The organism is Pseudomonas sp. MWU12-2037 (assembly GCF_023242345.1).
Taxonomy (GTDB): domain Bacteria; phylum Pseudomonadota; class Gammaproteobacteria; order Pseudomonadales; family Pseudomonadaceae; genus Aquipseudomonas; species Aquipseudomonas gingeri_D.
The window spans coordinates 1-57671 of the sequence record NZ_JALLIZ010000024.1 but is presented as its reverse complement, the minus strand read 5'-3'; the positions used below and the strand labels follow the sequence as shown (position 1 = coordinate 57671).

At 61.9% G+C, this 57671-nt stretch carries 54 protein-coding genes (1 of these 54 running past the window's edge); 25 read left to right on the top strand and 29 right to left on the bottom strand.

What is annotated here, in order from left to right:
- The 8 genes from M5B42_RS28900 to M5B42_RS28865 all read right to left on the bottom strand — a co-directional run.
- On the bottom strand, positions 1-491 hold the 5' portion of the coding sequence (locus M5B42_RS28900; RefSeq protein WP_248747734.1) for an ornithine cyclodeaminase family protein. 514 nt of this gene lie to the left of the window's left edge; 491 of the gene's 1005 nt are visible here — the first part of the coding sequence; the start codon lies at positions 489-491; its stop codon lies off the left edge, out of view.
- A gap of 22 nt (positions 492-513) precedes the next feature.
- The gene (locus tag M5B42_RS28895; protein WP_103498862.1) at positions 514-1446 is read right to left on the bottom strand and encodes an aliphatic sulfonate ABC transporter substrate-binding protein; all 933 of its coding nucleotides are present in this window, start codon (positions 1444-1446) and stop codon (positions 514-516) included.
- The gene (locus M5B42_RS28890; RefSeq protein WP_248747733.1) at positions 1446-2459 is read right to left on the bottom strand and encodes an ABC transporter substrate-binding protein; all 1014 of its coding nucleotides are present in this window, start codon (positions 2457-2459) and stop codon (positions 1446-1448) included. The genes M5B42_RS28895 and M5B42_RS28890 overlap by 1 nt, the downstream gene beginning before the upstream one ends.
- Positions 2460-2649: 190 nt before the next feature.
- Positions 2650-5325 carry a TonB-dependent receptor gene (locus M5B42_RS28885; RefSeq protein WP_248747732.1) on the bottom strand — a complete coding sequence of 892 codons (2676 nt, stop codon included), beginning with the start codon at positions 5323-5325 and terminating at the stop codon, positions 2650-2652.
- A gap of 103 nt (positions 5326-5428) precedes the next feature.
- Entirely contained in the window at positions 5429-6385 is a 957-nt protein-coding gene (locus M5B42_RS28880; protein WP_103497588.1) for a FecR family protein, read from the bottom strand.
- A 1-nt stretch (position 6386) separates the two neighbouring features.
- Entirely contained in the window at positions 6387-6896 is a 510-nt protein-coding gene (locus M5B42_RS28875; RefSeq protein ID WP_103497589.1) for a sigma-70 family RNA polymerase sigma factor, read from the bottom strand.
- A gap of 119 nt (positions 6897-7015) precedes the next feature.
- Positions 7016-7807, bottom strand: coding sequence for a PhnD/SsuA/transferrin family substrate-binding protein (locus tag M5B42_RS28870; RefSeq protein WP_152741286.1), 792 nt, complete (start codon positions 7805-7807; stop codon positions 7016-7018).
- A 9-nt stretch (positions 7808-7816) separates the two neighbouring features.
- Positions 7817-8758, bottom strand: a complete 942-nt coding sequence (locus M5B42_RS28865; RefSeq protein ID WP_177102687.1) for a fatty acid desaturase — start codon at positions 8756-8758, stop codon at positions 7817-7819.
- A 320-nt stretch (positions 8759-9078) separates the two neighbouring features.
- Between M5B42_RS28865 and M5B42_RS28860 the strand changes: the two genes are divergently transcribed.
- Together M5B42_RS28860 and M5B42_RS28855 are read left to right on the top strand one after the other, a co-directional pair.
- A complete protein-coding gene (locus M5B42_RS28860; protein WP_248747731.1) occupies positions 9079-9516 on the top strand; it encodes a GNAT family N-acetyltransferase in 438 nt (145 codons plus the stop codon).
- A 59-nt stretch (positions 9517-9575) separates the two neighbouring features.
- Positions 9576-10412 carry a methyltransferase gene (locus M5B42_RS28855; protein WP_248747730.1) on the top strand — a complete coding sequence of 279 codons (837 nt, stop codon included), beginning with the start codon at positions 9576-9578 and terminating at the stop codon, positions 10410-10412.
- A 22-nt stretch (positions 10413-10434) separates the two neighbouring features.
- On the opposite strand, the gene def is transcribed toward M5B42_RS28855, so the two are convergent.
- The 3 genes from def to M5B42_RS28840 form a co-directional block, all read right to left on the bottom strand.
- Positions 10435-10974 carry a peptide deformylase gene (gene def / locus M5B42_RS28850; RefSeq protein ID WP_103497594.1) on the bottom strand — a complete coding sequence of 180 codons (540 nt, stop codon included), beginning with the start codon at positions 10972-10974 and terminating at the stop codon, positions 10435-10437.
- A 2-nt stretch (positions 10975-10976) separates the two neighbouring features.
- On the bottom strand, positions 10977-11921 hold the full coding sequence (locus tag M5B42_RS28845) for a YihY/virulence factor BrkB family protein (RefSeq protein WP_248747729.1): 945 nt from the start codon (positions 11919-11921) through the stop codon (positions 10977-10979).
- A gap of 186 nt (positions 11922-12107) precedes the next feature.
- On the bottom strand, positions 12108-12299 hold the full coding sequence (locus M5B42_RS28840) for a CsbD family protein (RefSeq protein WP_103497596.1): 192 nt from the start codon (positions 12297-12299) through the stop codon (positions 12108-12110).
- Positions 12300-12509: 210 nt separating this feature from the next.
- Between M5B42_RS28840 and M5B42_RS28835 the strand changes: the two genes are divergently transcribed.
- Positions 12510-12890: a hypothetical protein gene (locus M5B42_RS28835; RefSeq protein ID WP_103497597.1), complete on the top strand. Its 381-nt coding sequence runs from the start codon at positions 12510-12512 to the stop codon at positions 12888-12890.
- A gap of 58 nt (positions 12891-12948) precedes the next feature.
- On the opposite strand, the gene fadD1 is transcribed toward M5B42_RS28835, so the two are convergent.
- Positions 12949-14646: a long-chain-fatty-acid--CoA ligase FadD1 gene (fadD1, locus tag M5B42_RS28830; protein ID WP_248747728.1), complete on the bottom strand. Its 1698-nt coding sequence runs from the start codon at positions 14644-14646 to the stop codon at positions 12949-12951.
- 391 nt (positions 14647-15037) lie between these two features.
- Positions 15038-16726, bottom strand: a complete 1689-nt coding sequence (gene fadD2 / locus M5B42_RS28825) for a long-chain-fatty-acid--CoA ligase FadD2 (RefSeq protein WP_248747727.1) — start codon at positions 16724-16726, stop codon at positions 15038-15040.
- A 242-nt stretch (positions 16727-16968) separates the two neighbouring features.
- On the opposite strand from fadD2, the gene M5B42_RS28820 reads away from it, so the two are divergent.
- The gene (locus M5B42_RS28820; protein WP_103497601.1) at positions 16969-17913 is read left to right on the top strand and encodes an alpha/beta hydrolase; all 945 of its coding nucleotides are present in this window, start codon (positions 16969-16971) and stop codon (positions 17911-17913) included.
- A gap of 72 nt (positions 17914-17985) precedes the next feature.
- On the top strand, positions 17986-18456 hold the full coding sequence (locus tag M5B42_RS28815; RefSeq protein ID WP_017126221.1) for a MaoC family dehydratase: 471 nt from the start codon (positions 17986-17988) through the stop codon (positions 18454-18456).
- A 191-nt stretch (positions 18457-18647) separates the two neighbouring features.
- Here M5B42_RS28815 and M5B42_RS28810 read toward each other — a convergent pair whose 3' ends face one another.
- Positions 18648-19112, bottom strand: a complete 465-nt coding sequence (locus M5B42_RS28810; RefSeq protein ID WP_103497602.1) for a PA2169 family four-helix-bundle protein — start codon at positions 19110-19112, stop codon at positions 18648-18650.
- A gap of 208 nt (positions 19113-19320) precedes the next feature.
- Between M5B42_RS28810 and M5B42_RS28805 the strand changes: the two genes are divergently transcribed.
- A complete protein-coding gene (locus M5B42_RS28805; protein ID WP_027619874.1) occupies positions 19321-19557 on the top strand; it encodes a DUF3820 family protein in 237 nt (78 codons plus the stop codon).
- A gap of 26 nt (positions 19558-19583) precedes the next feature.
- Entirely contained in the window at positions 19584-20768 is a 1185-nt protein-coding gene (locus tag M5B42_RS28800; RefSeq protein ID WP_248747726.1) for an aminotransferase class V-fold PLP-dependent enzyme, read from the top strand.
- A 133-nt stretch (positions 20769-20901) separates the two neighbouring features.
- Here the strand turns inward: M5B42_RS28800 and M5B42_RS28795 are convergent, their stop codons facing one another.
- The 3 genes from M5B42_RS28795 to zwf are packed head-to-tail and all read right to left on the bottom strand — an operon-like array spanning position 20902 to position 23754.
- A complete protein-coding gene (locus M5B42_RS28795; RefSeq protein WP_100944088.1) occupies positions 20902-21567 on the bottom strand; it encodes a bifunctional 4-hydroxy-2-oxoglutarate aldolase/2-dehydro-3-deoxy-phosphogluconate aldolase in 666 nt (221 codons plus the stop codon).
- 17 nt (positions 21568-21584) lie between these two features.
- Positions 21585-22298 carry a 6-phosphogluconolactonase gene (gene pgl, locus M5B42_RS28790; protein ID WP_248747725.1) on the bottom strand — a complete coding sequence of 238 codons (714 nt, stop codon included), beginning with the start codon at positions 22296-22298 and terminating at the stop codon, positions 21585-21587.
- Positions 22285-23754 (bottom strand): glucose-6-phosphate dehydrogenase, encoded by a 1470-nt coding sequence (gene zwf / locus M5B42_RS28785; RefSeq protein WP_103497605.1) that lies wholly within the window; start codon positions 23752-23754, stop codon positions 22285-22287. The genes pgl and zwf overlap by 14 nt, the downstream gene beginning before the upstream one ends.
- Before the next feature lie 226 nt (positions 23755-23980).
- Here zwf and M5B42_RS28780 point away from each other — a divergent pair, with 226 nt between their 5' ends.
- On the top strand, positions 23981-24841 hold the full coding sequence (locus M5B42_RS28780; RefSeq protein WP_177096979.1) for a MurR/RpiR family transcriptional regulator: 861 nt from the start codon (positions 23981-23983) through the stop codon (positions 24839-24841).
- Between the two features lies 1 nt (position 24842).
- Here the strand turns inward: M5B42_RS28780 and M5B42_RS28775 are convergent, their stop codons facing one another.
- The 7 genes from M5B42_RS28775 to M5B42_RS28745 form a co-directional block, all read right to left on the bottom strand.
- A complete protein-coding gene (locus M5B42_RS28775; protein WP_248747724.1) occupies positions 24843-25694 on the bottom strand; it encodes a D-hexose-6-phosphate mutarotase in 852 nt (283 codons plus the stop codon).
- A gap of 226 nt (positions 25695-25920) precedes the next feature.
- A complete protein-coding gene (locus M5B42_RS28770; RefSeq protein ID WP_247263207.1) occupies positions 25921-27267 on the bottom strand; it encodes a carbohydrate porin in 1347 nt (448 codons plus the stop codon).
- Between the two features lie 161 nt (positions 27268-27428).
- Positions 27429-28589, bottom strand: coding sequence for a sn-glycerol-3-phosphate ABC transporter ATP-binding protein UgpC (ugpC, locus tag M5B42_RS28765; RefSeq protein WP_103498593.1), 1161 nt, complete (start codon positions 28587-28589; stop codon positions 27429-27431).
- A 2-nt stretch (positions 28590-28591) separates the two neighbouring features.
- Entirely contained in the window at positions 28592-29437 is an 846-nt protein-coding gene (locus tag M5B42_RS28760; protein WP_103498592.1) for a carbohydrate ABC transporter permease, read from the bottom strand.
- Positions 29430-30338 (bottom strand): sugar ABC transporter permease, encoded by a 909-nt coding sequence (locus M5B42_RS28755; protein WP_103498591.1) that lies wholly within the window; start codon positions 30336-30338, stop codon positions 29430-29432. Before M5B42_RS28755 ends, M5B42_RS28760 begins: the two co-directional genes overlap by 8 nt.
- Before the next feature lie 155 nt (positions 30339-30493).
- A complete protein-coding gene (locus tag M5B42_RS28750; RefSeq protein ID WP_248747723.1) occupies positions 30494-31780 on the bottom strand; it encodes an ABC transporter substrate-binding protein in 1287 nt (428 codons plus the stop codon).
- 105 nt (positions 31781-31885) lie between these two features.
- On the bottom strand, positions 31886-33169 hold the full coding sequence (locus tag M5B42_RS28745; protein ID WP_248747722.1) for an AGE family epimerase/isomerase: 1284 nt from the start codon (positions 33167-33169) through the stop codon (positions 31886-31888).
- Positions 33170-33472: 303 nt separating this feature from the next.
- Between M5B42_RS28745 and M5B42_RS28740 the strand changes: the two genes are divergently transcribed.
- Complete coding sequence (locus M5B42_RS28740) at positions 33473-34117, top strand: AP2/ERF family transcription factor (protein WP_103498588.1); 645 nt, start codon at positions 33473-33475, stop codon at positions 34115-34117.
- Here M5B42_RS28740 and M5B42_RS28735 read toward each other — a convergent pair.
- The 4 genes from M5B42_RS28735 to edd all read right to left on the bottom strand — a co-directional run bounded on the left by M5B42_RS28735 (position 34086) and on the right by edd (position 39266).
- Entirely contained in the window at positions 34086-35546 is a 1461-nt protein-coding gene (locus M5B42_RS28735) for a HAMP domain-containing sensor histidine kinase (protein WP_103498587.1), read from the bottom strand. The two genes, M5B42_RS28740 and M5B42_RS28735, sit on opposite strands and share 32 nt — an antisense overlap.
- Complete coding sequence (locus tag M5B42_RS28730; RefSeq protein WP_100944075.1) at positions 35536-36267, bottom strand: response regulator transcription factor; 732 nt, start codon at positions 36265-36267, stop codon at positions 35536-35538. Before M5B42_RS28730 ends, M5B42_RS28735 begins: the two co-directional genes overlap by 11 nt.
- Before the next feature lie 216 nt (positions 36268-36483).
- Positions 36484-37443: a glucokinase gene (locus M5B42_RS28725; protein ID WP_103494204.1), complete on the bottom strand. Its 960-nt coding sequence runs from the start codon at positions 37441-37443 to the stop codon at positions 36484-36486.
- Positions 37440-39266 (bottom strand): phosphogluconate dehydratase, encoded by a 1827-nt coding sequence (gene edd / locus M5B42_RS28720; protein ID WP_103494205.1) that lies wholly within the window; start codon positions 39264-39266, stop codon positions 37440-37442. Before edd ends, M5B42_RS28725 begins: the two co-directional genes overlap by 4 nt.
- Positions 39267-39478: 212 nt before the next feature.
- Between edd and gap the strand changes: the two genes are divergently transcribed.
- From gap to M5B42_RS28700, 4 genes are all read left to right on the top strand, one after another.
- On the top strand, positions 39479-40480 hold the full coding sequence (gap, locus tag M5B42_RS28715; protein ID WP_103494206.1) for a type I glyceraldehyde-3-phosphate dehydrogenase: 1002 nt from the start codon (positions 39479-39481) through the stop codon (positions 40478-40480).
- 35 nt (positions 40481-40515) lie between these two features.
- Positions 40516-40980, top strand: coding sequence for a methylglyoxal synthase (locus tag M5B42_RS28710; RefSeq protein WP_100944170.1), 465 nt, complete (start codon positions 40516-40518; stop codon positions 40978-40980).
- A gap of 318 nt (positions 40981-41298) precedes the next feature.
- The gene (locus M5B42_RS28705; RefSeq protein ID WP_177102705.1) at positions 41299-41589 is read left to right on the top strand and encodes a nucleotidyltransferase family protein; all 291 of its coding nucleotides are present in this window, start codon (positions 41299-41301) and stop codon (positions 41587-41589) included.
- Positions 41586-41954: a DUF86 domain-containing protein gene (locus M5B42_RS28700; RefSeq protein WP_177102707.1), complete on the top strand. Its 369-nt coding sequence runs from the start codon at positions 41586-41588 to the stop codon at positions 41952-41954. Before M5B42_RS28705 ends, M5B42_RS28700 begins: the two co-directional genes overlap by 4 nt.
- Before the next feature lie 109 nt (positions 41955-42063).
- Here M5B42_RS28700 and M5B42_RS28695 read toward each other — a convergent pair whose 3' ends face one another.
- Complete coding sequence (locus M5B42_RS28695) at positions 42064-42492, bottom strand: hypothetical protein (RefSeq protein ID WP_248747721.1); 429 nt, start codon at positions 42490-42492, stop codon at positions 42064-42066.
- Positions 42493-42774: 282 nt separating this feature from the next.
- Here M5B42_RS28695 and M5B42_RS28690 point away from each other — a divergent pair, with 282 nt between their 5' ends.
- The 12 genes from M5B42_RS28690 (at position 42775) to M5B42_RS28635 (ending at position 57589) form a co-directional block, all read left to right on the top strand.
- Positions 42775-43293: an RNA polymerase sigma factor gene (locus M5B42_RS28690; protein WP_248747720.1), complete on the top strand. Its 519-nt coding sequence runs from the start codon at positions 42775-42777 to the stop codon at positions 43291-43293.
- A gap of 164 nt (positions 43294-43457) precedes the next feature.
- A complete protein-coding gene (locus M5B42_RS28685) occupies positions 43458-44363 on the top strand; it encodes a FecR domain-containing protein (protein WP_248747761.1) in 906 nt (301 codons plus the stop codon).
- Between the two features lie 118 nt (positions 44364-44481).
- The gene (locus M5B42_RS28680) at positions 44482-47067 is read left to right on the top strand and encodes a TonB-dependent receptor (RefSeq protein ID WP_248747719.1); all 2586 of its coding nucleotides are present in this window, start codon (positions 44482-44484) and stop codon (positions 47065-47067) included.
- Positions 47068-47181: 114 nt separating this feature from the next.
- Entirely contained in the window at positions 47182-47784 is a 603-nt protein-coding gene (locus M5B42_RS28675; RefSeq protein WP_248747718.1) for a biliverdin-producing heme oxygenase, read from the top strand.
- A gap of 199 nt (positions 47785-47983) precedes the next feature.
- Positions 47984-48391: a YbaN family protein gene (locus M5B42_RS28670; protein ID WP_248747760.1), complete on the top strand. Its 408-nt coding sequence runs from the start codon at positions 47984-47986 to the stop codon at positions 48389-48391.
- Positions 48392-48648: 257 nt separating this feature from the next.
- A complete protein-coding gene (locus tag M5B42_RS28665) occupies positions 48649-50001 on the top strand; it encodes a CoA transferase (RefSeq protein ID WP_248747717.1) in 1353 nt (450 codons plus the stop codon).
- A 665-nt stretch (positions 50002-50666) separates the two neighbouring features.
- Positions 50667-52094, top strand: a complete 1428-nt coding sequence (gene arcD, locus M5B42_RS28660; RefSeq protein ID WP_248747716.1) for an arginine-ornithine antiporter — start codon at positions 50667-50669, stop codon at positions 52092-52094.
- A 35-nt stretch (positions 52095-52129) separates the two neighbouring features.
- Positions 52130-53386 (top strand): arginine deiminase, encoded by a 1257-nt coding sequence (gene arcA, locus M5B42_RS28655; RefSeq protein ID WP_103494214.1) that lies wholly within the window; start codon positions 52130-52132, stop codon positions 53384-53386.
- Positions 53387-53463: 77 nt separating this feature from the next.
- Entirely contained in the window at positions 53464-54474 is a 1011-nt protein-coding gene (locus M5B42_RS28650; protein WP_103494215.1) for an ornithine carbamoyltransferase, read from the top strand.
- 150 nt (positions 54475-54624) lie between these two features.
- Positions 54625-55554 (top strand): carbamate kinase, encoded by a 930-nt coding sequence (arcC, locus tag M5B42_RS28645; protein WP_248747715.1) that lies wholly within the window; start codon positions 54625-54627, stop codon positions 55552-55554.
- Between the two features lie 55 nt (positions 55555-55609).
- Positions 55610-55969 carry a DUF5064 family protein gene (locus M5B42_RS28640; RefSeq protein WP_103494217.1) on the top strand — a complete coding sequence of 120 codons (360 nt, stop codon included), beginning with the start codon at positions 55610-55612 and terminating at the stop codon, positions 55967-55969.
- A gap of 111 nt (positions 55970-56080) precedes the next feature.
- A complete protein-coding gene (locus M5B42_RS28635) occupies positions 56081-57589 on the top strand; it encodes a sigma-54-dependent transcriptional regulator (protein ID WP_152741311.1) in 1509 nt (502 codons plus the stop codon).
- The last annotated feature ends 82 nt before the right edge of the window (positions 57590-57671 follow it).

The following is a 57671-nucleotide window of genomic DNA, read 5'->3' as shown; positions in this document are numbered from 1 at the left end:
CGGATCTCGTCGAAGTCGAACAGATGATCGAGCAGGCGCACATTCCAGTAGGCCGTGCCCCGCGCACCGATATGCCCGAGCACCTTGCTGCCGGGATTGGCCAGGTACTTGGCGCCGATGGCGGTGACCGCACCAGTGCGCATATCAGTGATCGCCGAGGCATCGAGAATCGCCTTGGGCACGCCGGTGGCCGGGTCGAGCAGGTTGAGGATCGCCAGTTCCGACGGCAGCCCCTTGCGGTAGTTGTCGACGAAATCGCCGACCACCTTGACCCCGGCATAACCGATGTCGCCGCCCAATACGCCGCGCAGCACATTGAAGTGGCCGTTGATGCCGCCACCCGGAATCAGGTGGGTACGCGGCTCGATCACCGCCTCTCCCCGCCCCTGGATGGCCAGGCTGGCTTCGATGGCGGCGAGGATTTCGTCGTTGCCCAGGTCCAGGGCGGCGATGTCCAGGCCGTTGAGAAAATCGATGTAGACAGGTTGCATGGAGGGGGTTTCCTCTGCGGGTTCAAGGGGCCTTGAAGACGATCCGGTCGACCTGGACCGCCTTGGGAATCAGGCCATTGGCGTAGAAGCGGTCGGCGGTGCGTTGTTGGTCGAGCATCGTCGCCGGGTCGACCGCTTTGAGCGGTGCATGGGTGCGGTGGGCGAAGTAGCCCTCGATCACCCCGCGTTGCAGGCCGAGGACCCGGGTCATGCTGTCGATGGACGCCTGCGGCTCGTCGAACGACAGTTGCTGGGCCCCGCCGAAGGCCTTGAGCAACGGGCCGATAGCCTGCGGATACTGACGAGCAAAGGTGCCACTGGCGATATAGAAACTGCCACCGGAATTGAGCCCCTGGCCGTCGCTGAGCAAACGCGCCCGACCATCGATCAGCGCGGCCGAGTAGTAAGGGTCCCAGATCACCCAGGCATCGAGCTTGCCCTGCTCGAACGCGGCGCGGGCATCAGCCGGCGACAGGTAGACCAGGTTCACGTCACTGAGACTCAGGCCGGCCTTGACCAGGCTCTTGAGGAACAGATTGTGGGCGCTGGAGCCCTTGAGCAAGGCGACCCGCTTGCCCTTGAGATCGGCCAGTTGCCGCACCGGGCTGTCCTTGGGCACGATAATCGCCTCGGTCTTGCCGTCGCTGGGCTCGACACCGATATACAGCAGGTCGATGCCGGCGACCTGGGCGAAAATCGGCGGAATATCACCGCTGTTGCCGATATCGACACTGCCGCCGTTGAGCGCCTCGATCAGTTGCGGACCGCCGGGAAACTCGATCCATTGCACCTGGGTGCCGGGCAACGCCTGCTCCAGCAGATGGTGCTCGCGGGCCAGGACCATGCTCACCGAACTCTTCTGGTAGCCGATCCGCACGGTGGCGGGATCGGCGGCCAGCAGCGGGCCGGCACTGGCCAGGCCCAAGCCCAGTAACAGGCATAACCGTTTGAACATCACAGGCTGCCACTCACACGCTGGGCCACGGCCGCGGGCACCCAGGCGTTCCAGACCTGTGGCTGCTCACGCAGGAAGGCTTCGGCGACCTGGCGTGGCGGCAGGCGTTTTTCACCCATCTCGGCCAGGGTACGGTTCAGCAGGTCGATGGGCAGGTCGACTTTGGTAAAGAACTCCACCAGATCCGGGTACTGCGCCTTGAACGGTGCGGACACACCAATCGCCAGGTGCGCCGGCATCGAGCGGGTACCACGGGGGTGCGGGTTGTTGCCATCGGCCAGGGTCTTCCAGGCTTCGGCGTCGAACGGCGGCTCCTCCAGCTTCACCAGGTTGAAGCGACCCAGCAGCGGGGTCGGCGACCAGTAGTAGAAAAGCACCGGCTTGCCGCGTTTGACCGAGGAGGCCACTTCCGCGTCCAGCGCCGCGCCAGAACCGGTGCGGAAGTTGACGAAGCTGTCGCTCAGGCCATAGGCCTTGATTTTCTGGCTGTTGACGATCTCCGAGGTCCAGCCGGTCGGGCTGTTGAGGAAGCGTCCGCGAGACGGATCTTCCGGGTCACGGAACACGTCCTTGTAGCGTGGCAGGTCGGCCACCGACTTGAGGTCCGGTGCCAATGCCTTGATGCCCCGCGCCGGGTCACCCTTGATCACGTATTCAGGTACCCACCAGCCTTCGGTGGCGCCCTTGACGGTGTCGCCGACGCCGAACACCTTGCCTTCGCTTTCGGCCTTGACCCAGGCCGGGCTGCGTCCGGCCCACTCTTCGCCGATGACCTGGATATCGTTTTTCGCCAGGGCGGCTTCCAGGCTCACGGTGCTGCCGGGCAGGGTATCGGTGGAGTAGCCGTAGCCTTTCTCGACGATCAGTCGCAGGACTTCGGTGATCAGGCTGCCGCTCTCCCAGGTGATGTCACCGAAGTGGATAGGGGCGTTCTTTTCGGCGGCGGGTGCCGGCTGGGCCAACAGGCTCAGGGCCAGTAGCGAGCCGCCGAACAGGGTCTTGATGGATTTCATGTTCACCTCGTGGTGGTTTGGTTTTCATGGTCAATCGTTGTGTTTCACGGGGACTCCCCCGTTGGAATACGAACCTGTAGGAGCTGGGCTTGCCCGCGAAGCTTTTAGCGATCTTGAGGGCCTCTTCGCGGGCAAGCCCTGCTCCTACAGGGATTGCGTTCCTCCTGGGAGGGATGTGTCGCCCTGAAGATCAGAAGTCGTAGCTCAGCCGTGTGTAGTAGAAGGCCCCCTCCGGTGCCGCCGGCGACAGGAAGCTGTATTGCTGCCCCGCGGTCTGGCGCAGTTGCGGGTTGAAGGTGTCCGGCTTGCTGTCGAACAGGTTGTTGGCCCCCACCGACAGCCGCAGTTGCTTGGTGAAGGCGTAGTTCACGTCCAGGTCGGTGGTCCATTGCGCCGAGAAGGTCTGGTCGTATTGCGCCGCAGCATCGCTGGTCGCGTACTTGCGGTACTGGCCATAACGGGTCTCGTTCAGCGCCACGGTCCAGGCGCCGTAGCGATGCACCGCGCCGAACACCAGCTTGTCTTCCGGGTAGCCGTGTTCGAGGAAGCCCCGGGCTTCACGGGTCAGCACATCAAAGCCGTAGGGGTTGGAGTTGATCCGCTCGATCACGGTCTTGGCCTTGGTGTAGCCCGCCGACAAGTCCAGGCTGCCGAACTGCTGCAGGTCGAGGTTGTACTTGCCGACGATGTCGATACCCCGGGTGCGGGTGTCGGCGGCATTGGTCATGAACTGCGCCCAGGTGTACTGGCCGTAGCCGGCGGCCTGGAGGATCTGCTCGGCCTGGGGCCCCGAGATACCGCCGCTGTAGAGCAGGCGATCGCGAATGCTGATCTGGTAGGCATCGATGGTCACCGAGGCCTGGTCGGTAGGCCGCAGCACCATGCCAAGGGAGAAGTTGGTGGACTTTTCCGGTTTCAGCGGCTGCGCGCCCAACGCCCGCGCCGCCGGGTTGTCGGCGGGCAGCATGCGGGTCAGCACCGGGTTGCCGTTGGAGTCGACGTTGGTGGTGGTGGTCCAGGAAGTGCCGATCTGGCCCAGGGTCGGGGCGCGATAGGCGTTGTTCACCGTGGCCCGCAGGCCGACCCGTGGGGTGAAGTCATAGCGCGCCGAGACCTTGCCGGTGGTGGCCGAACCGAAGTCCGAATAGTGCTCGGTACGCCCGGCCAGGCCGAACTGGAATTTGTCGGTGAGCTGGTTTTCCAGGCCGAAATACACCCCGCCGACATTGCGGCTGTAGGTTCCGGCGTCCTCCGGCGTCAGGCCCGAAGCCTGCACCGCGCCGACCTGGACACCGTTGATGCCACCGAAGGAGTAGGAATCGGCATCACCCGCCTCCAGGCGATAGCGCTCGTTGCGATAGGCAACCCCGGCGGAAACCGTCAGCGGATGTTTGGACCAATCCACGTCCAGGTCCTTGGCGTAGTCCAGGGTCAGGTTGGTCTGTTCGTTGATCAGCGTGGCGACATTGAAGCGGGTCGGGCTGGCCGCGCCGAAGCTCGGGTTGACCGTGTCGAACGCGGTTTCGTCATGGGTATCGCGACCGTAGGTGGCGCTCAGGTCGAAGCGCCCCAGGCTCGCGTCCTCGTAGCGCGAACCGACGGTCAGTGCACCGTCTTCATAGCGATAGCGGTACTTGGGAATGGTGCCATTGGGGTAGATCGCCGCCACGTTGTTCGGGTTGCCCGCCAGCAACGGCGGCGTGTTGTTGACCGAGGTGTCCTGGCCGAAGGTGGCAAAGCTGTAGAGACGCCATTGATCGCTCAAGCCGATCTCGGCGTTGGCCGCCAGGTTGTACTTGTCACGTCCGGCGCCGCCCCAGCGTGGGTCCTGGGTCTGGCCGTTGGCCTGGTAGCTGTCGCCGATATCATCGGGTTTGTTGTTCAGGCTGTTGAAACTCAGGGTCAGGAAACCATCCCCCGGCAGGCCCACGCCATACCAGCCGTCTGCGGCCTTGGAGAAACCGTCGCCCTGGGCGAATTTTCCCAGTTGGGTATTGATCTGGCCGCCGCTGTCGCGCTCCTTGAGCACAATGTTGATCACCCCGGCGATGGCGTCGGAGCCGTATTGCGCCGAGGCGCCGTCGCGCAGCACTTCGACATGGTCGATGGCGCTGATCGGGATCATGTCCAGGTCCACCGGCTGCGCGCCCACGAAGGGCACGCCGCCGGAGATGTTCACCACCGCCGAGGCATGCCGGCGCTTGCCGTTGATCAGTACCAGGGTCTGGTCCGGGGCCAACCCGCGCAAGGACGCTCCCTTGGGGTCCTGGCCACGGGTCGCGCTCTGATTCTGCGGAAAGTTGAAGGACGGCAGCAGTTGGAACAAGGCCTGGTTGAGGCTGGTGGCACCGGTCTGCTTGAGCTCCTCGGCGTTGATCACGTCCACCGGCGCGGTGCTGGTCAGGGCCGTGGCATCGCTGCGCCGTGTGCCGATGGCGACCACGCGGTCGAGGGTCGGCGCGGCGGCATCGCTGCTGCGCGTAGCGGCCTTGGCGGTGCTGGCAGCCTGGCTCGAAGCGGCGCCCTCCTTGATGATGAACGCGCCTTCGGGGCTGACCTGCAATTGCAGGCCGGTCCCACGCAAGGCTTCGTTCACCGCCTGCCGGGCCGACAGGGAACCGTCCACCTGGGCCGACGAGTAGTTGCTCAATTGCGGCGTGAAGGAAATCACCTGGCCGCTTTGCCGGCTGATATTGAGCAGCACCTCGTCCAGCGGACCGGGTGCGATGTGATAAACCTGCCGGGCTTCTTCGGCGCCGTAGGCACAGGTGAGAAACAGCCCGGCCAAGGGTGCGATGGCAAAACTGCGCAGTGAACGGCGTACTGCGGTGTTGGTGTTGTACGGACGCAAAGTGATTCCCCCCATGGAATCGAACAGCGCTGCTCCCTCGGCAGCGCTTACGGGAGTGATGTGCAATGGCCGATGAAAAACTTGCAGACCCTTTGGTTATGGTCTTAGAACCAAGCGCCTAGGCAGGGCTCAAGGTCACCCACAGGTCGGTGTGCCGGGCGATACGAATCGGCAAGGTGCGGGCCAGGGTGTCGAGTACCTGCTGCGGGTTGTCCAGCCGGAACAGACCGCTGACCCGCAGTTGCGCGATGGCCGGGTCCAGTCTCAGCACACCCGGGCGATAAGGGCGCAAAGCCTCGATCACCTCGGACAGTGCCGCGTCGCGCACTTCCAGCAGTCCCTCGACCCAGGCCGTGGCCCCCATGCGACTGGGCAGGATCGGGCCGAATCGATAGCGGTCGTAGGACACCTCGTGACCGCTCGGCAATTGCAGGTATTCGCCGGCGGGTCCGTGGATTTCCAGGGCACCGCTGAGCGCGACGACATGGCCGCTGCCGGCCCTTTCGCGCACCTGCAAGCGATTGCCATAGGCGTGCACCCGCGCCTGGGTGGTCTGCACGACAAAAGGCCGGGCCGCGTCATTGGCGACCTGCGCCAGCAGTTCACCGTCCAACAGCCGGAGTTGCCGCTGCCGGGGACTGAAATCGATGTCGGCGGCGCTTTGCGCGTTGAGCTGCAAGCGGCTGCCATCCGGCAGCTCCAGGCTGCGGCGCTCGGCGGTGCCGGTGCGCAAGTCGGCGCTCAGTTCGGCCAGCGGCAGGCCGCCGTCACGGGCCAGGAGAGCGACACCGAGGATCACACCGACTCCGGCCAGCGCACCCTGCAAAACCTTGCGGCGGTTGGGCGGCGCGCTCAGGGTGCGCTGCAGCAATTGCGCATCGACGCCCTGGGCGATGGGAATGCGGAACACCCCGAGGCGGGTTTCCAGTTGGCTGCAAAGTTGCTCGCGACGCGGGTCCTGGCTGCGCCAGTGGCGGTAGGCGCGCTGGTCGGCGTCACTGGCATGACCGGAATGCAGCAGGACGATCCAGCGGGTGACCTCTTCGATCAGCGGGTCTTGCGGCTCGCGGCTCATCTCAATCGCTCCTCGCGCGCAGGCAGCGGCTGATGGCCCGGGTCATGTAGTCGCTGACCGAGCGTTGGGAAATGCCCAGCTCGGCGGCGATCTCGGGATAGGTCAGGCCATTGACCTGGGACAGCAGGAAGGTGGCCTTGACCTTGTCCGGCAGACCGTCGAGCAGGCAGTCGATGTTTTCCAGGGCTTCGAGCATCTGGGCCAGGTCTTCAGGCGACGGCACTTCGACGTCGGGGGCCTGTTGCAAGGCATCGAGGTAGGCGCGCTCCAGGTCGCGGCGGCGCCAGAGCTGGTACATCAGGCGCTGGGCAATGGTGGTCAGCAGCGCCCGTGGCTGACGAATCGGCACGGCGTCGGGGGCCATCAGCAACTGGACGAAAGTGTCGGCGGCGATGTCTTCGGCGCTGGCGCTGGAATCCAGGTGGCGGCGCAAACGGGCGCACAGCCATGGGTAATGACTACGGAACAATCCGCCCACGTAATCGCGGTGAGGTGTGTCGGCGCCGGACATAGTGGCTCCAATTGAAGAGAGATGCGCTGTATGTCCGGTGGTCCGGTGGCAGGGATCCTACCAACACGGATTATTCTTTAATAATACTTAAAAACTATTTTAATATTCTATTTAGCTATTTAATAAATTGACGCAAATCCCAGCGCCCGGGCCTCGTCCCGGTAATCCAGCAAGACCTGATAGTCCGCCTCGCTTGCCGGCAACACTTCACTCAAACCCAACGTCACCGCGACATCGGGAAGCTCGTGCAGCGCCTGGTTCATCGCCACCCGAATGCCCTCGATCTCCTCGACGCTCGACCCGGCATGGGTGATGTAAGGCAGGCACGGACTCAAGGCGCTACGCGCCACCACTCTCAATCCGGCCACCTCATGGGCTGCAAAACGTGCCAGGTAGGCGAAGGTCACACTGTCCACCGCCGCCAGGTCGGCCAGGCCCTCGCGCAACCAGCGCAGGCTTTCGCGGTGAGCGCCACTCTGCCCGACACTGGCGAAGAACCGACCGTCCTGATGCAGGGGTGCCAGTGCATGTCGCAGCAGGTTCATCCCGCTATTGGAGCCTTCATCGTTGATCACGCCGCGGCTGTCGTAGAAGTCTTCCAGGGTACGACGGCCCTCGCTTTCACGACTCAGCAACAGACTGCAATGGTCACCGCCCGAGGCGTATTCCAGCTCATAACGCGGACGCCCGATCACCTTGACCTGACCGCGCAACAGGCTCATCAGCGGATACCCGCAGGTCTGGGTGAACAGCAGTTGTGGGGATAGCCAGAGCTGCATCAAGTCCAGATCCTGGGCAGAGCCCCGGCGCACACCGAGCTTTTCCACAATCCGCTCGATCCAGCGCTCGTTGGCCTCCCGCACTTCCTGCGGCGCCACATACATCAACAGTTCTGCATAACGGTGAGTCATGAATCGTCCTCAGGCAAACGGATGCCGTGGGCTATCGACGACTTGCAGCGCATGCCGTCGCGCCAGCTCGCCATAGCCTTTTACCAGGTAGCCACCACTGCGCGCCAACCAGGCGTCGCGTCGCGCGTAGTAGACCCGCGGCAGGAAATACCAGGGCAGTTTCGGCAGGTCGTGGTGCACCAGGTGCAGGTTCAGATTGAGGAACAACCAACGCCAGGGCCAGCCCGCTTCGTTGAGCACCGTGCGTTGCTCCGGCAAGGTACTCGGGCGGTGTTCATAGAAAGACCGCAGCGCCCCCACCGACAGCGCCGGGACGCTGATCAGCAGCAGGTAGTGCCAGACCGGGATCAGGCTGTAATGGGCGATAAACGCCAGCATCAACAAGGTCAGCGTGCCGTGGGTCAGCCACATCAGCCAGGCCTGGCGCTCGCCACGGCGCAGGCGCTGGCCTTCCTCCTTGACCAGGCCGAACAAGGCCAGTGGCGCTCCCAGCAGCAGGCGTCCCGGGACCGTCTTGTTCAAATAGTGCACGCTGCGTTGCAGAGCCGAGCGGCGCTGCCAATCCTGCTGACGGAAATAGCGGCTTTCCGGGTCGACACCGGGCAAGGTCAGGTCCTCGTCGCGGTGATGCAACAGGTGGCTGTCACGATAGAGGGTGTAGGGATACCAGACGGCGAACGGCGCATAACCCATCAGCTTGTTCAGCCAGACAAAACGGGTCGGATGACCGTGCAGCAATTCGTGCTGCACCGACATCCACAGCGTAACGATGGGAATCAGCAAGAGCGTGCTCGGCCACAGGCCGAGCCAGGGACTGGCCAGCAGCACGGCGAACCAGCTTGAATAGACACCGATCAGCAATAGCCAGGTCGGCCATTCGGTACGGCCGGTGAAGGTTTGTTTCAGGTGCAGGATTTCTTCGCGTTGAGCAACATCAAGATAATTGGGCATCGGTCGGCTTCACACAGGTTCAGCCGATGGATAAACCCCGGCTTTATCCCCTGATGTGGATTACCGGCGGAAAATCTTGCAGATCGATTGGTTATATCCTTAGATCCCTCAATGGCCGAGCACATCGACCTTCTTGACCTTCTTCGCCGCACGCTTTTCGTCGGCGCTCTTGGCGGGTTTCTTCTTGGTGGCTTTTTTTGAATCCATGCCCTTGCTCATGATGCGTACTCCAGATGGATGTAGACTCAGGTATACACCCATCCGAGCACTTCGGCTCTCTTATAATCCCACGCCAGCCCTCTCCAGCGATAATAAATGCCATGCCCAATCCCGACTACGCCCCACTGCCGGAAGCGCTACGGCCACTGCTGAACAAGTTCTACCGCGCGCACAACTCGCCGATGCGTTCGGCCAGCGACGGACAGCCGTGGGTGGCCCGGCAAGGGGAGATCATCGGCGGGTTGTCGCTGACCCCGATTGCCCAGGGACATTGGCTTACCGGACTGTTTGTCGCCCCATCACGACGCGGCCAGGGCATCGCCGCGCAGTTGCTGCAACAGGCGCTCGGCAACTGCTGCGGCCCGACCTGGCTGTTCTGCCATCCCGACCTGCGCGGGTTCTATGAACGCCTGGGTTTCCGCGGCGACCCGACCCTGCCCCAGCCGCTGGCGGAGCGTCTGGCGCGCTACTCACGCAGCAAGCCGATGATTGCCCTGGGTATAGAACCGTTGGTGAGGTCGACTGCGCAAAATGTGTGATCGGCGGTGCATTTGCCCGTGCTAGCCTCCAACCCACACTCGTTTTTACCAGGATGATCATGAAACGCACGCTCGTGGCTTTATCCTTGACCGCCCTTCTCGCCCCTCTCGCCAGCCAGGCCGCCACCGCCAATAGCGCCATCACCGACGCGCAATACGCCAAGGTCCTGGCAGGCTCCTGGCGGGCGCCGGAAAACAGCGTTCGCGACGGCTACCGCCATCCCCAACAGACCTTGCAGTTCTTCGGTTTGCAGGCCAACCAGACGGTGATCGAAATCACCCCCGGCGGTGGCTGGTACAGCGAAGTGCTCGCGCCGCTGCTCAAGGACCACGGCCATTACATTGCGGCCGTGCAGGCGCCCGCGACCAGTGAGTTCGCCAAACGCTCGGCCGACAACCTGAAGCAGAAATTCGCCAAGGACCCGAGCCACTACGCCAAGGCCGGCGTGGTCGAGTTCGATCCCCAGGCACCGGTGTTCGGCAAACCTGGCTCGGCGGACCGCGTGCTGACCTTCCGCAATGTGCACAACTGGGTCATGGCCGATGACGCCCCGGCGATGTTCAGCGCCTTCTTCAAGGTACTGAAGCCGGGCGGCGTGCTTGGTGTGGTGGATCACCGGGCCAAGGATGGCGCGGACCTGGCCAGTATCAAGCAAAGCGGCTACCTGCCCACCGCCTACGTGGTGAAACTGGCCACCGATGCCGGCTTCGCGCTGGAAGGCCAGAGCGAAATCAACGCCAACCCCAAGGACACCAAGGACTACCCCGGCGGCGTCTGGACCTTGCCGCCGTCGCTGAGGCTGGGTGACCAGGACCGGGCCAAGTATGTGGCCATCGGCGAATCGGACCGCCTGACCCTGCGCTTCGTCAAACCCGGCAAGGTGGCGGCCCAGTAAGGGAAACTGGAAACTTCGGCGGTCAATCGTCCGCCGTCGGGTCCAGGTCGGGGAACAGCACTTCGGTGAAACCGAATTTGCTGAAGTCGCTGATCCGCGACGGGTATAGGCGGCCGATCAGGTGGTCGCATTCGTGTTGCACCACACGGGCGTGGAAGCCCTCGGCGATCCGCACCAGCGGTTCGCCATTGGGCGTGAAGCCTTCGTAGCGGATACGCGAGTAGCGGTCCACCGCGCCGCGCAGGCCCGGTACCGAAAGGCAACCTTCAAAGCCTTCTTCCAGCTGCGGCCCCAGGGGCGTGATCAGCGGGTTGATCAGGATGGTCTGCGGCACCGCCTCGGCGTCCGGATAACGTTCGCTATGCTCGAAACCGAAGATCACCAGTTGCAGGTCGACGCCGATCTGCGGCGCGGCCAGGCCGACGCCACCGACGTGCTCCATGGTCTGGAACATATCGTCGATCAGCTCCCACAGCTCCTTGCTGTTGAACAATTCCGGCGGCACCGGCGGAGCGATACGCAGCAGGCGCTCATCGCCCATTTTCAGGATTTCACGGATCATGATCAGGTTTCGTCAATAGTCGGCTTGAGGGAGTGGTCCCGCCCCAATCCGGAGATAGGCAGGGTGTCGTCATGCTCGTGGAAGTCCTTTTTGCCAGGATTCTTGCCTTCGGACGACATGTGTTCGATCACCGCATTCATTTCAGCCCCGAGCAACAGGACCGCCGCGGAAATATAGAAGTACAGCAGCAGGACGATGATCGCCCCGATACTGCCATACATTGCGTTGTAGTCGGCGAAGGTTTTCACGTAATAGCCGAAGCCCAGGGACGCGACGATCCAGACCACCACCGCGAGCACCGAGCCCGGGGTGATAAAGCGGAATTTCTGCTTCACGTCCGGCATCACGTAGTACATCAGGGCCACGGCGAACATCAGCAGCAGCACCACCACCGGCCAGCGCAGCCAGGTCCAGAGCGTGACGACGTATTCCTCCATGCCGATCTGTCCCGCCAGCCAGCTCATGACCTGCGGCCCGAGCACCATCAGCGCGGCGGCGGCCAGCAGCATCACGGCGATGCCGACGGTGTAGAAGATCGACAGCGGGAAGCGCTTCCAGATCGGCCGTCCCTCGAGCACATCGTAGGCGGCGTTCATCGCGCTCATCATCAGGCGCACGCCGGCCGAGGCAGTCCACAGGGCAATGACGATACCCACCGAGAGCAGGCCGCCCTTGGATTGCTGCAACTGGTCGATCACCGGGTTGACCTGGTCCAGGGCCTGGGGCGGCAACACCAGCTCCGACTGCAGGCGCAGCCAGGTGAAAAAGTCCGGCAGGTGCAGGAAACCGATCAGGGCGATCAGGAACAACAGGAAGGGAAACAACGAAAACAGCATCTGGTAGGCCAGTGCCGAGGCATAGGTCGACATTTCGTCGGCGACGAATTCTGTGACCGTGCGCATCATCACGCGATGCAGGGGCAGGTCGCGCAACTCAGGGAAAATCATAGCGTCTCCTTTCGCCGCAAATAAAGGTAGCGAGTCAAGGCGACTCAAAGGGGTTCCACTACAGCTCTTTCTAACCCAAAGCAACGCGGTTGGCGACCCTCAAAACATTTCTCGATCTTAACCAGTGTAGCCGCCACGCGAAAACGGCCATCCTGGGATGGCCGCATGGTCCGTGCCCGCGAAGGGTCAGGCCCGGTCGACGCCTTTCTTGATGGCGTCCTTGGCTTTTCCTACAGCTTTCTGGACATCGCCCTTGAGTTCCTGGGCCTTGCCTTCGGCGCGCATCTGGTTGTTGCCGGTGGCCTTGCCGACGGCTTGCTTGACGTTACCCACCGCTTCGTTCGCCGTGCCTTTGATTTTATCGCTGGTGCTGCTCATGATATTTCTCCAATAAGAAATGCGGGTGTCATGTCTCGACATAAGGTTGACCCGGGGCCTGCGCGCGGAGTTTCATTTATTTTCAGTCGGTGTTTGCCCACGGCTTTTCATCGAAGAATTCAGGTTTGGCTTTATGTTTGCCCGCCAACCCCTGAGAATGCGCGCCAGATTCAGGCTCTGGCGCTGAAGATCGATAACGGTAGGAAAGTCATGAAACTCGATAAAAAGCAGGCCATCGCCCGCCGCAACCAGGAACTGGGCGGCGCGGTGCTGGGCGTCAACAACTGTCACTTCACCGAACTGAACCGCAACAAGAACATCTGGTGGTTCGATATCCCGGTGGCTCGCCTGGCGATCGGCCAGTACGAATGGGTACACCTGTTGTTGCACACCCCGAGCAACGACCAGTTGCTGCACCTGAAGGTGACGACCGCGTTCCTGCGCGAGAAGATGGAAGGCCTGGTGGTGCGCAACGCCGGCAAGCGCCGCCCAACCTTGAGCCTGGAGCTGAGCGCCGACAAGGACTCGTTCCTCAAGGACGTACGCCCGGCTGGTACCGGTGTGGATTTCTCGCCATTCCAGCAGTCTTGAATAGCGAATGCCATAAATGACAAAGCCCCGCATGGCGGGGCTTTGTCGTTTCAGCGGGTCAGGCGATTTTCTTCAGGCCCAGCTTCTTGAGCTCGCTATCGCGCAGCTCGCGACGCAGGATCTTGCCGACGTTGGTGGTCGGCAGCGCATCGCGGAACTCGACGAACTTGGGCACCTTGTAGCCGGTGACATTGGCACGCATATGCTCCATCACCTGGTCCTTGGTCAGGGTCACCCCCGGCTTGGCGACGATGAAGATCTTGATGACTTCCCCGGATTTCTCATCCGGCACGCCGATGGCCGCGCATTGCAGCACACCCGGCAAGGTCGCCAGCACGTCTTCCAATTCGTTCGGATAGACGTTGAAGCCCGACACCAGGATCATGTCCTTCTTGCGATCGACAATCCGCATGTAGCCGTCCGGCTGGATGATCGCGATATCGCCGGTCTTCAACCAGCCTTCGCTGTCGAGGATCTCATCGGTGGCGTCCTGGCGCTGCCAGTAGCCCTTCATCACTTGCGGGCCCTTGATGCACAGCTCGCCGATTTCGCCCAGGGCCTGTTCTTCCCCGGCATCGTTGACCACCTTGCACAGGGTCGAAGGCACCGGAATGCCGATGGTGCCGATCTGGATGCTCTGGCTCGGGTTCACCGTTGCCACCGGACTGGTTTCGGTCATGCCGTAACCCTCGCAGATGGCGCAGCCGGTCACGGCTTTCCAGCGCTCGGCCGCGGCCAGTTGCAGGGCCATGCCGCCGGACAGGGTGACCTTGAGCGCGGAGAAATCCAGCTTGCGGAATCCCTCGTTGTTGCACAGTGCGACGAACAGGGTGTTCAGGCCGACAAAGCCGCTGAACTTCCACTTCGACAGTTCCTTGACCATCGCCGACAGGTCGCGCGGGTTGCTGATCAGGATGTTGTGATTGCCGATCAGCATCATCGCCATGCAATGAAAGGTAAAGGCATAGATGTGGTACAGCGGCAGCGGGGTGATGACGATCTCACAGCCTTCATTAAGGTCCGAGCCCATCAGCGCCTTGCACTGCAGCATGTTCGCCACCAGGTTGCGGTGGGTCAGCATCGCGCCCTTGGCCACGCCGGTGGTGCCACCGGTGTATTGCAACACGGCGACATCGCTGCTGGCCGGGTTGGCTTCCTTGACCGGCTGGCCACGGCCCTTGCTCAGCACATCGTTGAACTTGACGGCCTTGGGCAGGTGATAAGCCGGGACCATCTTCTTCACGTACTTGATGACACTGTTGATCAGCAGGCGCTTGAGCGGTGGCAACAGGTCGGCGACTTCGGTGACGATAACGTGCTTGACGCCGGTCTTGGGCACCACGGTTTCGGCCAGGTGCGCCATGTTCGCCAGGCACACCAGGGCCTTGGCGCCGGAGTCGTTGAATTGGTGTTCCATTTCCCGCGCGGTGTACAGCGGGTTGGTGTTGACCACGATCAGCCCGGCGCGAATGGCACCGAAGACCGCGACCGGATATTGCAGCACGTTGGGCAACTGCACAGCGATACGATCGCCCGGTTGCAGGTCGGTGTGTTGTTGCAAGTAAGCGGCAAAAGCACCCGACAGTTCGTACAACTCACCATAGGTGAGTGTCTTGCCGAGGTTGCTGAAGGCCGGCTTGCTGGCGAATCGTTGGCAAGACTGTTTCAATACCGTCTGAACATTCGGGTACTCGTCGGGATTGATATCGGCAGCAATCCCAGCCGGGTACTTATCCTTCCAAAAGTCTTCGATCATGGAAGCCTACTCCTCAGCAACGCGAATTCAGCACCGCATTTGATGCGATTATTATTTGTCTGTGTTTTTTATTGGGTGAATCCGGCTTTAACCTACGCCGAGAAGTCACAAAGCGCGCCGAGAGTAGCAGCTTTGCCGAGGGTCGCCTAGAGCCAAACGAGGCCCTTACGGTCATAAAAATGACTCAAGAAATACCAATGGTCATTTTTAGAGTAAAAATTCTATTTGTTGGAATCTCGCTCTGGATCGAGGGTTTCAGACCCAAAAAGCTTCGCGGGCAAGCCCTGCTCCTACAGTATTGTGTCGTACACAAAATCGGTGAACGACGACGAACTGTAGGAGCAGGGCTTGCCCGCGAAGAGGCCCTCAATAACGCCACATCTATCGCGGCCTAGGCGATATCCCGCAACTCCCGCCGCAGGATCTTGCCCACCGCCGTCATCGGCAGCGAATCACGCAGCACGATGTGCTTGGGTACCTTGTAGCCGGTAAAGTTTTCCTTGCAGTAGGCCTTCAGTTCTTCGAGGCTGACCCCCGAATCCCGCGCCACCACGAACAACTTCACCGCCTCGCCGGAACGCTCGTCCGGCACCCCGATCACCGCGCAATTGGCGACTTTCGGGTGGGCCATCACCACGTCTTCGATTTCATTGGGGTACACGTTGAAACCCGAGACGATGATCATGTCCTTCTTGCGGTCGACAATGCGCACGAAGCCGTCCGGATCGATCACCGCGATATCACCGGTCTTGAACCAACCCTCGGCATCCAGCACCTGTTCCGTGGCCTCGACCTGCTGCCAGTAGCCCTTCATGACCTGCGGCCCCTTGATACACAACTCGCCACGCTCACCCAGCGGCTGCTCGACCCCGTTATCGTCAATGACCTTCAAGGCCGTACCGGGCACCGGCAAACCCACCGTGCCCAGCTTGCCCTTGTCGCCATAGGGGTTGGTGCAGGCGATCGGCGAAGTCTCGGTCAGCCCGTAGCCTTCGGTGATGCGGCAACCGGTGAGTTTGTGCCAGCGCTCGGCGGTTGCCTTGACCAGCGCGGTGCCGCCGGAGTTGGTGAGTTTCAGGCTGGAGAAATCCAGGGTCTTGAACTCCGGATGCTCCATCAACGCCACGAACAGGGTGTTGAGCCCCAGCAACGCGGAAAAGCGCCAGTTCTTCAACTCCTTGATAAAGGCGCCGATGTCCCGTGGATTGCTGATCAGCACGTTGTGGTTGCCGGTAACCATCATGCACATGCAGTTCGCCGTGAAGGCATAGATGTGGTACAGCGGCAGCGGCGCGATCATCACCTCCTGGCCTTCCTTGAGCAGCGGCTGGCCGTCGTCGCCGGGCTGGGACAGGCAACCCCGGGCCTGCTGCATGTTCGCCACCAGGTTGCCGTGGGTCAGCATCGCACCCTTGGCCAGCCCCGTGGTGCCGCCGGTGTATTGCAGCACCGCGATATCTTCCAGGCCGACGCTCAAGGGTCGGATGGCGTGGCCCCGGCCCAGGCGCAAGGCGCTCTTGAACGAGGCCGCCTGGGGCAGGTCATAGGCCGGGACCAGCTTCTTCACCTTGTCCACCACCAGGTTGGTCAGCCAACCCTTGGCGGCGGGCATCAGGTCGCCCATCTTCGCTTCGATCAGGTACTCGATCTGGGTATCGGGCAGCACTTCCTGGACCCGCTGGCCGAACAGGTTCAGGTACACCAGCGCGCGGGCGCCGGAGTCCTTGAACTGATGGCGCATCTCGCGAACGGTGTACAGCGGATTGGTGTTGACCACCACCAGCCCGGCGCGCAACGCGCCGAACACGGCAATCGGGTAATGCAGGACGTTGGGCAACTGCACCGCGATGCGATCGCCCGGTTTCAGCTCGGTGTGGCTTTGCAGGTAACCGGCGAAGGCCGCGCTGTAGCGCTCGAGCTCGGCGTAGGTCAGGGTCACGCCCATGTTGCTGAAGGCCGGACGGTCGGCGAACTTCTTGCAGGAGCGCTCGAACACCTCGATCACCGACTTGTAGGCGCCCAGGTCGATGTCCAGGGGTACGCCGGTGGGGCGTTTGTCATTCCAGAAATCAGGTTGCATTGTTTTTGTCCTCTTACCTGAGCCTCTGCGGGGCCGCCTGCGCCCAAGGCGAAAAAAGCGGTGCTTAGCGGACGTTAGCAGCTAACGGGCATCAGGCAAATATGCCGGACACAGTCATTAACATCATGAATCTTGCTGCCAATGCGCAGGAGGGTCTGCTTCCTGTGCGAGGATGCGCTATACAATGGAGCGACAACACGCCCCGGCCGATGTCCGCCTCGTCCCCGCGCAAAGGAACCGCCATGATCCATGACACCTTCTGGTTGACCGTCAGTGACCACAGCCGCCTGTACGTCAATCGCTGGTTGCCGGACGGCCCACCGAAGGCCGTGATCCTGCTGTCCCACGGCATGGCCGAACACAGCGGTCGTTATGCCCGCCTGGCCGAGGCCCTGTGCGCCGCCGGCCATGGTGTGTATGCCTTCGACCAGCGCGGCCACGGCAAGACCGCCGAACACGGCGTCCTCGGCCACTACGCCGACCAGGACGGCTGGTGCGCGATGGTCAGTGACCTGGCCAGCCTCAACCAGCGCATCGGCGAGCAACACCCCGGGGTGCCGATCATACTGCTCGGCCACAGCATGGGCAGCTACATCGCCCAGGCCTACCTGCTGCACCACAGCGCCAGCCTGCAGGGCGCGATCCTCAGCGGCTCGAACTTCCAGCCAGTGGCGCTGTACCGCGCGGCCAGCGCGATTGCCCGCTTCGAACGCTGGCGCCAGGGCCCTACCGGGCGTAGCGCGCTGATCGACTGGCTGTCGTTCGGCTCGTTCAACAAGGCCTTCAAGCCCAATCGCACGGCTTTCGACTGGCTGAGCCGTGACCCGGATGAAGTGGACAAATACGTCAACGACCCGCTATGCGGCTTCCGTTGCACCAACCAATTGTGGATTGATCTGCTCGGCGGCCTGCAGCAGATCAGCAAGGCGAAAAACCTCGCGCAGATCGACCCGGGCCTGCCGCTGCTGGTGATCGGCGGCGAATGTGATCCGGTCAGCGAGGGCAAGCGTCTCAAGGATCTGGCCGACGCTTTGCGCGCCGCCGGTAGCCAGAACCTGCAATTGAACGTCTACCCACAGGCACGGCATGAAGTGTTCAACGAGACCAACCGCGAGGAAGTCACCCGAGACCTGATCCAGTGGCTGGAACAGGCCCTGGCCCATCGTCGCCCGTCGCGCTCGGAATGATCGCCGGCTCAATCATCAACTTTGAAATCAATCCGTTGATTTCAGATAACACCCTTACAGGACCACCTTGCGATGACCCAGGTTACCAACACGCCTTACGAAGCCCTTGAAGTCGGCCAGACCGCCAGCTACAGCAAGACCGTTGAAGAGCGCGATATCCAGTTGTTCGCCGCCATGTCCGGCGATCACAACCCGGTGCACCTGGACGCCGAGTTCGCCGCGGCGAGCATGTTCAAGGAGCGTATTGCCCACGGCATGTTCAGCGGTGCGCTGATTAGCGCCGCGGTGGCCTGCGAGCTGCCCGGGCCGGGCACCATTTACCTGGGCCAGCAGATGAGCTTCCAGAAGCCGGTGAAGATCGGTGACACCCTGACCGTGCGCCTGGAGATCCTCGAGAAGCTGCCGAAATTCCGCGTGCGCATCGCCACCCGGGTGTTCAACCAGCGCGATGAGCTGGTGGTCGACGGTGAAGCCGAGATCCTCGCGCCACGCAAGCAGCAGACCGTGACCCTGACCAGCCCGCCGCCGATCACCATTGGTTGATCCTTTGTGGGAGCCGGCTTGCCGGCGATGAGGCCCTTGAGTCTTGAGGCGCCTGTTCGGACGCCATCGCCACGGTGCGGCGTCCCGACAAGCCGGCTCCCACAAAAGCGCATCCCGGTGCAAAAATACCGTTGCGCCCAAACAACAAAAAACGCCGGATCAACCGGCGTTTTTTTATGGCAGCGTGAAACTTAGCTGGCGCGAGCGATATTACGCAGCGCCTTCACCTGGTCGTGATTGCGCAGCACACCCTGATACTGACGGTTCACCAGGTCGGTAAGGCCCACCAGATTGTGCTTGGCCAGTTTCACCAGCGCTTCGCTGTAGGCTTTCTTGGCGTGGTCTTCACCGCGCTCGGCCTCGTTGAGCACCGCCTCTTCACCCTTGCCGGTGAACAGCGCTTTCACGTCCACCCAACGACGGTGCAGGTCACCGGCCACACTGGTGCTAGTCTCCGGATCGCCACCCAATTTGCGCACCTCGGCCTGGAGTTCCGCGGCAGATGCCGCACACTCGCTGGCACGGTGCACAAACAACGCCTTCAGTTCGGGATTCTTGATGTCTTCAGCACAGGTCTGAAAACCTTTCTGACCGTCTTTACTGACTTCGATCAGATCATTGAGAATCGATACGGCTTCTTTATTGATGTTGGTCATGGCTCAATTCCTTCTGGTGGTGAAAGTTACAGGAACGGTTGCAGTCACCATGCCAAGCCTTGATCGATTATTTTTTACTTATATTTCATATAGTTGAAAATATTCCAAAGATCTGTATGGCGGTTATTTGCATGAACTGTCAATTGGCCTGCATGCAGAATGCCTGTATTTTTCAAGACGCTTGAACAGCGCAAGACAAGGTTGCCCCATGAATCCCGAGAAACTCGAACTGCTGGTCACCCGCGAAATGCCGTTCGGCAAATACAAGGGGCGGATCATCGCCGACCTGCCCGGCCCCTACCTGAACTGGTTCGCCCGCGAGGGGTTCCCCCACGGTGAACTCGGTGGCCTGCTCGCCTTGATGCAGGAGATCGACCACAACGGCTTGTCCGACCTGCTCGACCCGCTACGCGCCAAGCACGGCAAACCCAAACCCCGCCATTGATCCCCGTTGTCGAGAGAAGCCGCGCCATGCCAAGGAATGAAGAACACGCCCGCGATGAACACTTCTGGCAAAACGTGGCCGAGCGCTACGATGTAGAGCCCGGTCCGATCAACCTGGAAAACGGCTACTTCGGCCGCATGACCCGTAGTGTCGTGGAGGCCTACAAAGGCCATATCGAGTTCATCAACCGCAGCAACTCGGTGTATGTGCGCCAGCGCTTCGAAACCATCGAAAGCCTGGAGATTCGCGCGCAGTTGGCCGACCTGCTGGGCAGCCATCACGAGGCCGTGGCCCTGACCCGCTGCGCCAGCGATGGCCTGCACGCGCTGATCCGCAACTACAACGCCCTGCGGCCCGGTGATCAGTTACTGGTCAGCGACCAGGAATACCCCAGCGTACTGGGTGCCATGCGCTGGCTGGCGCGCAACCGCGGCGTCGAGCTGATCGAGATCAGCCACCCCTCCCCAGTGAGTTTCGCCAGCCTGGTGAGCACCTACCAGGAAGCCTTCGAACGTTATCCCCGACTGAAGCTGATGGCCCTGACCTATGTCACCCATCGCAGCGGGCTAGTGATGCCGGTGCAGGCCATCGCGACCCTGGCCCGCGAGCATGGGGTCGACGTGATTCTCGATGGTGCCCATGCCCTGGGCCAGATCGACTTCAACCTCGAAGCACTGGGCATCCTGTTTGCCGGTTTCAACCTGCAGAAATGGATGGGCGCGCCGCTGAGCCTGGGCTTTCTTTATATCGATCCCAAGCGCCTGGCGGATATCGACCCGGACATGGGCGAGGAGCGCTATGCGCCCACCGATATCCGCTCCCGCGCCCCCTATGGCACGCCGAATATCCCAGCCTGGATGACCTTGCCCCTGGTCTTCGAGGAACATCGGGCACTGGGTGGCTCGGCGGCCAAGGGCGCACGACTCAATTACCTGCGGGATATCTGGGTGGGCGCGGCACGCGGGATGCCGGGTATCGAGGTGCTGACACCGGATGATCCGCGGCTGTATTGCGGTATCACCTCGCTGCGCTTTCGGCATGAGCCGGACCAGCAGCGGATGGTCGAGCGACTCCTGGCGGAGTACAACCTGTTTACCGTGGTCCGTGAAGGCACGGCACATGGCAATTGCATCCGGGTCACGCCGGGCCTGGCCAACTCGGCCGAGGACCTGAAGCTGTTGGCGCGGGCCTTGGGCGAACTAAGCGGTTGAATGGCCCGCGAAGGGGCCGGCACAAACACCCAACCTTCGGACCGGAAAACTTTTCATCGGGCAAAAAAAACGGTGCGCCGACCAAGCGCACCGTAAAGCCGTAGAACACACAACGAAATTCAGTAACGATGAATCAGTCCAGCAGGGCCAGCGCCTCGGCGGTGCACTCCTGGATCCGCGCCCAGTCGCCGTTCTTGATCCACTCGGGATCGAGCATCCAGCTACCACCCACGCACATCACGTTTTTCAACGCCATGTAGCTCTTGATATTGGCCGGGCCGACGCCGCCGGTCGGGCAGAACTTCACTTCGCCGAACGGACCGCCCAGGGCCTTGATCGCCGCCACGCCGCCGCTGACTTCCGCCGGGAACAGCTTGAAGCGACGATAACCCAGGCCGTAGCCCTCCATGATCCCCGAGGCATTGCTGATGCCGGGCAACAACGGAATCGGGCTGTCAACGCTGGCTTCCAGCAGGTCACGGGTAATGCCCGGGGTGACGATAAATTGCGAACCCGCCGCCTCCGCCGCCGCCAGCATCTGCCGATCGAGCACGGTGCCGGCACCGGTCACCAGTTCCGGACGCTCTTCACGCAGGATCTGGATGGCCTTGAGACCGAACTGCGAGCGCAGGGTCACTTCCAGCGCGGTCAGGCCACCGGCGGCCAGGGCATCGGCCAACGGCAGGACATCCTGCTCACGGGCAATGGTGATCACCGGAAGAATCCGTGCACGGGTGCAGAGCTCATCGATCAGGGCGACCTTGTCTGCCATGGAGACGGTCGGGACATTTTTTGTCATAGCAGCGGATCCTTGACTCATGGGCACCAGTAAATATTCAGGGTAGGTTGCAAGAAAGCGCGAATCGGCATGGCCGCGAGGTCATCGCCGGCCAATGCGGCATTCAGGGTGGCCAGTTTCGACTGGCCGGAAATCGCCAGCACGGTGAAGCTCGCCGAAGCCAGCAGGGCCCGGCTCATGGTCAGGCGCTGGTGCGGCACGGTCGGCGCCAGCATCGGCCAGACGCGCCGGCTGCCATCCACTTGCAGGGCCGCCGCCAGGTTCGGGCTGCCGGGGAACAGCGAGGCGGTGTGACCGTCATCGCCCATGCCCAGGACCAGCACGTCGATAGCCGGCAGCTCTGCAAGCAATTGATCGGCCTGTTCGGCCGCCGCGTCCAGGTTTGCCGCGGCGCTGTACAAGCCGATAAACCGCGCCTTGGCCGCAGGGCCCTGGAGCAGATAACGCTTGAGCAGGCCGGCGTTGCTGTCGGCGTGCTCCACCGGTACCCAGCGTTCGTCGGCGAGGCTGACCACCACACGGGACCAGTCCAGGTCCTGTTTCACCAGGCTCTGGAAAAACGCCACCGGGCTGCGCCCGCCGGACACCACCAGGGTCGCCGCGCCGCGTGCGGCAATGGCTGCCCGCAGTTGCTCGGCCACGGCTTGCGCCTGGCCCTCGGCCAACAGCGCCGGGCTGCTGAACTCGTGCGCCTGTACGCCCTGGGGCAGTTTCAATTCAGATATCGCCATACCACGACCTCCCATCCCGCGTGATCAGAGCAATGGAACTCATCGGTCCCCAGGACCCGGCCGCGTACGGCTTGGGCGCATCGCCGGACTTCTTCCAACCGGCGATCAACTGGTCACACCACTTCCACGCCGCTTCGATTTCATCTTTACGGACAAACAGGTTCTGGTTGCCGTGCATCACTTCCAGCAACAGACGCTCGTAGGCGTCCGGAATCCGCGCACTGCGATAGGTGTCGGAGAAATTCAGTTGCAGCGGCCCGCTGCGCAGTTGCATGCCCTTGTCCAGGCCCTGCTCCTTGGTCATCACCCGCAGGGAAATACCTTCGTCCGGTTGCAGGCGGATGATCAGCTTGTTGCTGATCTGCAGGCGCTGCTCGGGGGCGAAGATGTAGTGCGACGGTTCCTTGAAGTGGATGACGATCTGCGACAGCTTCTGCGGCATGCGCTTGCCGGTGCGCAGGTAGAACGGCACGCCGGCCCAGCGCCAGTTGCGGATATCGGCGCGCAGGGCGACGAAGGTCTCGGTGTCGCTCTGGGTGTTGGAGTTTTCTTCCTCCAGGTAACCCGGCACCGAATGCCCTTCGCTGTGCCCGGCGATGTACTGGCCGCGCACCACCTGGGTGGTCAGGCCTTCCGGGCTGATCGGCGCCAGGGCCTTGAGCACCTTGACCTTCTCGTCACGGATGCTGTCGGCCGAGAGGTCGGCCGGCGGGTCCATGGCAATCAGGCAGAGCAGTTGCAGCAGGTGGTTCTGGATCATGTCCCGCAGCTGGCCGGCCTTGTCGAAGTAACCCCAGCGGCCTTCGATACCGACCTTCTCGGCCACGGTGATTTCCACGTGGGAGATGTAGTTCTGGTTCCACTGGGTTTCGAACAGGCTGTTGGCGAAACGCAGGGCGATCAGGTTCTGCACCGTCTCCTTGCCCAGGTAGTGGTCGATGCGATAAGTGCGGTTTTCCGGGAAGAAGCGCGCCACGGCGTCGTTGACCTTGCGCGACGACTCGAGGTCCGAACCTATGGGTTTTTCCAGCACCACCCGGGTGTTTTCAGCCAGGCCGACCTTGGCCAGGTTCTCGCAGATCGCACCATAGACCGAGGCCGGCGTGGCGAAATAGGCGATCAGGCACTGGCTGGTGCCGGCTTGCTCGGCCAGGGCGACATAGTCGTCGGGCTTGAGGAAGTCCACGTGCAGGTAGCTGAGGCGGGCGAGGAAGCGCTCAAGCACCACTTCGTCGATTTCCCGGTCCTCGACAAAGACCCGCAGTTCTTCCTGGATGGTCGCCAGGTGCTCGGCATTGCTGCCGGGCTCGCGGGCCAAGGCCAGGATGCGCGTGTCTTCATGGAGCAAGCCTGCGCCATCGAGGTGATACAAGGCAGGAAACAGCTTGCGAAGCGCCAGGTCGCCCAGGGCGCCAAACAAGGCAAAGGTGCACGGTTCAACCGTTATCGAAGGCATGATGTTTGTTCTTTTATCAAGTTAAACGATAAATACCTTTTTTCGAGGCATCACTCAAGGAAAAATGTAGTAATAACCACAACATTTTATCAATATGATGATTCCGAGTGGTGGTCATCACACGCCATCAGTAGGATAGGCCACCGCCGGGAGCTGCCCAAGGGCATTGTTCCGGGCCTTGCAGAACCCAAGTTGCCTCGAATCAAGGAATCACCAAATGGACCGCGTGCGAAATTTACTGGAGCAGATCCAGAGCCGCCTCGAAGACCTGAACAAGGCCGAGCGCAAAGTCGCCGAAGTCATCCTGCTCAACCCGCAGCAGGCGACCCGTTTCAGCATCGCCGCCCTCGCCCAGGCGGCTTCGGTCAGCGAGCCGACGGTCAACCGTTTCTGCCGTTCGTTCGGTGTCAGCGGTTACCCCGAACTCAAGCTGCAACTGGCCCAGAGCCTGGCCAGCGGCGCGGCCTATGTGAGCCGTGCGGTGGAGGCCGACGATAATCCCGAGGCCTACACGCAAAAGATCTTCGGCAGCGCCATCGCGTCCCTGGACAGCGCCTGCCAGGCCCTGGACCCGAACCTGATCAGCCGCGCCGTCGACCTGTTGATCCAGGCCCGGCAGATCCACTTCTTCGGCCTGGGCGCTTCGGCACCGGTGGCCCTGGATGCCCAGCACAAGTTCTTCCGCTTCAACCTGGCGGTCACCGCCCATGCCGATGTGCTGATGCAGCGGATGATCGCTTCAGTGGCCCACACCGGTGAGCTGTTCGTGATCATTTCCTATACCGGGCGTACCCGGGAACTGGTGGAAGTGGCGCGTATTGCCCGGGAGAACGGCGCGTCGGTGCTGGGCTTGACGGCGGCGGGTTCGCCGCTGGCCAAGGCCAGTACCCTGAGCCTGAATATTCCGCTGCCGGAAGACACCGACATCTACATGCCGATGACCTCGCGGATCATCCAGTTGACGGTGCTGGATGTGCTGGCCACCGGCATGACCCTGCGCCGTGGCGTGGATTTCCAGCCGCACCTGCGCAAGATCAAGGAAAGCCTCAACGCCAGCCGTTATCCGGTGGGTGACGAGTTCAACTGAATCAGGCCGCCCGCGCCTGCAAACTCAGATGCGCCCGCTCCCCGGGCGCCAGGCACAGGCTGTCGGTGCCGCCACTGGCGGCCTCGACACAGACAAACCCCATCACTTCATTCCAACTCACCCCCAGCAACGGCCGGTGCCCCGGATGCCAGACCACGGTGTCGGCGCTGTCGCCGGTATCGATGCACAACTCCCGCTGCCAGGCGTGATCCTTGAGGTGCAGTTCACCGTCATGCTGGAACACCCGCTGGCAACCGCCATCGACCCGCAACTCACCTTCCTGCCGACAGGCCTGACGATTCAACTGGTCATAGCCCTCGGCGCCGTCGAGCCCAGACAGCGCTATCTCACCGACGTCACCAATACGCCAATAGGCGTGCAGCGCATGGCTCAACTGACACGGTTCACTGTCCTGATGCTCAGTGCTCAAGCGCAGGTCCATGCTTTCTCCCAGGCGCGCATGCAGGTCGACCTGCCAGTCGCAGAGCTGCAAACGCCAGTGCAGGCTGACGCCCTCCTCGTCGCTGCTGCTTTCCAGCAGTTTCCAGTCGATCAGCCTTGCCCAACCGTGGGACGGCCAGGCGTTTTCGCTCGGATGCCGGCCATACCAGGGCCAGCACACCGGCACCCCGCCGCGAATCGCCCCGACCTGCGGCCATTTGGCCGCACACCACAACCAGGGCTTCTGCCCCTGGGGCTGGAAGTGCAACAGTTGCGCACCCTGGCGGCTAAAGACCGCCTGGCACAAGGGATGGTCGATCACCAGCACTTCACGCTGTTGAAAGCGCTCCCACTGGAACACCGGTTGCTCGCGCCGGGATTTGAAAAAGCGTTGTAGCGGTTGCTCATGCATGTGCCGCGAATCCTGAAATCACCAAACCATTTGCATCTATCCACCTGTAGGAGCGAGCTTGCTCGCGATGAACGTCAACGATAACGCGGGGCAACTGGAGACACGCGGTACCCTTGCATTCATCGCGAGCAAGCTCGCTCCTACAGTGTGCGGCAAAAAAAAGCGGACGGTCTGGTGGACCATCCGCAAGATGCGCACATAGAGAGAGAGCTTATCAGTCGAAGCCTTAGAAGACCGACTGAATTTTCAGGCCGGCAACCACAGCGTTGTCGACTTGATTCACACCACCCGGGTGGGTGACGTATTGCAGGTTGGGACGTACGGTCAACCAGTTGGTGACGTGGAAGCCGTAGTTGATTTCGGTGTTGAACTCGGTGTCGCGCAGTGGCGAGTACAGCGGGTTGTTGTAGTCGCTGACGTTATTGGCGGCGTTTTCCAACTCGGCGTTTTCCCTCACGTCCTGGTTGACATGGATACGGGCAAAACCGATCCCGACGTCATCCTTCGGACGCGCATCGAACGGCCCTTTGTACACGAACATCACCGACTGGTAGTTGTCGACGAGGTTGGTGGCCTTGTCGTGGAAGGTCGCGTTCGCCGCGATATTCAGACCGCGGGAAGCGTCGCCGTTGTGGCTGGTGAGTTGCTGCTGCGCCACGAACCAGTAACCGTGCTTGCTGTTGTGGACACGATAAGGCAGACCGCTGGTTGCGGCGTCCCCACCATTGTTGTCCCGGAGTACGTCATTAGCCGGAGCCGCGCTTTTGTAGTAACCGACACGGTATTCGCCCGGCAGGTCGTTGACCTTCGGTGACCAGACCAGTTCGACCGGCAGGACGGTGCCCTTGGTGCCGCTGCCGCTGAGCTTGAAGCCGTTACCGTGTTCCAACTGCGACGGGTTCTGGTTGTACGCACCGATTTGCGCATACAGCTCAGGCGTGATGTTGTACTTCACGCGAATAGCAGCCTGGGCGACGGGCCAGTTGTACCAGGTGTTGACATAGTTACCCACCTGGGAGCCACAGAACGACAGGTTCTGGAAGTCGCACGGGAAGGTGTTGAAGTCTTCGCCTTCACCGAAGTAACCGAGTTTCACATCCAGCTTGTTGTCGAACATCTGGTGCTGGATCCAGAACTGGGTCAGACGAACCATATGGCCGCGACCGTCGACTTCCTGGGAGGAGCTCAAGGTGCCGGCGCGTGGGTCGCCGATGCGATCATTGGAGATGTTCTCACCGTTACGGTTGGTGAGCTGGATCTTGGCCTGGGTGTTATCCCAGCCCCACAGCTTTTGCAGATCCAACGCCACGCCCAGACCAAACTGGTCGGCGTAACGCGAGGTATGGTCGTTGTTGTAGCCACCATGCAGGTTGCTACCGACCTCACCGACATAATCCATCTTGATGTCGATACCTTCTTCGATCAACTTGGTGCGCTCTCCGCCCCAGTCACCGGTCATCCATTTGGAATTGCTGCTGAACGCATCGTCCGCCATGGCGTTAGCAGCCAGGACCAGTGTTGCCGCCGCCGACAATTGGCAGAACAGGCGGGCATTGGTGTTTTTCTTTTTCATCCCTACATCCTCGTCTTATTGTTATTAACGGTTTTTATCGAACGTGGTTTACATCGTCTGTAATGCGTCAAATCTCTTTGGCAGACGCTTTTCCTGATACATCCCGGCCTCAGGTTTGAGGGCCGCTTCGCGACCCTCGGGAGCAAGCCCCTTCTTCACAGTCAGCGGCCCTTGAATTGCGCCACATTGTCGCTATGCACCTGGACTTGCGGCTTGGCCACCACGCCCAGGCGTTCACCGGTCTGGGCGTCGAACAACAACACCTTGGCCGGATCGAATTGCAGGGTCAGGGTTTCACCCACCTGCGGCGCCACGTCCGGTGCCAGTCGGCAGCAGACCTTGGTCCCGTTGAGGTTGACGAACACCAGGGTGTCCGGGCCGGTCGGTTCGGTGACCTGCACTTCGGCACGAATGCTCGGCAAGCCATTGGGCTCGCCCTGCATCAGGCTGATCTGCTCCGGACGCATGCCAAGGATGATTTCGCGGTCTTCAAGACCGGCATCGGTCACCCCCAGCGGCAACTCGCAACGGGCCTGGCCGCTGTCGAGCAAGGCCAGCAGGCGACCGTCCTTGCGTTGCAGGCGCAGGGGAATGAAGTTCATCGGCGGCGAACCGATGAAGCTGGCGACAAACAGGTTCGCCGGGTCGTTGTAGATCTGCTTCGGCGTGCCGAACTGCTGGATGATGCCGTCCTTCATCACCGCCACCTTGTCGCCCAGGGTCATGGCTTCGATCTGGTCGTGGGTCACGTAGACCGTGGTGGTTTTCAGGCGCTGGTGCATCAGTTTCATTTCGGTGCGCATCTCGACCCGCAGCTTGGCGTCGAGGTTGGACAGCGGTTCGTCGAACAGGTAGATCTTCGGCCGCCGCGCCAGGGCACGGCCCATGGCTACACGCTGTTGCTGACCACCGGACAACTGGCCGGGCTTGCGGTTGAGCAAGTGTTCGATCTGCAGCAGCTTGGCGACCCGGGCGACCTCCTCGTCGATGGCCGACTGGGCCATCTTGCGGATTTTCAGACCGAACTCGATGTTCTCGCGCACGCTCATGGTCGGGTACAGCGCATAGGACTGGAACACCATGGCGATGTCGCGATCCTTCGGGCTCATGCCGCTGACGTCCTGGTCATCGATCATGATCGCGCCGCCGGTGATGTTCTCCAGGCCCGCGATGCAGTTCATCAGCGTCGACTTGCCACAGCCCGAAGGCCCGACCAGGATCAGGAACTCACCGTCCGAGATCGACAGTTCGATGTTCTTCAGGGTGTCCGGCAAACCGGCGCCGTAGGTCTTGTTTACATTGCGAAGTTCGAGCGTTGCCATGATTACCCCTTGACTGCGCCGGCCGTCAGCCCGCGCACGAAATACTTGCCTGCGACCACATAGACCAGCAGGGTCGGCAGCCCGGCGATCATCGCCGCTGCCATATCAACGTTGTATTCCTTGACCCCGGTACTGGTGTTGACCAGGTTGTTCAGCGCCACCGTGATGGGCTGCGAATCACCGCTGGAGAACACCACGCCGAAGAGGAAGTCGTTCCAGATCTGGGTGAACTGCCAGATCAGGCAGACCATGATGATCGGGGTCGACATCGGCAGGATGATCATCCGGAAGATGGTGAAGAAACCCGCGCCATCCAGGCGTGCCGCCTTCACCAGCGCATCGGGAATGCTCACGTAGTAGTTACGGAAGAACAGCGTGGTGAACGCCAGGCCGTAGACGATGTGCACAAACACCAGGCCCGTGGTGGTACTGGCCAGGCCCATCTTGCCGAGGGTGAACGAGGCCGGCAGCAGCACGGTCTGGAACGGCAGGAAGCAGCCGAACAGCAACAGGCCGAAGAACAACTGCGAACCGCGAAAGCGCCACATCGACAGCACATAGCCGTTCAACGCACCGATGGCGGTGGAGATCAGCACCGCCGGAACGGTAATCTTGATCGAGTTCCAGAAGTAGCCGTTGACCGTGGCCCAGGCCTTGACCCAGCCGATATCGGTAATCACCGTCGGCCAGCTCAACAGGTTGCCGGTGCTGATGTCTTCCGGTGATTTGAAGCTGGTCAACAGCATGACCACCAGCGGTACCAGATAGAGCAGCACGGCGAGGATCAGCACCGCGTAGATGGCGATGCGGCTCAGGCTGATCGCCGGTTTGTGGGCGAGACTAGTCATTACGCTTGGTCCTCAGCTCGGAGTACAGGTAAGGCACGATGATCGCGAGAATCGCACCGAGCATCAGAATCGCACTGGCCGAGCCCATGCCCATCTGGCCGCGACTGAAGGTGAAGGAATACATGAACATGGCGGGCAGGTCAGACGAGTAGCCCGGGCCACCGGCAGTCATTGCCGCCACCAGGTCGAAGCTCTTGATCGCGATATGCGCCAGGATCATCACCGCACTGAAGAACACCGGACGCAGGCTGGGCAGCACCACTTTCCAGTAGATCCTCGGCAGGCTCGCGCCATCGATCTGGGCGGCACGGATGATCGATTGATCAACACCGCGCAGGCCGGCCAGGAACATCGCCATGATGAATCCCGAGGCTTGCCAGACCGCTGCGATCACCAGGCAATAAACCACGCGATCGGGGTCGATCAGCCAGTCCAGGCGGAAGCCTTCCCAGCCCCAGTCACGCAACAGTTTGTCCAGGCCCATGCCCGGGTTGAGCAGCCATTTCCAGGCGGTACCGGTGACGATCATCGAGAGCGCCATCGGGTACAGGTAAATGGTGCGGATAAAACCTTCACGCCGGATGCGTTGGTCGAGGAACACCGCCAGCAGCACGCCGATCACCAGGGTGACGCCGATGAACAAGCCGCCGAACAGCGCCAGGTTCTTGCTCGCCACCCACCAGCGGTCGTTGTCGAACAACCGCGCGTATTGCGCCAGGCCGACCCATTTGTAGGACGGCAGGAAAGTCGAGTTGGTGAACGACAGTACGAACGTCCACAGGATGTAGCCATAGAAGCCCACCAGGACGATAAACATGCTGGGCGCCAGCACCAGTTTGGGTAGCCAGCGCTGCAATGCATCGAACGGCGAGGCTTTGCTGAACACAGCAACAGAACTCATGGGGAAATCCACTACAGGGGAAAAGGGACTACATGCAGATCCTCTGTAGGAGCCGGCTTGCTGGCGATTGCGATTGCTCATCCAACGACGATGTTGACTGTCAGATCGAAATCGCCAGCAAGCCGGCTCCTACAAGGGAACCTGCGGTGCTGAAACTACTTGGCGGACTTGACCGCGGCGCCGAGTTTCTTGGCGGCATCGGCTGGGTCGGCTTTCGGGTCGTTGATGTAGTTGGTCACGACATCAAAGAACGCACCCTGTACGGCCAGCGTGGTCGCCATGTTGTGCGCCATGCTTGGTTGCAGGCCGCCGGTCTTGGCATCGTCCAGGAAGTCCTTGGCCGACTTCTGGGCGCACTCGTCGAAACCGAGCTTGTCCATTTCGTGGAGCATGTCGTTGCGAACAGGGATCGAGCCTTTGTTGATGCTGAAGACTTTCTGGAAGTTTTCACCCAGGGCGACCTTGGCAATATCCTGCTGGCCCGCCGCGGTGCCCTTGTCTTTCTGCTTGAACACCGCCAGGGAGTCGATGTTGTAGGTGAAGGCTTTGTCAGTGCCCGGGAAGGCTACGCATTCGTAGTCCTTGCCAGCGACTTTCTTGGCCGCCGTCCACTCGCTCTTGGCCCAGTCACCCATGATCTGCATGCCGGCCTTGCCGTTGATGACCTTGGCCGCTTCCAGGTTCCAGTCCTGGCCTTTGCCGTCCTGGTCCATGTAGGTCGCGACTTTCTTCAGCTCGGTCAGCGCCTTGACCATGTCAGGACCGGTCAGCGCAGCGTTGTCCAGATCGACCAGGGCTTTCTTGTAGCCATCAACGCCCATGACCGACAACACCACCGCTTCGAACACGGTGCTGTCCTGCCAAGGCTGGCCACCGTGGGCGAGCGGGATGAAACCCGCGGCCTTGAGCTTGTCGCCGGCGGCGTAGAATTCCTCGAGGGTGGTCGGTGCTTTTTCGATGCCGGCTTTCTTGAAGACCGCCGGGTTGATCCACAGCCAGTTGACGCGGTGGATATTCACCGGCACGGCCACGTAATCACCGTTGTACTTCACGGTATCGGAGACTTTCTTGTCGAGCAGGCTGTCCCATTTCTGTTCTTTGGCAACACCCTTCAGAACGTCAGTGTCGAGCAGCCCGGTGGACGCCCATTCCTGGATATCCGGACCTTTGATCTGCGCGACACCCGGTGGGTTGCCGGCTACGGCGCGACTCTTGAGCACGGTCATGGCAGTGGAACCGCCGCCGCCGGCTACCGCACCGTCTTTCCAAATAAAGCCGTCTTTTTCAACTTGGGCCTTGAGGACATCGACCGCGGCTTTTTCACCACCGGAAGTCCACCAATGAACCACTTCCACCGTTCCTTTGGATTCGGCGGCCAATGCACTGAGAGGAAACAACGAGGCGAGGGAAACGACAGCGGCGAGGCGGGAAATCGAATTCATCTGTAGTACCTTTCTTGTTGTTATGCATGCAAGTCTGGTGCTTGCGCTGCATGGGATTCTAGTCAAGGCAAGCCCCCCCGCAGGTAACGAAGGGACGTGCAAATGTCACCGTATGGTTACATGAATTTCGTTGCCGTTATCAGCCCAAGATTGCCGGGCCAGAGCGCTCGCGAGGCTCGGGGCGAGTGGCAGCCCCGGAAGCAGCACCGCTTGAAAGGCATGATAGAGGTCGGGTTTGCCGCCCCAGATCTTGGCATCGGGCCGATTGTGCTCATCCAGTTCGTGATGCCAGCTGCCCAGTTCCAGGTCGATGAAGTGCACATCGATAAAATCCCAGAAGCGTCGATACCAGGTTTCGTACTGCGCCTCGCCGGTGCGCCGGAGCAAGGCGGCGGCCGTGGCGCAGGCTTCGGCATGGGTCCAGTGCAGGCGCTGACGGACCACCGGGCGGTTGGCCCAGTCCAGCGTGTAGACGATGCCCGCCACGCCATCAGCGTGCCAGCCATGGCGGCAGGCGCTGTCAAACAAACCGCGGGCGTCGTTCAACAACCAATCGGGGGTGAACAAGCCGGCCTGGCGGCGCGCGGCCTCCAGATGCAGGACCAGCCGCGCCCATTCGAAGCCATGACCGGGCGTGGTGCCGTAGGGGCGAAAGCCGTCCGCCGGGTTGTCGTGGTTGTACTCGCGCAGGGGTTGCCACTGGCGGTCGAAGTGTTCGATGACCATGAAATCGTTGGCCACGGCGTGCTGGTGGATCACCCGCTCGACGATGCGTAGCGCGCGATCCAGCCAGCGACTGTCACCGGTGACATCGGCCAGGGCGAGAAAGGCCTCGGTGCCGTGCATATTGCTGTTGGCACCGCGATAGGCTTCTTCCTGTTGCCAATCGCGGGTGAAGGATTCGCGCAGGGTGCCCTCCTCCTCGTTCCAGAAATGCGTCTCGAGCACCCGGATTGCTTCGGCCAGCAGGCGTGGGGCATCGGCACTGCCGGCAACCACCGCGGAACTCGCGGCCAAGGCCACAAAGGCGTGCAGGTAGGCCGCCTTGCCGCTGTTGCCGTCGCGGTGATCGGGGACCGCATACCAACCACCGTGGCTGGCATCGCGCAACGGCCCCCAGAGGGCGGCGACACCGTGATCGACCAACCCCAGGCAACCGGGAATCCCCTGGATATGGGCCATGGCGAAACTGTGGGTCATGCGCGCGGTGTTCATGGTTTCGGCCATGGCGTCGTCCGCCAGTTGCCCGTGCTCGTCGAGATTGCCGAAGCCTTCGGCCAGGCGCGAAGCCTTGGCAAACGCCAGCAGCCGCCGGCCTTCGGCCAACAACCAGGCACGATGAGCCGGGGCATTGAGCCAACTGCTGAACGGCAGTTCAAGGGTGTCCATCGGAGTACCTTTCTTGTTGTTAGGAGCCAAACGATTGTCCGGCGATTCTAGCCAGCCATTCTTCGCTGCCAGGTCACGAAGCCCCGCGCAAATGTCACCAGACAGTGACAAAAAACAGAGAAGGTCCCTTCGGCCCCAGACTCTGCGAGGTAGGAAAATTGCTGAATAAGTCGTTTCCCTTTCCAATGTAGGAGCGATCCCTAACGTCTTTTCCCACATTGAAGCACTCCTTTACTTCGGCGAATCTGCTGCACTTCTTCATTTCAGGTGCGCCGGTCAAGCGCCCCCAAGGAGGTGTGATCCATGGTTGCCCCCCACCTGCGCAACCCCCGCCAATGCTGCATTTTCCCGGTCTACAACGGACAAGGTCTGTGTGCCTGGAGGGTCGAGGTCATGCGTGGCGGCGCCCAATTGGGCGGTGTTTTCAGCTTCGCCGAGTGTGGTGGCGAGGAACCGGCCCGGTGCATGGCCGAGTCCTACCGCAACGCCCTGGTGCTGAAAATGCAGCCTTCGCAAAGCTATGCAGAGCGTCAGCGCCTGATGCCTCATAACACCAGCGGACATCCCGGGGTGATCCGGGTCGAGACCAACAACACCGGCTACTGGCGGGCCAGCACGCGGATTCATGGCTACTGCCTGAGCCGCAGTTTCAGTGTGCGTCGCCACGGCGAGGAGCAGGCCAAGCGCCTGGCGCTGCGTGAGCGTGAACGGCAACTGGCGTTGTGCAACGAACCCTATGAACAGGCGATGGAAGCCTTGCAGCGCTACTTCAGCCAGAGCAACAGCCGCGTGCGCGAGCACCGCATCCGCGCGGCCATGGCGCGACCGCGGGAGGTGCGGGCCTCAGCCGATATCCTTCCGCCGGACCCGCTCGAGCCGGCACTGAATATCAGTGCGGAACAGGCGTTCCTGTCGATCAGTCGGCATTTCGCGGCAAGTACAAAGTAACCCGCAACCCGCCGTCGCGCAGGTTCTGCAAGCTCACTTCGCCGCCATGGCTGTGGGCGATATTGCGCGCGATGCCCAGCCCGAGGCCGTAGCCCTGTTGCTGGCCGGACAAGCGAAAGTGCGGTTCGAACACCTGCTCCAGGCGCTGCTCGGGCACCCCGGGCCCTTCGTCATCGACGTGCAGCACAAAAGCTTCGTCGTCGTCTTCGATATGCAGGTGGGCCTTGTCACCATACTTGAGGGCGTTGTCGATCAGGTTGCCCATGCAGCGTCGTAGCGCCAGCGGTTTGCCGGGAAAGGCCCCGTGGGCGCGACCGTCCAGCGAGACCCGACCGTTACCGTTGGGTGGCAGGTAGGGTTCGATCAGGCAATCGAGGGCGTGGTTGAGGTCCACCGGCTCGATGTTCTCGTGGATATCGGTGTCCTTCACGCATTGCAGCGCCCCCTTGACCAGCATCTCCAGTTCGTCGAGGTCGCGACCGAACTTGTACTGCAGCTTCTCGTCCTCCAGCAGCTCGACCCGCAGGCGCAGGCGGGTGATGGGGGTGCGCAGATCGTGGGAGATGGCGCTGAACAACTGGCTGCGTTCGGTCAGGTAACGGCTGATACGCTCACGCATGGCGTTGAACGCCCGGCCCACCTCCACCACTTCGCTGCCACCGCCTTCCGCCACCGGCCGTACCTGCGCATCGCCGAGGGACATGTCCCGCGCGGCCCGCGCCAGGCGTTTGAGGGGACGGCTCTGCCAGTGCACCAGCAGACCGATAAATAACAGCAGAAAGCCACTGGTCAGGACAATAAACCACACCTGCTGGGACGGCAGGCCTTCCTCTTCCAGGCTGGTGTAGGGCTCGGGCAGCAGGGAGGCGATATACAGCCATTCGCCGGGGGACATCTGGATCTGCGTCACCAGTACCGGCGGATTGACCGGTTCCAGGGTCAGCGCGTAGTGGGCCCAGGAACGCGGCAGCTCGTCGAGCTTCAGGCCACCGTTGAAAATCCGCAGGTCGTCGGGGCTGACAAATTGCACCGAGATATCCACCTCGTTGCCCAGCGCCTGGCGCAACACCTCGTGCACGGCGTCGAGCACCGCGGTCTTGCGCGGCGTGGCCGGCAGCAGGCGCATATCCAGGGGCTTGTCATTGAGGGTCACGACAAACCGCGTACCGCCCATGCTGCGCAATTGATCGAGCACCAGCGGGCGATAGGCCAGCGGCAGCGAGCGCAGGTAACTGACACTGGCGGTCATCGAATGGGCCAGGCTGCGGGCGCTGGTGACCAGGCCTTCGAGCTGCGTCGCGCGCAACTGCGAAAGCCAGATCACGCTGGACAGCGTCTGGGCGATCAACACCGCCAACAGGGTCAGCAGCAACATGCGCCCCAGCAGCGAGCGCGGAACCGGCAGGCGCCGGCGCAGCTCAGAGGGCATTGGCCGCGGTGACGTTGGCCGCCAACTGATAGCCGCTGCCGCGCACGGTGCGGATCAGTCGCGGCGGCTTGTCGGTGTCGCGCAGGCGTTGGCGCAGGCGGCTGACCGCCATGTCGACGATCCGGTCCAGGGGCATCAGGTCACGCCCACGGGTGGCATTGCCGATGGTGTCGCGGTCGAGGATTTCCTGGGGGTGATCGAGAAACAGCTTGAGCAGGGCGAAGTCGGCACCGGAGAGAATCACTTCTTCGCCGTCGGTGTGGAACAGCCGGTGGCTGACCGTGTCCAGGCGCCAGTCATCGAAGGCCAGCACCTCGCTGCCGTTGCGCTCCTGGCCGAACTGCGCGCGGCGCAACAGGGCCTTGATCCGCGCCTGCAGTTCCCGTGGGCTGAAGGGTTTGCCCAGGTAATCGTCGGCCCCCAGTTCCAGGCCGATGACCCGATCAGTCTCGTCGGAGCTGGCGGTGAGCATGATGATCGGCACTTGGGCCTGGCGCGGGTGTTGGCGGACCCAGCGGCAGAGACTGAAACCATCTTCGTCGGGCAGCATGACGTCAAGGATCACCAGATCGCTGTGGGCATCGTTGAGGGCCTGGCGAAAGCCGGCGCCATCACCGACGGTGCGCACCTGGAAACCGGCACGGCTGAGGTAGGTGTCCAGCAATTCACGGATTTCCTGATCGTCGTCGACCAGGAGAATGGACTTACTGAATACGCTCACGGAAATCGTCCTTGTTGTTGTGGGGAGGACTGAAATGCGGATTATGCCTTAATCGATTAAGCCGTGAAGCATGTGTTGCCTGGCCGGACGCTTTCGCGGCGGTGCGGCGATCCGACAAGCCCTGCTCCTACAGTTTGATGTCGTGTACAAAATCTAGGCACGACGACGTACTGTAGGAGCAGGGCTTGCCCGCGAAGAACGCGCCACGTAACGGGATCAGTGCGCGAAAGCCTGCTGCAACGCCACCCCCGCGCCAATCAGCCCGGAATACGGGGCCGTCACCAGCCACACCGGGATCCCCTTGAAGTAATCGCTCATGCAGCCTTTGTCAGCAAAGCTCCGAGCAAAACCGCTGTTGATGAAAAAGTCGGCAAACCGTGGGATCACCCCACCGACGATATACACCCCACCGCGCGCGCCCGTGGTCAGCACGTTGTTGCCGGCCACCCGACCCAGCCAGCAGCTGAACTGCTCCAGCACTTCCCGGGCAATCGGATCGCCGGCCAGGCCAGCAGCGGTAATCGACTCCGGAGTTTCCAGCACCGGCACATGCCCGTCCACCGCGCAGATCGCCCGGTACACCCGCGGCAAACCGCCACCACTCAAGGCAGTCTCGGCGCTGACATGGCCGATTTCACTGTGGATATGCTGCCAGAGCTGGGTTTCACGCACGCTGCTCAGGGGCAGGTCGACATGCCCGCCCTCCCCCGGCAAGGCCATGAAGTGCTGCTCGCCCAAGTGCAGCAGGGTGCCGACACCGAGCCCGGTGCCAGGACCGATCACCACCGCCGGACGCAATGGTTCCGGCGTGCCTTCGCAGACCACGCGGTAGTCACCCGGCTCCAGGCGGGTCATGCCCAGGGCCATGGCCGAAAAGTCGTTGACCAGCAACAGCTCGTCGACCTGCAAGGTTTCGCAGAACGCCCGGCGGCTCAGCCGCCAGTGGTTATTGGTGAAACGAAACTCGTCGCCACCCACCGGGCCGGCCACCGACAGGCACACGGCGCCGACCGATCCCAGCGCCAGGCCCAGGCCGTCGAGGTAGACCTTGATGGCCTCCTCGGGGCTGCTGTGATCGACGGTCGCCAGGACCTTCACTTCATCCAGGGCATTGTCCTTCCACAACGCGAACCGCGCATTGGTCCCGCCAATGTCGCCTACCAACGCCAACTTCATTCAAGGTGCTCCAGGGCCGAAGTGAACGCGCTGGCGCCCTGCTCCGCCGAGCTGAAGGCCATGCGCATGAAGCCGAAGAGTTCGCGGCCACAGCCGATATTATTACCCAACGAGCCGATCGCAGGCGCGCGCGCGGCGAATTCGGTGTCATCCACCAGCACCCGCAAGGTGCCCTTGACCCCGTCCACGCGGATCACGTCGCCATCGCGGACCCGCGCCAGCGCCCCACCCACATGGGCTTCGGGGCAGACATGGATGGCCGCCGGAATCTTGCCCGAGGCCCCGGACATCCGCCCGTCAGTGACCAGCGCGACCTTGAAGCCACGGTCCTGCAACACGCCGAGGAACGGCGTCATCTTGTGCAGTTCCGGCATGCCATTGGAACGCGGCCCCTGGAAGCGCATCACCGCGACAAAGTCCTTCTCCAGCAAGCCGGCCTTGAACGCGTCGGCCAGGTCCTGCTGGTCCTCGAACACCACCGCCGGTGCTTCGACGATCTGGTGTTCCAGGGCCACGGCGGAGACTTTCATCACACCACGTCCGAGGTTGCCTTCCATCACCCGCAGGCCACCTTCAGGGGAGAAGGCACGGGCCACGGGGCGCAGGATGGTTTCATCGAGGCTTTCGATCGGGCCGTCGCGCCATACCAGTTCACCGTCCTGCAGGAACGGCTCCTGGGTGTAGCGGCTCAGGCCGTGGCCGGCGACGGTATTCACGTCTTCGTGCAACAGGCCGGCTTCCAGCAGTTCGCGGATCAGGAAGGCCATGCCGCCCGCCGCCTGGAAGTGGTTGATATCGGCCTTGCCGTTCGGATAGACGTGGGACAGGGTCGGCACCACTTCGGAGAGGTCGGCCATGTCCTGCCAGGTCAGTTGGATACCGGCCGCCTGGGCAATCGCCGGCATGTGCAGGGTGTGGTTGGTGGAACCGCCGGTGGCGTGCAGGGCAACGATGGAGTTGACCAGCGAACGCTCGTCTACAATCTCACCCAGGGGCATGAAGCTGCCGCTCTGTTTGGTCAGGCGGGTGATCTGGTGCGCCGCTTCGCGGGTCAGGGCATCACGCAGCGGGGTATTCGGGTTGACGAAGGACGAGCCCGGCAGGTGCAGGCCCATGACTTCCATCAGCAACTGGTTGGTGTTGGCGGTGCCGTAGAAGGTGCAGGTGCCGGGGCTGTGGTAGGACTTCATCTCCGACTCCAGCAGCTCCTCGCGGCTGGCCTTGCCTTCGGCATAACGCTGGCGCACATCGGCTTTTTCCTTGTTGGAAATCCCCGAGACCATCGGCCCGCCGGGCACGAAGATGGTCGGCAGATGACCGAAGCGCAGGGCGCCCATCAACAGGCCGGGCACGATCTTGTCGCAGATGCCGAGCATCATCGCCGCGTCGAACATGTTGTGGGACAGGGCCACGGCGGTCGACAACGCGATCACTTCGCGGCTGGCAATGCCCAGCTCCATGCCCGGCTCGCCCTGGGTCACGCCATCGCACATGGCTGGCACGCCACCGGCGAACTGGCCGACCGAACCGATCTCGCGCAGGGCCTGCTTGATCTGTTGCGGATAGGTTTCGTAGGGCTGGTGGGCGGAGAGCATGTCGTTATAGGAAGAAACGATCGCCACGTTGGCGGCGTTCATCAGACGCAGGTTCTGCTTGTCGTCGGTGCCACACCCGGCCACGCCGTGGGCAAAGTTCGCGCATTGCAGCTTGCCGCGCATCGGGCCGTCACTGGCGGCACCGCGAATCAGTGCCAGATACGCCTGGCGAGTGGCTTGGCTACGGGCGACAAGCCGTTCGGTGACCTCAAGAACGCGGGGATGCATGTGTAGAACTCCAGGCTAACGGATGTGGCGACCTGTGGTTCCAAGCTGACCGAAAGCCTCGTACGGCGGGGCTTTTCAATCATCTGGACCTGTTGATTCAGGTCACTCGTTGTAGATAAAACAAAATATTGCCACTAAAAAGGCTTGTTTTCTATTTTTATGCGAATAATCTTGTAATTCCAACAACAAAACTATGACAGGCGCTTCCCTAAATGACTCTACGAATCGCAATCAACGGTTTTGGCCGCATCGGCCGCAACGTCCTGCGTGCACTCTATACCCAAGGTTACCGCCAGGACCTGCAGGTCGTCGCCATCAACGACCTGGGCGACAGCGCCATCAATGCTCACCTGCTCAAGTACGACACGGTTCACGGCACCTTTGATGCCAGCGTAGAACACGACAATGAAAGCCTGACCGTCAACGGTGACCGTATTTCGGTCAGCGCGATCCGCAATCCGGCCGAACTGCCCTGGGCCGCCGAGAAGATCGACGTGGTTTTTGAATGCACCGGTCTGTTCACCGACCGTGCCAAGGCCGCCGCGCACCTGACCGCCGGCGCCCGCAAAGTGATTATTTCCGCACCGGCCAAAGGCGCCGATGCCACCGTGGTGTACGGGGTCAACCATGACATCCTGCGCCAATCGCACCAGATCATTTCCAACGCATCGTGCACCACCAACTGCCTGGCCCCGGTGGCCCAGGTGCTGCACCGCGAGCTGGGTATCGAAAGTGGCCTGATGACCACCATCCATGCCTACACCAACGACCAGAACCTGACCGACGTCTACCACACCGACCCGTACCGCGCGCGTTCGGCGACCCAGAACATGATCCCGAGCAAGACCGGCGCCGCCGAAGCGGTAGGCCTGGTGCTGCCGGAACTGGCGGGCAAGCTGACCGGCATGGCCGTGCGCGTGCCGGTGATCAATGTGTCCCTGGTGGACCTGACCGTGCAACTCAAGCGCGAGGCCACGGCGGAAGAAGTCAACGCCCTGCTCAAGGAAGCCAGCCAGCACTCGAAGATCCTGGGTTACAACACCCTGCCGCTGGTTTCCAGCGACTTCAACCACAACCCGCTGTCGTCGATCTTCGACGCCAACCACACCAAGGCCAGCGGCAAGCTGCTCAAGGTCCTGGCCTGGTACGACAACGAGTGGGGTTTCTCCAACCGCATGCTGGATAACTGCCTGGCGCTGTGCAACGCCGAATAAATGCGGAACGAGGAACAGGCGTGGAGCAGGAACCGATGATAGGGATCAGCTTTACCCAGGCCACCATGGCGGCGCGCAAGCGCATCGCCCTGGTGGCCCACGACCATTGCAAAGTGTTTTTGCTGGACTGGGCCGAGCGCCAGAAAGACCGTCTGGCCCAGCATGAGCTGGTGGCCACGGGCACCACGGGGTTGTTGCTGAACAAGCGCCTGGGGTTGGCGGTGGAAAGCATGATCAGCGGCCCGTTGGGTGGCGACCAGCAACTGGGTGCCCGCATCGCCGAGCAGCGGGTGGATATGCTGGTGTTCTTCTGGGATCCGTTCGAGCCGCAGCCCCATGACCCGGATATCAAGGCTTTGTTGCGGGTCGCGGCGGTGTGGAATATTCCCGTGGCCTGCAACGAATGCACCGCCGATTACCTGCTCAGCAGCCCGATGATGGAACAGGCCCATGAGTATCGGGTGCCGGACTATGAGGCGTATCTGGCGGCACGGCGTTAACGTCGGTCGGCCATGCTGAACACAATCTCCTGTGGGAGCTGGCTTGCCAGCGATAGCGGTGGTGAATGTGATATCGCCATTCCTATGTCAGCGCTTTTTACAGTTGACGGGGCCTTCGCTTATCCATCGGATTTGCTCCATTTAGCCACCCGGACAGGGCTCAAATGCTGTAAGCATTGATTTCGCCGGGGGGACATACGAAAGTGTTGAAAGCCCGCCTCTGGTGGGCTTTTTTCGTTTTTGCCCCCGAATACAGTTCTTGAAACTCCATTCTTGATTGCATACCCTCTTCACGAGTTTCGATAAGGAAGAATGATCATGCGACCGTCTGTTGTACTCGACATGAATCGAGGCGCAGTACGCGAAGCGACAAGTCGCTTTCACGCGGCGAACCCGCGGGTCTTTGGTTCAGTGCTGCACGGTACTGACGGGGACGGTAGCGATCTCGATCTACTGGTCGACGCGCTGCCCGGCACGACGATGTTCGATCTGGGCGGCCTGCAGGATGAGCTGGAGTCGTTACTGGGTATCCACGTCGATCTGTTGACCCCTCCCGATCTACCGCCAAAGTTCCGTGCCAAGGTTCTCGCGGAAGCGCAGCCCGTATGAGCGAGAACCGCCTGCCCGATTACCTCGACCACATGCAGCAGGCTGCGGTCGATGCGTGCAGCTTCGTGGAAGGACTGGCCAAGGATGACTTCCTGGAGGACAAGCGTACCCAGCAGGCTGTCATCATGAGCCTAATCATCATCGGTGAAGCGGCGACGAAAGTGATGGACGGCTACTCCGAGTTTACCCAGGCTCACATGCAAGTACCGTGGCGCAGCATGCGCGGTATGCGCAACCGCATTGCCCACGGTTACTTCGACATCAACCTCGATGTAGTGTGGGACACCGTGCAATCTGCATTGCCGGAGTTACTGAGACAACTGGCCGCCGTGCGCCAGGATGCCGAAAGCGATGAGATAGAATAATGCCCCCCCGGACAAGGCTCAAATGTTGTAAGCATTGATTTCGCAGGGAACAGACGAAAGTGTTGAAAGCCCGCCTTTGGCGGGCTTTTTTCGTTTTCACTTGTCGGTTTCAGTCGAATGACGGTGACACAGAATCAGGTGCTCGCGAACCTTCCAGCAGCGCATCCACCACCGCACGCGCCACTTCCACCGAATGCAGCATGCCCCAGAACAACGCCCGCTCGACAGGGTTGATATGCAGGCTGATTTCGTCGCCATTGAGCTCCGCCGTTTCGAGCAGATTCGAAACATAGATCAGCGCATCCTGGGCATTGACGCCCGGTTGGATGGCAAACAGCGTGGGCTTGTACGGGGCTTCGGGGATGACCGGTTTGGAGCAGGTGAACGCGAGGGTATCGAGTAAACGAGGCGTGTTTGCCGGACCCCGTTCGGTCTCACTGGCGGGATCATCAGAGACTTTACGAAGATACTTCTCTTTGTCGACGGTGCTGGGTGCTTTACGAGAGAGAGGCGAATCGGAGATGGTTTTCTTTGTCACGGTGACGCTCCTTAAACCGCTTTCGCGGCGTTGTGCGCCTTTGCTTAACTCCGGGCTGCAAACCCCGTATCGCTGAATTTTCAGCGACGACCAAATCTAGCGCTCACCTTATGCACCTGCAATCTTCTCCCACCTCCGCAGACAGTAGGAAATATCAGACATTTTCGAAATCCACTCAGCCACTCTGTAGGAGCAAGACACCAACGGCGAAATACATTAAGACTTGACCTACAAGGTAGATGATAAGCATTATCATTCGCTTGCAATCGGTCCGGTGCTTCCGTGAGTCAGTCCCACTTCAATACTGTCTTCCTCGCCCAGCGTGTCACGCTGCTGCGGACCTTGCAGCGCATGGTCAACAATCCCAGCACCGCCGAGGACCTGCTGCAAGAAACCTACCTGCGGGTTACCCGTGCCCTGAGCGAACGCTCGGTGGATCACCTCGAGCCCTTCGTCTTCCAGACCGCCCGCAACCTGGCGCTGGACCATCTGCGCGCGCTGCGTATCCAGTCGCGCACCCTGATGGACGATGTGCCGCTGGACGTCATGCAGAATGTCGCCGCGCCCCTGAGCACGGCGGAAGACGCCATCCACGCCGAGCAGATGCTCAAACGCCTGAGCGTCAGCCTCGGCCAGTTGAGTGCCCGCCAGCAGCAGATATTCATCCTCAGCCGCCTCCATGGCTACAGCTACCAGGAGATCGCCGACGAGCTCGATGTGTCCCTGAGCACCGTGCAAAAAGAGCTCAAGCTGATCATGGCGATCTGTGTCGGTGTGGCCGAACGCCTGGATCGCCCTTAAGCTCTGCTGCCCGATAGCGTGGATAATCCGCTCAAACGTCCTACAGCTCTATCACGCAAAACCATAAGATCGTTAAACCAAACCGTGGCAAACGTTGCCGAGGAACACCCGTGACAGACAGTCAAGACCCGCGCCCCTCCGGGCCGGTGCCCCATGACGCAGCCATGGATCAGGCACTGGACTGGCTGATCCTGATGGAGTGCCCGAGCGCCGAGCAGCAGGCCGCCTTCGACACCTGGCTGGCCGCCGACCCGCGCCATCCCCAGGCCTATGCGCGCGCCAGCGGCGCCTGGAACGCGCCGCCGGTGTTTGCCGCCGCCCAGGTCCTGCAACAACGGCGGCGCCCGTCACTGCTGCGGCGCCTGCGCCCACACTGGAAACCCCTGGCCGCCGCCGCCGTGCTGCTGATCGCCATCGGCAGCTACAGCAATCTGCCCCTGCGCCTGCAGGCCGATCACCTGACCGTGGCCGGCGAACGCCAGCATCTGCAACTCGAGGACGGCTCGAAAGTCCTGCTCAACACCAATTCAGCGTTCTCCAGCAACTTCAGCGGCCGCCAACACAAGGCTCGGCTGTACAAGGGCGAGGCGTTCTTCGAGGTCGCCGCCGAGCGCGAACACCCTCTGGAAATCGATGCCGGACCAGTGCGCGCCAGTGTCAGCGATACCAGCTTCGCCGTGCGCTACCTCGATGGCGAGGCGCAGGTGCAGGTCCAGCGCGGCGATGTCGACCTGCGCACCCTCGATGACAGCGCGCGCCTGCGTCTCTCCGCCGGTAACAGCGTAAAGGTCGGGCCCCATGGCTTCGGCCGCCCGGAAAAACTCGATGCACAGAAGGACCTGGCCTGGGTCCAGGGCCGCCTGGTGTTCGAAAACTGCCCCATGGGCCAGGTCCTGGCCGAGCTGCGGCGCTATTACCCCGGCTGGATCGTCAACAACAACGAACACCTGGCCCAGGTCGCCGTCACCGGCAACTACCGCCTGGACAAGCCCCTGGACGTGGTCCGCTCCCTGGCCCAGATCACCTCCGCCAAGGTTTCGGAGTACCCGGCGCTGGTGATTCTCAACTGAGAACAATTATTTTTACTCGATAGCCCCAGGTGATTCGTCTCGTTATAGCCAATGCGATTGATTCTCACTTTGAATCACGCAACACCTATAACGATTCGTCCACCCGGGAGCGCTATCGATGCCCACTCGTTTCACCTCCAAGGCCCGCGCCGGCGGCCTGCAACAATGCACTTTGTCCTTGCTGACCGCCGCCGTCCTGCTGGCCGGCGTACAAGCAACGCCAGTGCTGGCCGCCAGTAGCGCCGAACAACCGGCCAGGAGCCTGGGCAACTACAGTTTCTCGATCGCGCAACAACCCCTGGTCTCGGCGCTCAACGCCTTCACCTCGATCACCGGCTGGCAGGTCGGCTTGCCCGCCGAACTCGGCCAGGGCGTGGCCTCGCCGGGCGTACGCGGTGCGCTGCCGCCGGAAAAAGCCCTCGAGCGCCTGCTGGTCGGCACCAACCTGAGCTACCGCAAAGTCGGCGACAACAGCATCGTCCTGGAAAAACGCGCCAGCGGCAGCACCCTGAACCTGGAACAGGTGACCATCAGCGCCACCCGCCAGGAGCAGGACGTCAACTCGGTGCCCAACACCGTGACGGTGAAGGACCGCCAGCAACTCGACCGCCAGAACGTCAACACCCTCAAGCAACTGGTCCGTGACGAACCCGGTGTCTCGGTCGGCGGTGCCGGCCAGCGTGGCGGCGGCATCAGCAACTACAACATTCGCGGCATCGACGGCGACCGGATCCTGACCCAGGTCGACGGCGTCGAAATTCCCGACAGTTTCTTCAACGGTCCCTACGCCAACACCCAGCGCAATTACGTCGACCCGGAAATCATCAAGCGCGTGGAGATCCTCCGCGGCCCGGCCTCGGTGCTCTACGGCAGCAACGCCATCGGCGGCGCCGTGAGCTACTACACCCTCGACCCGGAGGACATCATCAAGCCCGGCCAGGACGTCGGCGCCCGCCTGAAAAGCGGCTACAGCTCGGCCGATAACAGCTGGCTGACCTCCGGCACCGTCGCCGGACGCAGCGGCGACTTCGACGGCTTGCTGCACCTGAGCCAGCGTAACGGACGTGAGACCGAGTCCTATGGCGATACCGGCGGCAATGGCCTGAACCGCACCGCCGCGAACCCGGAGAAAGCCCGGGCCACCAACGTGTTGGCCAAGCTCGGCTGGAACTACAACGACACCTCGCGCCTGGGCCTGACCTATGAGCGCTACAAGGACTCAGTCGATACCAACGAACGCAGCGCCGTCGGCGGCCCGTTCAACGTCGGCCAGCCGCTGGGCATGTACCGCTCGCGCACCGGCAACGACACCATCAGTCGTGAACGTTTCGGCATCGAGAACAGCTTCGGCCTGGACAGCGCCGTGGCCGATCATGTCAAGTTGAGCCTGAACTACCAGATCGCGAAGACCGACCAGAGCACCCTGGAAAACTACTTCCCGTTCACCCGTAATGTCCTGCGCAGCCGCGATACGGTCTACGAAGAGAAGCAGTGGGTCTTCGATGCCCAGGCCGACAAGGCCTTCACTATCGGTGCGACCGATCACCTGCTGACCTACGGCACCACCCTCAAGCAACAGGAGGTCACCGGTTCCCGTAGCGGTTCCGGGGTCTGCCTGGCCGTGGGCCGGGGCTGTACCGCCGTGGGCGCCGACAGCCCGTCCGACCGCCTGGTCAAGTCCAGCGACTTCCCCGACCCGACCATCGACAGCTACAGCCTGTTCGCCCAGGACCAGATCAGTTGGAACCAATGGACCTTCCTGCCGGGCCTGCGCTATGACTACACCCAGCTCAAGCCGCATATCACCCAGGAGTTCCTCAACACTATCGCCGCAGCGGGCGGCGGCGCCGTCGACGGCTCCAACAAGACCTGGCATCGCGTCTCGCCCAAGTTCGGCCTGACCTACGCCCTGAGCGACCAGTACACCTGGTACGGCCAGTACGCCGAAGGTTTCCGCACCCCGTCGGCCAAGGCCTTGTACGGTCGCTTCCAGAACCTGAGCACCGGCTATCAGGTCGCACCGAACCCGAACCTGCAACCGGAAAAGAGCAAGAGCTACGAGACCGGCCTGCGCGGCAAGTTCGACGCCGGCTCGTTTGACCTGGCGGTGTTCTACAACCAGTACCGCGACTTCATCAACGAAGACGCCATTGCCCCCGGTTACAGCGAGCTGACCTTCCAGACCAACAACATCCGGCACGCCACCATCAAGGGTGCCGAACTCAAGGGTCGCCTCAACGTGGACGCCTTCGGTGCGCCGCAGGGTCTCTATAGCAAGGGTTCCGTGGCCTATGCCTACGGCCGCAACAACGACACCGGGCAACCGCTCAACAGTGTCAACCCACTCACCGCCGTCATGGGCCTGGGCTACGACCAGGACAACTACGGCGGCTTGCTGAGCTGGACCCTGGTACAACGCAAGAACCTGGTCGACAGCAGCAACTTCTTCTCGCCGGACGGCAAGGGCGAGCAGTTCAAGACCCCGGGCTACGGCCTGCTGGACCTGACCGGGTATTACAAGGTCAGCCATGACATCACCGTCAATGCCGGTCTCTACAACCTGGCCGACAAGAAGTACTGGAACTGGGATGACGTACGCGGCTACGACAGCGTCGGCGAAGCCGGTGTGCTGAACCCGGCCAACCTCGAGCGCCTGACCGCCCCGGGACGCAACTTCTCGGTCAACCTGGTCTGGGATATCTGACCGGACCGCACCTCACCCGGCCGAATATTGCAGGGCCCGGGTGAGTTTTTTTACTGTCGCGCGTCTTCTGATTCGTCTCGTCAGACAGTGCCTCTCATTCTCAAGGACATGCTCATGACCACCCCGCACAACACCCCGAGCCTGCGCTCGCAACGCCTGAACCAGATCACCCATGAACCCCATGCCAGGCTCGACCAGTTGGTCAAAGCCCATGCGCCGTTCGAAACCCAGGCGAATTTCGCCCGTTTCGTGGTGGCCCAGTACCTGTTCCAGTCGGAGCTGGTGTCGCTGTACAACGATCCGGAACTGATCGCCATCGTCCCGGACCTGGCCGAACGTTGCCGCGCGGAAGCGGCCAAGGCCGATCTGGCGGACCTGGACACCGAAGTACCTGCGCCGTTGGCCGGTGCGGTGAAGAACCCGAGCAAGGCCGAAGCCCTGGGCTGGCTCTTCGTTTCCGAGGGTTCCAAGCTCGGCGCCGCGTTCCTGATCAAGCGCGCCGTTGGCCTGGGCCTCAGCGAAACCTTCGGTGCCCGCCACCTGGGCGAACCGGTCGGCGGTCGCGCCGAGGGCTGGAAAAGCTTTACCCGGACCCTCGACGGGCTGGAGCTGAGCGCCGAAGAAGAAGCCGCTGCGGAGAAAGGCGCGATTGATGCGTTCGTGCGCTTTACCCTGTTGCTGGAACAGGCTTACGCCACAGCGCCGGAGCTGGCCTGAGTAGGAGCGAGCTTGCTCGCGATGGACGTCAACGATGACGCAGGATAACTGGAGCACCGCAGCGCTCTTCAGACCATCGCGAGCAAGCTCGCTCCTACACGTTACGCGTAGCGCCCTAATCTTGCGTACACCCCTTTGCACAGGCAACCACAGGATCCGGGGCTTGAGCCGTTCACTCCATCGCCGCACAATTGACACCATGACCCAGCCAAAACCCTCCTCCTCCAAACTCGCCCGCGTGCTCTTCGGCCTGCTCGCCTATGTCAGCCTGGGCATCGGCCTGGTCGCCATTGTCATTCCCGGCCTGCCGACCACCGAGTTCATCCTGCTGGCCGCCTGGGCCGCCACTAAAAGTTCGCCGCGTCTGAGTGCCTGGCTGGAAAACCACCGGCTGTTCGGCCCGATCCTGAGCAACTGGCGCAACGGCAAGATCATCACCCGCAAGGCCAAGGTCAGTGCCACCGTGAGCATGCTGCTCTGCGCCACGCTGATGCTGGTGATGCTCGAACACGGCTGGCCGATCTACCTGGCCATCGCCGGGATGAGCCTGGGCAACCTGTGGATCTGGTCGCGTCCGGAGCGGCAGGCTCTGCCTGACGCGTCCTGAGCCCCCATCAGTTCCTGCGGGAGGGCATTTTTCGGCAAACACCGACTTGTAGGAGCCGGCTTGCTGGCGATGGCAGCGACGCGGTTTCCTGTTAATCCGCGTCGCTCGGATCGCCAGCAAGCCGGCGCCTACAGGGACCGCATGGATCGGAATAGCAGGGCCAGGATCAAGAATATATTGACGGTCTGGAGGCCACACCCGACATCGACAATCGCCCGTATTTCAGGTGCAATGGCCCTTCTCACGGAGAGCCTTCGATGACCGATCTATTGACGTCCATTCAAGCCGCACTCGACCTGCCCCTCTCGCCGCCACTGTTCACCGGCAGCGGCGTTCTACCCTCGGCTTTTGCCGTTACCGAACTGGCTGGCGCTACTCTCGCCGCCGCCGGCCAGGCCGTCGCCGAACTGCTGCTGCAACAGAGCGGCCAGCGCCCCGCCGTCGAAGTTGACCGGCGCCTGGCTTCACTCTGGTTCGGCACGGCGGTACAACCCGCAGGCTGGGAAATCCCGCCGCCCTGGGACCCGATTGCCGGCGACTACGCCAGCGCCGACGGCTGGATCCGCCTGCACACCAACGCCCCGCATCATCGCCGCGCCGCCGAGCGCGTCCTGGGACTGGCGACGGATCGCAGCGCCATGGCCGAAAAAGTTGCCCAATGGGCCGCCGCCGACCTGGAGCTGGCGGTGGTCGAGGCCGGTGGCTGCGCCGCGCAAATGCGCTCGTGGGCCGCCTGGAAGGAACATCCCCAAGGGCTTGCGGTCAATGCCGAGCCTCTGGTCCAACGCGCCACCCACGACAGCCATGGTTCACGTACCTGGCTCGGCTCGCAGGTACGGCCATTGGCAGGCATCAAGGTCCTCGACCTGACCCGCGTACTCGCCGGCCCCGTGGCCAGCCGCCTGCTGGCAGGGCTGGGCGCCGAGGTGTTGCGCATCGATCCGCCGAGCTGGGACGAGCCGGCCCTGACCCCGGACGTGACCCTGGGCAAGCACTGCGCCCGCCTGAACCTGCATGACGCGGCTGATCGCGAGGTCTTCGAAGGCTTGCTCGGCGGGGCCGACATCCTTCTGCACGGCTATCGTGCCGATGCACTGGACGGGCTCGGCTACGATGCCCGGCGTCGCCAGCGCCTGGCCCCCGGGCTGATTGATGTGAGCCTGAACGCCTACGGCTGGAGCGGCCCGTGGCACAATCGCCGGGGCTTCGACAGCCTGGTGCAGATGAGCAGTGGTATCGCCCAGGCCGGCATGTTGTGGAAACAGGCGGACAAGCCCGTCCCACTGCCGGTGCAAGCGCTGGACCATGCCACCGGCTACCTGATGGCGGCCGCGGCGATCCGCGCGCTGACCGAACGGTTGCACAGCGGGCTGGGAGGGTCGGCGCGTTTGTCACTGGCCCGTACGGCGAAGTTGCTGGTGGAACAGGGGGCGGTCAATGGGACCGAAGCGCTGTTGCCCGCAGGGGCGCAGGACTGGAACCCGCTGCTGGAACAGACGTCCTGGGGCCCGGCGCAACGTTTGCTGTCGCCGCTGAAGGTCGGGGCGGTGCCGTTGCAGTGGGCCTTTGCCGCTACGAAGCTGGGGGCTCATCCGCCGCAGTGGTGGTGAGTTCGAAACCGCTTTCGCGGGCAAGCCACGCTCCTACAGTTTGGTGTCGTACATGACATTTCGTTTTCACGCAAAACTGTAGGAGCGTGGCTTGCCCGCGAAGAGGCCCTCTGGATCATCAGCCACCTCAAGGATCCCCCGGGGATTCAGCATCAATGCTCCTCCCTCGTAGACCCCATCACCACGCCGAAGCGCAGTTCTCAGGTCGTCCCTGATATATGCGTCATCTTGATTACTTAATTGTTTCAATATTTAACAAAGAAACAAATGCTCACTCGATTAATTATCCAATGTGCCACTACGTTTATTCGATAGGGATGACAAAGGTAGTCGTTCAAGACCGATAGCGCCCATGAAACCCGTTCGACTCGATGATTCTGTGGACTATTTCCAATAAATCGAACGCGTTTAAAAAAACGCTGTCCGAAATTTGCACAATCCACAGGTTTGTCTAGTTTAAGCCTCCACAGCAATACGAAATATTCTTTTCAACGCTCATTCGACCGCTCTAGGACAGGTGTCTTAAGACGCAGGCCCGCGTGTCCGCGCGGCCCCAAAAGTCGTTCATAAACAACGGAATGTGCCAATGATCTGATCTATATCATTTTTCGTTTTTGCCCCTGGCCTACCCTATCGCCTCAATTCCCATGGATTGGAGTCATGCAATGTCTGAATCACCCGGAAAACTGCGATTAGGTGCGCTGGTCGCTCTGGTGGTGGGTTCAATGATTGGCGGCGGTATCTTTTCGCTGCCGCAAAACATGGCTGCCAGCGCCGATGTCGGCGCGGTATTGATTGGCTGGGCGATTACCGCCGTGGGCATGTTGACCCTGGCCTTCGTGTTCCAGACCCTGGCCAATCGCAAACCGAACCTGGACGGTGGGGTCTACGCCTACGCCAAGGCCGGTTTCGGCGACTACATGGGTTTCTCGTCCGCCTGGGGTTACTGGATCAGTGCCTGGCTGGGCAACGTCGGCTACTTCGTCCTGCTGTTCAGCACCCTGGGTTACTTCTTCCCGGTGTTTGGCGAGGGTAATACCGTGGCCGCCGTCGTCGGGGCCTCGGTGCTGTTGTGGGCCGTGCACTGGCTGGTACTGCGCGGTATCAAGGAAGCAGCCTTCATCAACCTGGTCACCACCGTGGCCAAGGTCGTGCCGCTGCTGCTGTTCGTGCTGATCGCGCTGTTCGCCTTCAAGCTGGATATCTTCACCGCCGACATCTGGGGCCTTAAGAACCCCAGCCTGGGCAGTGTCATGAACCAGGTGCGCAATATGATGCTGGTCACCGTCTGGGTGTTTATCGGCATCGAGGGCGCGAGCATCTTCTCCGCCCGCGCGGAAAAACGCTCGGACGTGGGCAAGGCCACGGTTATCGGCTTTATCACCGTGCTGTTGTTCCTGGTGCTGGTCAACGTCCTGTCCCTGGGGATCATGACCCAACCGGAACTGGCAAAACTGCAGAACCCGTCCATGGCCGCCGTGCTCGAGCACGTGGTCGGTCACTGGGGCGCGGTGCTGATCAGCGTCGGCCTGATCATCTCGCTGCTCGGCGCCCTGCTGTCCTGGGTTCTGCTGTGCGCGGAGATCATGTTCGCCGCCGCCAAGGACCACACCATGCCGGAGTTCCTGCGCCGCGAGAACGCCAACCAGGTACCGGCCAACGCCCTCTGGCTGACCAACGCCATGGTGCAGATTTTCCTGATCATCACGCTGTTTTCCGCCAGTACCTACCTGTCGCTGATCTACCTCGCCACCTCGATGATCCTGGTGCCCTACCTCTGGTCGGCGGCCTATGCCGTGCTGCTGGCGGTGCGTGGCGAAAGTTATGAACAGGCCCCGGGCGAACGCCGCAAGGACCTGGTCATCGGCGCAATCGCCCTGATCTACGCGATCTGGCTGCTGTACGCCGGCGGCACCAAGTACCTGCTGCTCTCCGCCCTGCTCTATGCCCCCGGCGTGATTCTGTTCGCCAAGGCCAAGCGCGAGCTGGGCAAAACGATTTTCACCCCCGTCGAGAAGCTGATTTTCGCCGCGGTGGTCATAGGCGCCCTGGTGGCTGCCTATGGCCTGTACGACGGCTTCCTGACCCTTTGACACCCTGTTTGTTACGCTCTCTGGAGGATCTGCAAATGACCACGGAAAAAGTGAAATACGGCGTTCATTCCGAAGCCGGCAAGCTGCGCAAGGTGCTGGTCTGCTCACCGGGCCTGGCGCACCAGCGGCTGACTCCGAACAACTGCGATGAGCTGCTGTTCGACGATGTGATCTGGGTGGCCCAGGCCAAGCGCGATCACTTCGACTTCGTCACCAAGATGCGCGAACGCGATATCGACGTGCTGGAAATGCACAACCTGCTGACCGATATCGTCGCTCAGAAGGAAGCCCTGGACTGGATCCTCGAACGCAAGATCACCGCCAACCAGGTCGGCCTGGGGCTGGTCCACGAGGTCGACTCGTGGCTGCGCAGCCTGGAACCGCGCAAGATCGCCGAGTTCCTGATCGGCGGCGTCTCGGCCGATGACCTGCCGAACAGCTTCGGCGGCAAGACCATCGAGATGTTCCGCGACTTCCTCGGCCACTCCAGCTTTATCCTGCCGCCGCTGCCCAATACCCAGTTCACCCGCGACACCACCTGCTGGATCTTTGGCGGCGTGACCCTCAACCCGATGTACTGGCCGGCGCGACGCCAGGAAACCCTGTTGGCCAGCGCCATCTACAAGTTCCACCCGGAATTCGTCAACGCCGACTTCCAGGTCTGGTACGGCGACCCGGACCAGGAGCACGGCAACGCCACCCTCGAAGGCGGCGACGTGATGCCCCTGGGCAACGGCGTGGTGCTGATCGGCATGGGCGAACGCTCCTCGCGCCAGGCCATTGGCCAGCTGGCGCTGAACCTGTTCAAGCACAACGCCGTGGAGCGGGTGATCGTTGCCGGCCTGCCGAAGTCCCGCGCGGCCATGCACCTGGACACCGTATTCAGCTTCTGCGACCGCGACCTGGTGACCATCTTCCCGGAAGTGGTGAACCAGATCGTCGCCTTCACCCTGCGCCCTGACGAGAGCAAGCCCGGTGGCATCGATGTCCGCCGTGAAGAAACCAATTTCCTCGACACCGTCGCCCAGGCCCTCAACCTCAAGGCCCTGCGGGTGGTGGAAACCGGCGGCAACAGCTTCGCCGCCGAACGCGAACAGTGGGACGACGGTAACAACGTGGTGGCCGTGGAGCCCGGCGTGGTGATCGGCTACGACCGCAACACCTACACCAACACCCTGCTGCGCAAGGCCGGCGTGGAGGTCATCACCATCAGCGCCAGCGAACTGGGCCGTGGCCGCGGCGGTGGTCACTGCATGACCTGCCCGATCATCCGTGACCCGATCGATTACTGACCGATATTCAAAACCTGCCCTTGCCCCCACGAAGGGCCACGGCAGGCGGATAACCCATACCCGAGGAGATCCAAGAAATGGCTTTTAATATGCGTAACCGCAGCCTGCTGAGCTTGATGCACCACACCAATCGCGAACTGCACTACCTGCTGGACCTGTCCCGCGACCTCAAGCGCGCCAAGTACACCGGCACCGAGCAGCAGCACCTCAAGGGCAAGAACATCGCGCTGATCTTCGAGAAGACCTCGACCCGCACTCGTTGCGCCTTCGAAGTCGCGGCCCATGACCAGGGCGCCCACGTCACCTATATCGACCCGGTGTCGTCGCAGATCGGCCACAAGGAAAGCATGAAGGACACCGCCCGCGTGCTGGGGCGGATGTTCGACGCCATCGAGTACCGGGGCTTCGAACAGGAGATCGTCGAAGAACTGGCGAAGTTCGCCGGCGTGCCGGTGTTCAACGGCCTGACCGCCGAGTTCCACCCGACACAGATGATCGCCGACACCCTGACCATGCGCGAGCACAGCGACAAGCCGCTGCATGACATCAGCTACGCCTACCTCGGCGATGCCCGCTACAACATGGGCAACTCGCTGCTGATGATCGGCGCCAAGCTCGGCATGGACGTGCGCATCGGCGCGCCGAAGGCGCTGTGGCCCCATGAAGATTTCATCGCCCAGTGCAAGGCCTTTGCCGAGGAAAGCGGCGCGCGCATCACCATCACCGAAGACCCGCAGGAAGCGGTCAAGGGCGTGGACTTCATCCACACCGATATCTGGGTGTCCATGGGTGAGCCGGTGGAAGCCTGGGACGAGCGTATCGAGCAACTGATGCCGTATCAGGTCAATGCAAAAATGATGAAGGCCTCGGGCAATCCCCGGGTCAAGTTCATGCACTGCCTGCCGGCGTTCCACAACAGCGAGACCAAGGTCGGCAAGGATATCGCGTCGCGTTACCCGCACCTGGCCAATGGGGTTGAAGTGACCGAGGAGGTGTTCGAGTCGCCGGCCAATATCGCCTTCGAGCAGGCGGAAAACCGCATGCACACGATCAAGGCGATCCTGGTGTCGGCGCTGGCGGATATCTAGGACCGGCGCTCCCCCTGTAGGAGCGAGCTTGCTCGCGATAATCGCACGGGCGCCCTGTGACACCTGGTACCCCGCGTTATCGTCGACCTCCATCGCGAGCAAGCTCGCTCCTACAGGGGAACTCATGCAACCTCTGGAAGGACAGTACTTATGCGTATCGTCGTAGCATTGGGCGGTAACGCCCTCCTGCGTCGTGGTGAACCCATGACCGCGGACAATCAACGCGCCAATATCCGTATCGCCACCGAACAGATTGCCAAGATCTACCCCGGCAACCAGTTGGTCATCGCCCACGGCAACGGCCCGCAGGTCGGCCTGCTGTCGTTGCAGGCGGCCGCCTACACCCAGCTCTCGCCCTACCCGCTGGACGTGCTCGGCGCGGAAACCGAAGGCATGATCGGCTACATCATCGAACAGGAACTGGGCAACCTGCTGGACTTCGAAGTGCCCTTCGCCACCCTGCTCACCCAGGTCGAAGTCGACCCCGAGGACCCGGCTTTCCAGCACCCGAGCAAGCCCATCGGCCCGGTCTACAGCAAGGCCGAAGCAGAACGACTGGCCGCTGAAAAAGGCTGGAGCATCGCCCCGGACGGCGACAAATTCCGCCGCGTGGTCGCCAGCCCGAAACCCAAGCGCATCTTCGAGATCCGTCCGATCAAATGGCTGCTGGACAAGGGCAGCATCGTGATCTGTGCCGGCGGTGGCGGCATCCCGACAATGTACGGCGAGGACGGCAAGCTCAAGGGCATCGAAGCGGTGATCGACAAGGACCTGTGCTCGGCGCTGCTGGCCGAACAGCTGGAGGCCGACCTGCTGGTGATCGCCACGGACGTCAATGCCGCTTTTGTCGACTGGGGCCAGCCGTCCCAGAAGGCCATTATCCAGGCCCATCCGGACGATCTCGAAAAACTCGGTTTCGCCGCCGGCTCCATGGGCCCGAAAGTCCAGGCCGCCTGCGAGTTCGCCCGGCACACCGGCAAGGCCGCGGTGATCGGTTCACTGGCGGATATCGAGGCGATAGTCCAAGGTAAAGCGGGTACGCGGATCAGTACGGCACAACCCGGCATCACTTATTCATGAGAACCATCGGGCAGGCCCGTGGTCTGCCCTACTCCATGCCTTGAAGGAGAACACCATGGCCACGTTCACGCCCGGTCACCTGCATATCGAGCGCCATGCGCTGAACAAGGACGATTTCAGCTACAACCTGAGTTTCGACTATGAAGTCGCCCAGGACCCGAAGGAAGGCACCGGCATGCGCTTTACCTTGCACGGCACCATCGAGGGCAAGTCCCTCGACGAGTCGTTCTTCATGCCCAAGGACCAGGCCTTCGACTTTGCTCGCGTCGCCAGCCATATCGCGCAGAAATACGGCATGCCGAAAAATGCCAGCATCATTTCCCTGCACAAATACTACGACGAGATGTTCGAAGATGTGCGGGCCAAGCTCGACGTCAAATCAGGTGATCCGATGAAGCTTGAACATCTGAGCTGACCAGAGGCTCGTTCCAGTAACAGGACAGGGGCGTTCACGCGGTAGATTTCACCAAACCCCACACGCCAAGGCATAATTGCCGCCCTCGCGCCCGGAACACCGAATCGCCCCATGCGTATCCACGTCAGTTTCATCGACCGCGTCGGCATCACCCAGGAAGTCCTGGCCCTGCTCGGTGGACGCAATCTCAACCTGGATGCGGTGGAGATGGTTCCGCCCAACGTCTATATCGACGCCCCGACCCTCAGCCCGCAGGTGCTCGAGGAGTTGCGCGACGCGCTGTTCAGCGTCCGTGGCGTAGAGGCGGTGACGGTGGTGGATATCCTCCCGGGACAGCGCCGCCACCTGCAACTCGACGCCCTGCTCGCGGCCATGACCGACCCGGTGCTGGCCCTGGACAGCGCCGGCCACGTGCTGCTGGCCAACCCGGCGCTGATTGCCCTGTACGGTCGCGAGCCGGCGGGTGAAAGCGTCGCCGAACTCTTTGCCGACCCCAATCTCCTGGACACCCTGCTGGAGAACGGTTTCCGCCTGCCGCTGCGGGAAATCACCGTCAACGGCCAGACCCTGCTGCTCGACGCCACGCCGATCACCGATGCCGGCGCACTGCTGACCCTGTACCAGCCGAACCGCATCGGCGAGCGTCTGTCGGCTCTGCACCACGACCATGCCGAAGGTTTCGACGCGCTGCTCGGCGAGTCTCCGGCGATTCGTACCCTCAAGGCCCGTGCCCAGCGGGTCGCAGCCCTCGACGCACCGCTGCTGATCCAGGGCGAAACCGGCACCGGCAAGGAGCTGGTGGCGCGGGCCTGCCATGCCATCAGTGCGCGCCACAGTGCGCCCTTCCTGGCCCTGAACTGCGCGGCCCTGCCGGAGAACCTCGCCGAAAGCGAACTGTTCGGCTACGCCCCCGGGGCCTTTACCGGCGCCCAGCGCGGCGGCAAGCCGGGACTGATGGAGCTGGCGAACCAGGGCACGGTGTTTCTCGATGAGATCGGCGAAATGTCGCCATACCTGCAAGCCAAGTTGCTGCGTTTTCTCAATGACGGCAGCTTCCGTCGCGTCGGCGGGGACCGCGAGGTCAAGGTCAACGTGCGGATTCTCAGCGCCACCCACCGCAACCTGGAGAAGATGGTCAGCGAAGGCAGTTTTCGCGAGGACCTGTTCTACCGGCTGAACGTGCTCAATGTCGAGGTCCCGCCGCTGCGCGAGCGCGGCCAGGACATCCTGTTGCTGGCACGCTATTTCATGCAGCAGGCCTGCACGCAGATCCAGCGTCCGGTCTGCCGGCTGGCCCCCGGAACCTATCCAGCGTTGCTGGACAACCGCTGGCCGGGCAATGTGCGGCAATTGCAGAACGTGATCTTCCGCGCGGCGGCGATCTGCGAGAGCAGTGTGGTGGATATCGGCGACCTGGACATTGCCGGAACCTCGGTGGCACGTCAGAGCGACCCGGAGATCGACAGCCTGGAACAGGCGGTCGAGGATTTCGAGAAGACCCTGCTGGAAAAGCTCTACGTGCAGTATCCCTCGACCCGGCAACTGGCCAGTCGACTGCAGACCTCCCATACGGCCATTGCCCATCGCCTGCGCAAATACGGCATTCCCGGCAAGCCCTGAGGCAATTGTGGGAGCCCGGCTTGCCGGCGATGGCGTCCGTGAATGCGCTGCAAGGCTGAAGGGCCCTACCGCCAGCAAGCCG

Coding starts and splice junctions, on each gene's coding strand:
- M5B42_RS28895 (WP_103498862.1), bottom strand. CDS start 1,446: ATGTTCAAACGGTTATGCCTGTTACTGGGCTTGGGCCTGGCCAGTGCC.
- M5B42_RS28890 (WP_248747733.1), bottom strand. CDS start 2,459: ATGAAATCCATCAAGACCCTGTTCGGCGGCTCGCTACTGGCCCTGAGC.
- M5B42_RS28885 (WP_248747732.1), bottom strand. CDS start 5,325: ATGGGGGGAATCACTTTGCGTCCGTACAACACCAACACCGCAGTACGC.
- M5B42_RS28880 (WP_103497588.1), bottom strand. CDS start 6,385: ATGAGCCGCGAGCCGCAAGACCCGCTGATCGAAGAGGTCACCCGCTGG.
- M5B42_RS28875 (WP_103497589.1), bottom strand. CDS start 6,896: ATGTCCGGCGCCGACACACCTCACCGCGATTACGTGGGCGGATTGTTC.
- M5B42_RS28870 (WP_152741286.1), bottom strand. CDS start 7,807: ATGACTCACCGTTATGCAGAACTGTTGATGTATGTGGCGCCGCAGGAA.
- M5B42_RS28865 (WP_177102687.1), bottom strand. CDS start 8,758: ATGCCCAATTATCTTGATGTTGCTCAACGCGAAGAAATCCTGCACCTG.
- M5B42_RS28860 (WP_248747731.1), top strand. CDS start 9,079: ATGCCCAATCCCGACTACGCCCCACTGCCGGAAGCGCTACGGCCACTG.
- M5B42_RS28855 (WP_248747730.1), top strand. CDS start 9,576: ATGAAACGCACGCTCGTGGCTTTATCCTTGACCGCCCTTCTCGCCCCT.
- def (WP_103497594.1), bottom strand. CDS start 10,974: ATGATCCGTGAAATCCTGAAAATGGGCGATGAGCGCCTGCTGCGTATC.
- M5B42_RS28845 (WP_248747729.1), bottom strand. CDS start 11,921: ATGATTTTCCCTGAGTTGCGCGACCTGCCCCTGCATCGCGTGATGATG.
- M5B42_RS28840 (WP_103497596.1), bottom strand. CDS start 12,299: ATGAGCAGCACCAGCGATAAAATCAAAGGCACGGCGAACGAAGCGGTG.
- M5B42_RS28835 (WP_103497597.1), top strand. CDS start 12,510: ATGAAACTCGATAAAAAGCAGGCCATCGCCCGCCGCAACCAGGAACTG.
- fadD1 (WP_248747728.1), bottom strand. CDS start 14,646: ATGATCGAAGACTTTTGGAAGGATAAGTACCCGGCTGGGATTGCTGCC.
- fadD2 (WP_248747727.1), bottom strand. CDS start 16,726: ATGCAACCTGATTTCTGGAATGACAAACGCCCCACCGGCGTACCCCTG.
- M5B42_RS28820 (WP_103497601.1), top strand. CDS start 16,969: ATGATCCATGACACCTTCTGGTTGACCGTCAGTGACCACAGCCGCCTG.
- M5B42_RS28815 (WP_017126221.1), top strand. CDS start 17,986: ATGACCCAGGTTACCAACACGCCTTACGAAGCCCTTGAAGTCGGCCAG.
- M5B42_RS28810 (WP_103497602.1), bottom strand. CDS start 19,112: ATGACCAACATCAATAAAGAAGCCGTATCGATTCTCAATGATCTGATC.
- M5B42_RS28805 (WP_027619874.1), top strand. CDS start 19,321: ATGAATCCCGAGAAACTCGAACTGCTGGTCACCCGCGAAATGCCGTTC.
- M5B42_RS28800 (WP_248747726.1), top strand. CDS start 19,584: ATGCCAAGGAATGAAGAACACGCCCGCGATGAACACTTCTGGCAAAAC.
- M5B42_RS28795 (WP_100944088.1), bottom strand. CDS start 21,567: ATGACAAAAAATGTCCCGACCGTCTCCATGGCAGACAAGGTCGCCCTG.
- pgl (WP_248747725.1), bottom strand. CDS start 22,298: ATGGCGATATCTGAATTGAAACTGCCCCAGGGCGTACAGGCGCACGAG.
- zwf (WP_103497605.1), bottom strand. CDS start 23,754: ATGCCTTCGATAACGGTTGAACCGTGCACCTTTGCCTTGTTTGGCGCC.
- M5B42_RS28775 (WP_248747724.1), bottom strand. CDS start 25,694: ATGCATGAGCAACCGCTACAACGCTTTTTCAAATCCCGGCGCGAGCAA.
- M5B42_RS28770 (WP_247263207.1), bottom strand. CDS start 27,267: ATGAAAAAGAAAAACACCAATGCCCGCCTGTTCTGCCAATTGTCGGCG.
- ugpC (WP_103498593.1), bottom strand. CDS start 28,589: ATGGCAACGCTCGAACTTCGCAATGTAAACAAGACCTACGGCGCCGGT.
- M5B42_RS28760 (WP_103498592.1), bottom strand. CDS start 29,437: ATGACTAGTCTCGCCCACAAACCGGCGATCAGCCTGAGCCGCATCGCC.
- M5B42_RS28755 (WP_103498591.1), bottom strand. CDS start 30,338: ATGAGTTCTGTTGCTGTGTTCAGCAAAGCCTCGCCGTTCGATGCATTG.
- M5B42_RS28750 (WP_248747723.1), bottom strand. CDS start 31,780: ATGAATTCGATTTCCCGCCTCGCCGCTGTCGTTTCCCTCGCCTCGTTG.
- M5B42_RS28745 (WP_248747722.1), bottom strand. CDS start 33,169: ATGGACACCCTTGAACTGCCGTTCAGCAGTTGGCTCAATGCCCCGGCT.
- M5B42_RS28740 (WP_103498588.1), top strand. CDS start 33,473: ATGGTTGCCCCCCACCTGCGCAACCCCCGCCAATGCTGCATTTTCCCG.
- M5B42_RS28735 (WP_103498587.1), bottom strand. CDS start 35,546: ATGCCCTCTGAGCTGCGCCGGCGCCTGCCGGTTCCGCGCTCGCTGCTG.
- M5B42_RS28725 (WP_103494204.1), bottom strand. CDS start 37,443: ATGAAGTTGGCGTTGGTAGGCGACATTGGCGGGACCAATGCGCGGTTC.
- edd (WP_103494205.1), bottom strand. CDS start 39,266: ATGCATCCCCGCGTTCTTGAGGTCACCGAACGGCTTGTCGCCCGTAGC.
- gap (WP_103494206.1), top strand. CDS start 39,479: ATGACTCTACGAATCGCAATCAACGGTTTTGGCCGCATCGGCCGCAAC.
- M5B42_RS28710 (WP_100944170.1), top strand. CDS start 40,516: ATGATAGGGATCAGCTTTACCCAGGCCACCATGGCGGCGCGCAAGCGC.
- M5B42_RS28705 (WP_177102705.1), top strand. CDS start 41,299: ATGCGACCGTCTGTTGTACTCGACATGAATCGAGGCGCAGTACGCGAA.
- M5B42_RS28700 (WP_177102707.1), top strand. CDS start 41,586: ATGAGCGAGAACCGCCTGCCCGATTACCTCGACCACATGCAGCAGGCT.
- M5B42_RS28685 (WP_248747761.1), top strand. CDS start 43,458: ATGGATCAGGCACTGGACTGGCTGATCCTGATGGAGTGCCCGAGCGCC.
- M5B42_RS28680 (WP_248747719.1), top strand. CDS start 44,482: ATGCCCACTCGTTTCACCTCCAAGGCCCGCGCCGGCGGCCTGCAACAA.
- M5B42_RS28675 (WP_248747718.1), top strand. CDS start 47,182: ATGACCACCCCGCACAACACCCCGAGCCTGCGCTCGCAACGCCTGAAC.
- M5B42_RS28670 (WP_248747760.1), top strand. CDS start 47,984: ATGACCCAGCCAAAACCCTCCTCCTCCAAACTCGCCCGCGTGCTCTTC.
- M5B42_RS28665 (WP_248747717.1), top strand. CDS start 48,649: ATGACCGATCTATTGACGTCCATTCAAGCCGCACTCGACCTGCCCCTC.
- arcD (WP_248747716.1), top strand. CDS start 50,667: ATGTCTGAATCACCCGGAAAACTGCGATTAGGTGCGCTGGTCGCTCTG.
- arcA (WP_103494214.1), top strand. CDS start 52,130: ATGACCACGGAAAAAGTGAAATACGGCGTTCATTCCGAAGCCGGCAAG.
- M5B42_RS28650 (WP_103494215.1), top strand. CDS start 53,464: ATGGCTTTTAATATGCGTAACCGCAGCCTGCTGAGCTTGATGCACCAC.
- arcC (WP_248747715.1), top strand. CDS start 54,625: ATGCGTATCGTCGTAGCATTGGGCGGTAACGCCCTCCTGCGTCGTGGT.
- M5B42_RS28640 (WP_103494217.1), top strand. CDS start 55,610: ATGGCCACGTTCACGCCCGGTCACCTGCATATCGAGCGCCATGCGCTG.
- M5B42_RS28635 (WP_152741311.1), top strand. CDS start 56,081: ATGCGTATCCACGTCAGTTTCATCGACCGCGTCGGCATCACCCAGGAA.